The organism is Streptomyces sp. NPDC050636, from assembly GCF_040654775.1.
GTDB lineage: Bacteria > Actinomycetota > Actinomycetes > Streptomycetales > Streptomycetaceae > Streptomyces.
The window spans coordinates 460,617-502,309 of sequence record NZ_JBFAIP010000002.1; the positions used below are offsets into that span (position 1 = coordinate 460,617).

Consider the following 41,693-nt stretch of genomic DNA (forward strand, 5'->3'; position numbering starts at 1 on the left):
TCTGGCGCGCCGACCACGGCGACGGCGTCGGCTGGAACACCAACACCGCGGCCAACGGCCTCACCGTCAACGGCGACGACGTCACCATGTACGGCCTGTTCGTCGAGCACTACCAGCAGCATCAGACGGTCTGGAACGGCGAGCGCGGCCGGACGTACTTCTACCAGAACGAGATGCCCTACGACCCGCCGGACCAGGGCTCCTGGATGAACGGCGACACCCAGGGATACGCCGCCTACAAGGTCGGCGACAGCGTCCGGAACCACGAGGCGTGGGGGCTCGGCAGTTACTGCTTCTTCAACGTCAACCGCGATGTCGCCGCGGAGCGCGCCTTCGAGGTCCCCGACACCCCCAGCGTGCGCTTCCACGACATGGTGACCGTCTCCCTCGGCGGCACCGGCACCATCCGCCACGTCATCAACGGGACGGGCGGCCCCTCGGACGCCAACAGCAATGTGGCGAACCTGGTGAGCTATCCGCAGTGACGGGGGAAGCGGTTCCGGGACGGACGGCGGCATGCGTCCCGGAACCGCTCCCGACGTCAGACGTGCGCCCCCGCAGGGTCCCCGGCCGCAACCGGCGCCGTCTGCCGCGTCCGGTGCTGCAACGTCGCCTTCCGGGTCGCGACGTCGACGGTGTACGCGTCGATGGTCAGTCGCGCACCGGACACCTTCAGCACCATGAACCCGTTGTCGGAGAAGTTCTGCCAGGCGGCCGGATGGCTGAAGTGCGCCTTGCCGTCCTCGGTCTTGGCCGACGCCCCGCACACCACCTGCCGGGTACCGCCGGTGCGCGCCGTCGGCTCCAGGATCTGCAACGTGTGGTCGTGACCGGACAGAATCAGGTCAGCCCGCCCGCATACCACCTGCTCATACATCTCCTTGAGGTGGATACCGCTGGCGTAGTTCCCGATCTCGAAACCGTCGTAGGAACCGGCGCTGCCGTGCTTGCCGTTGTTGAGATACGGATGGTGGCTGATGACGATCTTCCAGCGCGCCCGCGACGCCTTCAGCGCACCGTCCAGCCAGCTCCGCTGCTCGCGCATGTACGGGCCGTCCCAGCGGTAGTACGGGTCGAGCTGCGCGACATACGAGGACCACGGAATGGTGTCGATCGCGAAGAACTCCACCAGCGGATCGGCGGCCGGCAGCGGCACGCTGTAGTAGCGGCTCGGCATGTACCAGCGCTTGGAGGTCTTGGCGTACGCGACCTCGCGGTCACCGCGGGACGGGTCGCCGCCGCTGCCGGGGATCAGCCCCGAGCAGTCGTGGTTGCCCAGGACCATCAGCCACGGCACATCGATCCCGTTGTTCGGCTTCTCGAACTTGTCCTGGAATTCCGAGTCATGATCGGACTCGGGGCCGTTCTCATAGATATTGTCGCCGAGCCCGACCGCGAGACCTATTCGCTCGGCCCGGCAGACATCCCGGGCAGCCGCCGCCACCGCGTACTGCGCCTCGTCGCCGGTCCCCGCGTCACCGGTGATCAGTACGCTGAACTCGCCCTTGCCATTGGGGTGTTCGGGGAACGGAAAGGCTCCCGGAGCGCCGGGACGGGGCGTCCCGGACGCGGACGCGGGCGACTGCGCGCCCGACGGCAGCACCGCCAGCGCCGCCCCGGCCACCGCGCCGCCCAGCAGCGTCCGCCGGTTCACGAACTGCGGCACGCGCCCCGTGGTGCGCATCGGCGGCCCCCCGGCCGCCGCCTCCGATCCGGTCCGCAGCCACTGGTCCTCGGTCATGTCCGCCTGCGGCGGGATCAGTTCGTCATCACACATGCCTGGTTTCTCTCATGCGCATCAGGGGAGATGGTGACGATTTGATGAACCCGGAGTGGACGTATGGCGATCAGGGGGGCGTTGGGCTACGCGCCGGTAACAAAGCGTTTTCGGGGGTCAGCAGGGTGTGAGGGAAGGGGTGAAGCGGCGGGCGAGAGCCCGCCGGGGAGCGGCCCGCGGATGCTCCGCCCCGTCGGCTAGCCGGCCCCGCTCGTCAGCCGGCGGAGGGTCCGGCCGCAATGGCGGGCGTAGTGGCGCTGGAAGACGGGAACCAGTGGGCCCCCGAGGCGGGTGATGAGCCGGGCGGGGCGGCTGAAGGCGGTGACCGTGAACCACACCGAGTCGTCCGCCCGCCGCTCGACCACGAATGCCTCCTCGCCGCACTCGGGATGGCCGTCCAGGGTGCCGTATGCGAAGCCGATACGGTCCTCCTCGGCCACCGTCCACACCACCCGGCAGGGTGCCCGCAGCCGTAGCGGGCCGATGCCGAGGGAGACCTCGATGCTCAACCCCGGTGTGGCGCACGGGCCGTCGGCCCGGATGCCGACGCCCGCCGCGCGGTGCATACGGAAGGTGGTGACCGCCTCGCCGGCCGCTGCAAGGGCGGCGCGGCCCTGGCCGATGGGCATCTCCTGGTGGAGGTGGCTGTAGCCGGGCGGCAGCGGAGTGCGCTGCGTGCCGCCTGCTTCGGGGTAGGTGAGGTCGCTCATCACGCCGCCTTTCGTGATCGTCCCTGCGTTCGCCGCCGACAGTACGCGTGGGGCGGCTGCGCAAACTGCCTTGACCAGGACGGAACCCGGATCGGAACCCGGATCGGACCGCGATCGGACCGCGATCGGGCCGCGATGGACCAGCTCTGGGGCTCGCCCCTCCCCGCCCTGCCCTCCCCGCCTAGCGATCCGCCTCCCCATGCCGACCCGCCCCCGCGGTGAACCGCGCCGCGCCCTCCAGTGCCTCGGTCAACACCCCCTGGCCATAACGGAGTTCATCCGCCATCGCGGCCTGCTCGTCCTTTCCCTCCTGGTCCAGCAGGGACGCGCGGTCGCTGCGCAGGCACGCCTGCGGGAGGCGGGCGATCTCCGCCGCCAGCCGCTCCGCTTCCGTGCGCGCCGTCCCGGCCGGCACCACGCGGTTGGCCAGCCCGATGTCCAGGGCCTCGGCGGCCGCCACCGGACGCCCCGTCAGCACCAGGTCCATCGCCCGGCTCGCCCCGATCAGCCGGGGCAGCCGCACCGTACCGCCGTCGATCAACGGCACCCCCCAGCGCCGGCAGAACACCCCGAAGACCGCGTTCTCCTCCACGACCCGCAGATCGCACCAGAGCGCCAGCTCCAGCCCGCCGGCGACCGCATGACCGGCGACCGCCGCGATCACCGGCTTGCTCAGCCGCAGCCGGGTCGGCCCCATCGGCCCGTCGCCGTCCGGCGCGACCCGGTTGCCGCGCTCCGTGCCGACCGCCTTCAGATCGGCACCCGCGCAGAACGTCCCGCCCGCACCCCACAGCACCGCGACGCGCGCATCCTCATCCGCTTCGAACTGCCGGAAAGCATCCGCCAGTTGGCCCGCCGTCGCGCCGTCCACGGCATTACGGGCCGCCGGCCGGGACAGCACCACCGTCGTCACCGGCCCCGCCCGCTCCACCCGTACGGACATCAGGCCCCGCCCCGCGCCACGCCCGCATCCGGTGTCCGCGGCCGGGCGCGCTCCAGGACCGACGCCAGATCGACGCCCGCGGGCAGAGTGCCGAAGGCATGGCCCCACTCCCCGCCCAGCCGCGAGGCGCAGAACGCGTCGGCGACCGCCGGATGGCTGTTCCGCACCAGCAGGGACCCCTGGAGCACCAGCGCCATCCGCTCCGCCAGCGAACGCGCCATCAGCTGCGCCTCCTCCGGGTCGGCCAGCCCGCCCAGCATCTTGCGGACCCCGTTCACCGCCGCGTCCAATCGCCGGTCCGCGCCCGCGGCGGCGTCCACTTCCGCGAAGAACGCGTCCAGCGCGGCCGGTTCCCTGCCCAGCGCCCGCAGCACGTCGAGCGCCGCGACATTCCCCGAGCCCTCCCAGATCGACAGCAGCGGCGCCTCCCGGTAGAGCCGCGGCATGCCCGACTCCTCGACATAGCCGTTGCCGCCCAGGCACTCCAGCGCCTCCGCGGCATGCGTACTGCCCCGCTTGCACACCCAGTACTTGCCGACCGCCAGCGCCAGCCGCCGCAGCGCCGCCTCCTCGGCGTCCCCGGCCTGCGACCGGTCCACCGCCGCCGCGAGCCGCATCCCCAGCAGCGTCGCCGCCTCGGACTCGACCGCGAGATCGGCGAGCACCGAGCGCATCAGCGGCTGCTGGTCCAGCTCCCGCCCGAACGCCCGCCGGTGGGCGGTGTGATGCAGCGCCTGCCGCAGTCCGGCCCGCATCCCGGCCGCCGAGCCGAGCACACAGTCCAGCCGGGTCATGTTCACCATCTCGACGATGGTCCGCACCCCGCGGCCCGGCTCGCCGACCGGCCACGCCACCGCCTCGTCGTACTCGATCTCGGAGGACGCGTTCGAGCGATTGCCCAGCTTGTCCTTGAGCCGCATCAGCCGCATCCCGTTGAGCGTGCCGTCCGGCAGCACCCGGGGCAGCAGGAAGCAGCTCAGCCCCTCATCGGTCTGCGCCAGCGCCAGGAACACATCGCTCATCGGCGCCGAGGTGAACCACTTGTGGCCGGTGATCCGGTACGTCCCGTCGCCGGCCGGCACCGCGCGCGTGGTGTTGGCCCGTACGTCGCTGCCGCCCTGCTTCTCCGTCATCGACATGCCGGCGATCAGCCCCGCCTTGGTCAGCGGCGCCCGCAGCCCGAAGTCGTACGCGCGGGCGGCGAGCAGTGGCTCGTAGAGCGCGGCGAGGTCCGGTGCGGCCCGCAGCGCGGGGACGGCGGCGTAGGTCATCGAGATCGGGCAGCCGTGCCCCGGCTCGGCCTGCGACCAGACGTAGAACTTGGCGGCGCGTACCAGATGGGCGCCGGGGCGGTCGTCGGCCCAGGGCGCGCCGTGCAGACCGTGCTCCACCGCGACGGTCATCAGCTGATGCCAGGCCGGATGGAATTCGACCTCGTCGACGCGGTGCCCGTAGCGGTCGTGGGTGCGCAGCCGGGGCGGCTGCTCCTCCGCCCAGCGGGCCTGGTCCTGCACCGCCGCCGAGCCGGCCAGCGCGCCCAGCTCGGACACCTCCCGCTCGCCCCACTCGGCGCCCTCCCGGCGCAGCGCCTCCAGCAGGGCCGGCTCGTCCGCCGTGCTGAATCCGGTCAGCGGCGGGGCCTGATTCACGACTTCATGGGTAACGGTCATAGGCCCGATGTTACGTTTCTTCAACAGTTGGGAAAAGACTGTAACGGCCCTTGCTTTCACCTTGGCTAGAATTTCGGGCACATATGAACGACGACACCCTCACGCTGCGGCCGCTAACGGCCCGTTCCATCGTGCTGAGCACTCTTCTGGGGCACCATCCGCCGCAGTTGCCCGCGCGCGCCTTGGTGCGCGTCGGCGAACTTTTCGGCATTGCCGAAGGCACCGTCCGCGTCGCCCTCTCCCGGATGGTGGCCGCGGGGGACCTCCAGCAGCGAGAGGGGGCGTACGGTCTCACCGACCGGCTGCTGGAGCGCCAGGCCCGGCAGGACGAGAGCCGGTCACCCAGGACCTGTCCCTGGGACGGCGCCTGGGAAATCGCCGTGGTCACCGCCGAACGCCGGCCGGCCGCCGAGCGCACCGCGCTGCGGCAGGCCATGGCCGCCCTGCGGCTGGCCGAACTCCGTGAGGGCAGCTGGCTGCGCCCCGCCAACCTCGACCGGCCCCGCCCGGCCGTCGTCACCGGGCAGTGCACCCTGCTCACCGGCACCCCGGACGGCGACCCGGCCGCGCTCGCCGGCCGGCTGTGGGACCTGGACGGCTGGTCGGCGCGGGCCCGCGCGCTGCTGGCAGCGCTGGAACGGGCGGGGACGCCCGCCGAACGCTTCACCGTCTCGGCGGCCGTGCTCCGCCACCTCCTCGCGGACCCCCTGCTCCCGCAACCGCTGCTGCCGGGGGACTGGCCGGGCGTCGAACTCCGGGTCCGCTACAACGCATTTGAGGACGAACTGCGCAATCTGCTGCGACAGTACGTGGCGCCCACCGGCGCGGGGTGAGCGCCGTCGGCCGATCCGCGCGGCCGCCGGGGGCGGTGACCCACCCGGCCGGCCGGGCGGGCGTCGAGGAGGGCGCACGGCGGCGCGGTGGCTCGTACGGATGCGGAGGGCGGCGGCGCGGCCGGTGAACCGGGGGGCATCGCGGAAGCCGTAACCCGTGCGCCCGCACCGTCCGACGCGCCCGCTCCGCTCGCCGCGTCCGGTGCGACCGCCGCCGCGCACCCCGCGGTACCGAGGCCGCCGACGACTCCCTCTGCACCCCCAGTGGCCTCAACGGTCCCAACGGCCCCCAACACCATCGCTGTCAACGGCCGTTGGCCGCTGCGCCCGGATGTCACGGGATTCCACCGGCTCACCCTCGCCGTCGGCCCAGGCGTCACATCCGTCACCCCCCGCCCCACTGGCGCCGGGGAATCGATCCGGTTGCGCGCCCCGCCCGGTCTGCGCCCCGCGGGCGCACGCCGCACCCGCCCTTGGCCGGCGTGAGATCGCCGCGCCCGCCACGCATTGCGCCCCCACCGGGCCGGCTTCGGGCCGGGCCACAGGTCGCAACCCCTGGCCCCCTGACCCCACCCGGCTCACCGGCCTGCCCCAAACCCTCCGTTCGGCGTGGTCCGTTGCACTGCCCGACGGGGTCTGTGCGCGGTGCGTGCGGCCCCTGCCGCGCATGTGCACCGAGTCCGGCGGATGCGCTCGGCGGACGCCCCGGGATCGGTCAAATGCTCGATACGTCCCGGGAACCGCTGCATCCGGGGCATGAGGGGTGCGCCCCTCCCCGTCGGATGGTGCGCCATGCGGAGAGATCGGCACCCGCTCCGACGGCAAGGGGGCAAGCCGGGCGACGAAGGCGCTACCGCGCGCTCTGCCGATGCGAACTCCGGCCGTGGTTGTCTCTTACTCGTCGAATTCATGACGCCTCCAGGAATTCGCGGAACGAAAGCAACACGCAGCAACAGGAAAGAAGTAAGAAGCAGCGCGAACGCGAGGTACCGAGAAGGCGTCACGTTTCCTCAACAGCCGCCAGGGAACTGAGCGGCGAACGACGGGAGCAAGAAAATGGAATTTCCTCAGGTGTCGGAAGCGAATGTCCGGAGTGAATTCCGGGTCCGTGGGGTCCGGAGCGTCACGGCGGCAACGGTCCTGCTGGCGGTCGGCGCGCTGAGCCTGGCGGCCGAGGCGCCGGCCGAGGCCGTGAGCGGCGGGACATGGGACCGCCTGGCCGGCTGCGAGAGCGGACGGCGCTGGCACATCGACACAGGGAACGGGTTCTCCGGAGGGCTGCAGTTCTCCCACACCACCTGGCGCTCGTTCGGCGGCGGTTCCTACGGGGCGCGTGCGTCGCAGGCGACCAGGGAGCAACAGATCCAGGTAGGCGAAAGGGTGCTGGCCCGGCAGGGATGGGGCGCCTGGCCCGCCTGCTCGGCCCAGCTGGGCCTCCGCTCGGGCGGCGTGCCGCGCACCACCACCCCGCGGCGGATCACCCCGCGCACCATCACACCGTCCCACCGGTCCGCCGAGCGGGTCCGGCGCCCGCACGTCCAGGAAAAGCGATACAAGGCGCGGCACCACCGGAAAATCGGTGACTCCATCGTCGTCAATTCGGGCGACACGGTGAGCGGCATCGCGTACACATACGGATGGTCCTGGCAGAAGCTCTACCAGCTGAACCGTGGTGTGATCGGCGCTAATCCGGACATCATTTACCCCGGTATGAGGCTGACCGTACGGCACTCCAGCGGCAGCTGAGCGCATTCCGGCGACGTCAGCCGAGCGCATCCGGAATACCCGCGTATTCCATCGCCCACCCATGGGGAATTCCGCTGAATCTCAACTGATTTCTCAGCCGGTTCTCCGCTGAATCCCGGGGTGGTGGCTCGTCCGGAGGGGGGATGAGCCACCGTGGGGAGTGGTGGGCAGGCAGGCCGTCCGCGGCGCCACGGACGGCCTGCCCCGCGCTCAGGCCTGCCGCCGTACCTCGTACGCAGCAAGGACGACAGCCACCGTCAGCAGGCTCAGCCAGAACTGCGAGCGGCCGTCCGGAAGACAAGGCCAGCGCCAGATAGACGAACACGGCAATGTCGCCATGGGAGTTGATGAGGAACTGGAGGACGACATAGTGGGAAAACCGGGCCGCGTTCACCGAGATATAGCCGACCGATGTGCCGGCGAGCAGCGCCCGGCGCGACACTCCGCTCTCGCTGACCTTGGTGAATCCGCGCGGCGCTTCCCCATTACGGGTCCCCGGAACGTCAGGCCGTCTAACGGGTCCCCGGAACGTCAGGCCGTCGAGGTCACAGCGGCAGTACGCACACCGGCATCGGAGCCGCGAACGGCTCGCCTGTGCCCTCAAGCGCCCCGGTCCCCGGGTTCACCGAGAACACCGTCACCGATCCCGACTTCTGGTTCGCCGCGAACAGCAGCCGCCCGTCCGGCGACAACGCGATCTGCCGGGGGAAGTCGCCACCCACCGGCACCGTGTCCAGCAGCCGCAGCCGCGCCCCGTCCGCCTCCACGGCGTAACGGGTGAGGCTGTTGTGGCCGCGATTGGCGAGATAGGCGAAAGCACCGTCCTGGGTGACCAGCACCTGCGCCGGGTAGCTGGTGCCCGCGCCCGTTCCGGTGGACTGCGGCTCACCGGGCGTCAGCCGTCCGCTGGCCGGGTCGTAGCCGCAGACCACGAGGGTGTTGTCGACCTCGTTCGCCAGATAGGCGAAGGCGCCCGAGGGATGGAAGGTCAGCTGCCGGGGCCCGGCGCCGGGGCGCAGCGTCGCATACGACACCTGGGTGAGCCTTCCGGCCGATGCGTCCAGCCGGTAGCTGTAAACGGTGTCGTTGCCGAGGTCGACGGCGAGCAGATGGCCGCCGTCCGGGCTGGTGATGATCTGGTGGGCGTGCGGCCCGTCCTGGCCGGGACCGGGCGGCGGGCTGGAGTGGACGAGCAGATCCGTACGCTCACCCAGGGCGCCGCTGTCCGGGTCGATGGGATGCACGGCCACGCTGCCCGAGAGGTAGTTGGCGCTGAGCAGCCAGCGCCCGCCGGGATGCACCGAGAGATGACAGGGACCGGCGCCGCCGGTGGGCCGGCTGCCCAGCACCGTGGGTGCGCCCTCCGACCGCAGCGCGAGGGCGGTCACCGTGCCCTGCTCCTGCTCGTTGACCGCGTAGAGGGTGCGGCCGGACGGGGCGAGCGCCAGGTAGGAGGGATCGGCGACGCCCGCCACGACGCCGGTGGCGGTGATCCGGCCGGTCGTCGGGTGGTACGTGCCGATGCCGATGCCGGTGCCGCCGCCCTCCTGGGAGGTGTACGTCCCCAGGAAGAGCGGCCGGGCGGTGCGCGGGTGGCGGCCGGGGTGGCGTCCGGCCTGCGTGGGCGCCGCGTCCCCGGTCGTGGGCAGGACGGCGCCGGCCGTCGCGGTCAGACCGGCCGCGACCGTTCCGAGGAACCGCCGACGGCCGATACCGGTCCCGGGCGCCGTCGGCGGCTTCGTCCCTGTGCGTGCTGCGCTCATGCCACACCTCGGCGTTCGGCGATCTCGTGGGGCGATCCATGGGGCGATCTCGTGTGTGGCAGCCAGGGTGACCCGTTCCGTACGCGACGGCAAGAGCTGCAACACGGATTGCGTATGGCGCAACGTGATGCGAGGTGCTGAGTCGCCGGGCTCAACTGGCCCTCACGTTCCGCCTATTGGACGTCGCCGCTGGTGGAGGTGGTGAGCGGGGCGCGGCGCGCGAGATCGCCCGGCGGGATGCCGGGGTGGTGGCTGCCCTGGCCCGCCGGCGTAGTGGAATCCGCCGGTGACGCCGGCCGCCGGTCGTCACCCGGTCCACCGAGCGTGAGACGGGAGACGATGCGGTAGCGGTCGCCCCGGTAGACGGAGCGGACGTACTCGACCGGACGCCCCGCGGCGTCGGTGGTCAGCCGCTCGAAGAGCAGCGCGGGGGACAGTACCGGGACATCCAGCAGCCGCGCCTCGGCCTCGTTGGCCACCGTCGGCTCGATGGACTGGACGGCTTCGTGGACCCGCACTCCATGCCGCTCCCGCAGATGTGCGTAGAGGTGGCCTTCCTCCAGCTCGCGGGCGGAGAGCTCCGGCAGCAGGCCCGCCGGGAGGTGCAGATGCTCGATGGCGATGGGGGCGTCGTCGACCAGCCGGAGCCGGGAGGCGGAGTAGATCCGGTCCGCGGGGGAGAGGCGCAGCTTGCGGCCGACCCGGGCGCCGGCCTGGACGGTGGTAAAGGCCAGCAGCCTGCTGGTCCATACGCCGTTCGCCTGCGGGACGCTGCACACCCGCTGCCCCGGTACCAGTTCCTGGGTGATCTTGCCGGGTGCCACGAACACCCCCCGGCCGTGCTCCCGTACGAGCACGCCGCTCGCGACGAGATCGTCCACGGCGGCCCGCAGGGTCGGCCGGGAGACGCCGAAGCGGGTGCACAGGGTGCGTTCGGAGGGGATGGCGTCGCCTGGCTGCCGGACGTCGACCAGCTCCAGCACCCCCGCCCGCACCCGCTCCCGCTTGAGCATCGCGCCCCGCGTCCCGCCGTCCATGTCCGCCGCCTTCCGCCCCCGGTCCGACTGATCTCGTCGGCCTCAACTGGTCTGCTGGTTAAGCGGAGTTTATCGGTCGAAGGAGAGGCGCAGGGGAGCCTGTGGATAACCAACCTGGCCGCAAATCCCCTTCTCGTACGGCCACTTGACGACCGCATTGGTCTATGCCACCTTCGCATCAAGCCGACAGTGACCTGTCCAGTGAGCCGAAACTGGTCAACTGGTGGATGGTCCACTGGTCAGCTGTGAGCACCCCCCACCGAAGGAGACGTCCTCGTGTCCGGAACGCCCTGCACTCCAAGTCATCGGCTGCGCATAGCAGTTGCCGCGGCTGCAGCCGCCACGCTCGCCATGACGGGCTTTGCCGCTACCGCCACCACGGGGTCTCCGCCGCTGGCCGGCGAAGTTCTCTTCGACGACTTCGACTACACCGGGCACGACGACCCGGCCCTCGGCGCGCACGGCTGGACGGTGCGCTCCGGATCCGGCGGCCCCGGAGTGCCGGGCGCCACCTGGGCACCGGAGAACATCACCTTCGCCAAGGACGGCGACAACTCCGTGATGACCCTGCGGACCTCCACATCCGGTACCGCCGGGAGCACCGAGCAGACCGAACTCCACACCCGGAGCATGAAGTTCGGGTACGGCACCTACGCGGCGCGGGTGAAGTTCAACGACGCCCCGGCCTCCGGACCCGACGGCGACCACGTCAACCAGGCGTTCTTCACCATCAACGAGCTCAAGGCCCCGATGGACGAGGACTACGCCGAGTACGACTTCGAGTATCTGCCCAACGGCGGCTGGGGCGAGAGCGGCAACATCCTCTACACGACCTCCTGGGACACCTTCAATCCCGACCCCTGGGAGGTGGTCAACCAGCACACCGAGGAGCGCAGCAGCTTCGCCGGCTGGCACGACCTCGCGATCACCATCGACGCCACCGGCATCACCTACTACGTCGACGGACGGGAATTCGCCCGGCACGACCCCGAGTACCTCCCGGAGAAGCCGATGTCGATCGACTTCAACCAGTGGCTGATCGATCTCGAAGGGCAGACCGGCACCGAGGCCCGCGGCTATGACCAGCAGGTGGACTATGTGCTGCATGTCAAGGACCAGGTCCTCACGCCCGACCGGATCAAGGCGGCGGTCGGCGAGCGCCGCGCCGCCGGGACCGCGTTCGAGGACACCGTCCCGGCCGCCTGACCCCGACAGACCCGTACACCCCGTTGATGACCAGCACCCCCATCCGTAGCACTCAAGTCGTACGGCACAACACATACGGGGACGGATTCGCCGCACCCCGGACGACTCGTAGTTTCTTGATCAAGCACCAAAATGATCGAGAGGCCACGGATATATGTACGGCAAGGCATTCGCCCCGGAGTACCAGGGCGAGCTGGGCGCGGCGCTGGGCGTGAACTCCTCCTACGAGGACGTACTGGCAACGGCGAACCGCGCGCGTTCCACCGCGGGCACCGCACTGGAACGGGCACGCGCCGCGCTGGCGGTCGCCGAGGCCAACCGGCGGCTGGGCCGGGTGGACGACGCCGGCGCCGCCTGGCGGGAGAGCTACCGCAGTGCGCGCACCGCGGGTGACGCGGCCGCCATGTCCTGGGCGCTGTGGAGCGGCGGCACCCTCGCCCGCCAGTGCGGGACGCTGCCGCTCGCCCGCCGGCTGCTCACCCACGCCGTCGCGCTGGCCGACGGCAGCGGCGACCGCCTCGCCCACGGCTACGCGCTCGCCGGTCTCGCCGAGACCGGCCGAATACAGGGCGACTACGCCGCGGTCGCCGAACTCCACGAGCAGCTGCTCGAACAGGGCCGGGCACACGGCGAGGCCCGCCACATGGTCTGGGCGATGTCCGGCATCGCCCAGATGCACCGCAACACCGGCGGCTACGACAAGGCCCTGGAGCTGTTCGAGGAGTCCGCCCGCATCGCCACCGAGGCCGACGACGCCCGCGGCCGCGCCTGGTCGCTGCGCGGGATAGCCGACGTCCTCTCCGTGCAGGGCGAACCGGACCGGGCGCTGGCGCTGCTGTCCGAGGCGGAGGCCATCTGCCGCACCATGGACCTGGCCAGCGCGCTCGCCTACAACCACAAGATGCGCGGCAACGTGCAGTACCGCGCCGGGCGTTACGAGGAGGCCCGCGAGACCTATGCCCTCGCACTGCGGGAGTTCAGCGAGATGCAGGAACCGCGCGGCGTCGCCCTGTCCCGGCTGGGCCTGGCCAAGTCCCGGGCCCGCCTCGGCCGCGACCCGTACGAGACGCTCGCCGAACTCGCCGACCTGGAACGGGACTTCACCCGCATCGGGCTACGGCACGCCCGGGACATGGTCATCGCCTTTCGCGCAGAGGTGACAGCGCCACCGGCGGCAGAAACTCCCGCACCTCGCTGCGATGCCACCACGCTCCGGTCTCCCGCAGTTCCCGCCAGGTCGTGAAGCGGTACTGGAAGATCCTGGCCCGTACCCGCGCGGGCGGAACATCGGGGAACGGGTTGCCCCGCAGCAGCCGCAGCGTGTCGCGGTCGTTCTCCAGCAGCCGTTCCACGAACGGCAGGAACCACGAGTGCGCATAGGCCGGGGACAGCGCCGCGAACCACATCAGCCAGTCCAGCCGCAGGTGATACGGCGCGAACTGGCGCGGCAGCCGCCGTACGTCCCCCGGCTTGCCGTGGAACTCGTACGCGATCCACGTGGTGTCGGGCCCGGTCACCGCGTCCGCCGTGCCCTCGACCACGATCTCCCGGCGGATCCGGGTGACGGTGCCGAAAGCGCCGTAGGAATTGACCAGATGCAGCGACTCGTACGACGTGTTCATCATCTGCTGTCGGGTCAGCAGATTGCGCGCCGGCCAGTAGCTGAGGACGGCGACGAGCGCGGTCGCCGCGATGACCAGGACCTCGAACCACACCGGGGATGACGGGAGGGGCGAGTGGTCCGCCCACAGGGGAGCGGCAGCTGACAGGGCAAGCGCGATGGTCAGCCAGTTCAGCCAGGCGAAGTTGCCGGACACGACCAGCCACAGCTGGGTGACGACCATCGCGGAGGCGGCCCAGCCCGCCACCGGCTGCGGGGTGAACAGCAGGACAGGGAGGGCGAGTTGGGCGAAGTGGTTGGCCGCCACCTCGACCTTGTGGAGAGGTTTGGGCAAGTGGTGGAAGAACCAGCTCAGCGGGCCCGGCATCGGCTGGGTCTCGTGGTGGTAATGCAGACAGGTCAGATCCCGCCAGCAGCTGTCGCCGCGCATCTTGATCAGCCCGGCACCGAATTCCACCCGGAACAGCACCCAGCGCAGCAGCCACATCACCAGTACCGGGGGAGCGGTGTCGGCATTGCCGAGGAAGATGGCGAGCCAGCCCGCCTCCAGCAGCAGCGACTCCCAGCCGAAGCTGTACCAGGTCTGCCCCACGTTCACGATGGACAGGTACAGCACCCACAGCGCCGCCCACATCACCATCGCGGCCCACAGCGGCACGGCATCCGCGGCCCCCGCCGCGACCGCGGCCGCCAGCAGCGCCCCGCACCACGACCAGGCGGCGAAGAAACGGTCGGAGTAGTGCCGGTGGAACACCGACGGCGAGGCGCGGAACGGCACCCGCGCCACGAACGCCGGGACCGGTAGCATCCCGCGCGCACCGATGAGCGCCCGGAACTGCCGAAGCGCCGCGATGAACGCGATCAGGTAGAGGATGGCCAGCATCCGCTGAAAGACGAGCCGGCCGAGCCAGTAGTTGGTGTCCGAGAACCATTCCACTCGCCCATGGGTAGCACTGCGGCCGCTGCTCCAGACGAAGGACGCGCGGCGGCCAAGGCTGATCCACAGCGACAGGTGGGGCCCCCTTCGTCACTCCCGTCACACGAAGGCACTGGTTTTCCGCCTTCGTGTGACATGCCTCAATCGCCGGAAAAAGTCGAGCGCGCCGCGTGCGACGTCGATACTCTGGAAGGCGACGGACGACCTTTCTGGGAGACGCCAACACCATTGGCCCGTCGCGGGAACGCCACAAACCCTGGCTGACCTCCCGGTTTGTGAAGAGGCGCCACCGCGTCGGAACCAATACCTCGATGAAGGAGTGCGTGGTGGCAGTGCACAAGGCTCAGTACAAGCAGCCCCGCTCGAAGCAGGGCGATCGGCAGGGTCGCATCAAGGAAGTCCGCAACCTGGAGGTCTGGGGCCGCTGCGCCCCGGTGCGTCTCGCCGGCTGCGATGACGACCCCTCCGAGCCGTACATCATCCGCGGCATCGACTGAGGCGCGTATCGACCTACCCGTCTCCCCGCGTGGCGCCGGCCCTGACCGTCCGATCAGGCTGATCAGGGCCGACGGCCCAGCAGGCACAGCAGCCTGGTGAGGTCGTCGGCGTCCGCCGGGGGCTCCACCGGCGCGGCGAACAGCCCCGACGCACCGAGCTCCGAGGCATACGGCTCCACCTCGCGCAGTGCCGCCGTCGCCAGATGGCCCGGCAGCCGCTCATCGGCGCCGATCGCCCGCGACAGATCCCAGGCGTGCACCACCGCATCGGCCATCATCTGCGTGCAGTACGCAGCGGCCGGGCTGGAGCCGTAGGACAGATGCACCATACGGTCCAGTGCACCGGGCGCGGAGAACGCCGCCACGGCGGCCACCGCCGCGCGGTCCCAGACCGCGCCCGGATCGACACCGAGCTGGTCCCCGTCGAGATCCGTGCCGACGTCCGCGACCGTGGCGCCGTCCCGCACCAGGCGGGGCACCCACAGCTGTTCGGCCGTCAGATGGTTCACCAGGTCCCGCACCGACCATTCCGCGCACGGCGTGGGCGCGTCCCACTGGTCGTCGCGGACGGTATGGACCCGGCTCCCGAAAAGCGCGATGGCCTCGCCATGGGCGCGCAGGATCTCGTCTCTGTTCATGCTCCCCGAGGATAGAAGCGGGCACTGACAACGGCGCCTCCGACGCACGGCGATCACCAGCGCCCGTCCGATGGGTCATGGCCGGGCCCGCGACGGCGTCCGGCCCCGCTCCGACGACTCGATCGGCCCAATCGGAAGCGGAAATCTCACAGCGGCGGGTCCCGGCGGTACGCGGTGCCGGCCGGCCTCGGAGCACGGCCGGCACCATACGGGCGGCGCTGGTCGGTGTCAGTCGGCGTACAGCCGGCGCTGCGGCACGATCTCCTGGGTCTGGCCAGGGCTGGACCACAGCAGCTTCATATGCGCCTCGCCGGTCCCTTCCGTATGGTCGATCCGGATGCTGTGCCGCTGCCCGGCCTTGAGGGCGACGGTTCCCTTGTCGGCCTTCGGGCCGTGCGGGGTGACGCTGTCGATCACCAGCTTGCCGTCGATCCACAGCCGCACGGTGTCGTCCGAGACGGTGGTGAAGGTGTAGGTCTCGTCGAAGCGTGGCTGAATGCTGCCGGTCCAGCGGGTGCTGAAGTGATCGGCGGGGATCTTCGGGTCCGGTGACCCGTCGAATCGGTAGGACTCGTTCACCGTCGGGTCGGTGCCGGTCACCGCGGGCGGGCCGGTGAAGGAGTCGTTCGCCCAGCTCTGCGCCGTCAGCCCGGTCCCGGTACCGGGGGGCGCGGCCGCCGGAGGCGTGACGGTGAGCCGGATGACGCCGGCGAGGGGATCGGCGGCCGGGCCGGACGGGGTGAGGTCGAACCCGTCACCGGCCGGGGTGACCTTCACCTGCTGCGAGCTGCCCAGTACCCGCGCCGAGGTGATCTTGAAGGGTGCCTTGGCCGTGAGGTGCAGCGGGTTGCCGGCCCCGGGCCAGGAGGTGACGGACGCGTACAGGTCGTTGCCCCGCCGCGAGACCGCGCCCCAGGACGGGTCCGCGACCAGCCCGGTGTGCCCGGCCCCGTACACCGCGCCGCCCTGGCCGTGCGCGCCCAGCCACTCGCCGGCCTCGCGCAGCCGGTCCACGGACGGCTGCGGGATGCGCCCGAGCTTGTCCGGGCCGACGTTCAGCAGATAGTTGCCGCCGCGGCTCGCGACGTCCAGGAGGTTGCGGACGACCGTGGCCGACGATTTCCAGTTGGTGTCGTACTTGGCGTAGCCCCAGTGGTCGTTGAGCGTCATACAGCTCTCCCACAGCTGCCCGTCGACCGGCTCGGCGGGGATCTCCTGCTCCGGCGTGCCGAAGTCGCCGTCGACCACATCACGTTTGCCGACGCGGTTGTTGACGATCAGCTCGGGATCGAGGCCGTGCAGATACGCCTGCAGATCGGCGCCGTCCCGACGTGACCAGTTGTTGGCCGGGTTGTCCGCGTCCCACTCGCCGTCGAACCACAGCAGCGCCGGGTCGTAGTTGTCGACCAGCTCTTTGAGCTGGCCGTACATCCGCTTCTTGTAGCGCGGGAAGGTCGCCGGGTCGGCGAAGTCGGGGTCGTGCCAGTCCCAGATCGAGTAGTAGAAACCGAGCTTGATCCCGGCGGCGTCGGCGGCCTTCTTCAGCTCGGCGAGGATGTCGCGCTGCTTGTCGAAGGAGGAATGGTCGCGCAGATTCCAGGAGTTCTGCTTCGTCGGCCACATCGCATAGCCGTCATGGTGCTTGGACGTGATGACGATATAGCGCTGGCCCGCGTCCTCGGCGGCCTTGACGATCGCGTCGGCGTCGAAGTCCGCCGGGTTGAAGGTGGCGGCCTGCTTCTCGTACGCCTCGTTCGGGATCTCGCACTCGCGCTTGATCCACTCCGCGTTGCGGCAGACCGTCCCGTCGGGCCCGGTGTACTCGCCCTCCAGGTTCGAGTACGCGCCGAAGTGGATGAACATCCCGAAGCGGTCCGAGCGCCACCAGGAGGTGCGCTCGGAAGTGAAGGGGTCATCGGTCGCATGGTTGGTACCCGGGCCCGAGGCGGGCCGTGACGGGGGCTTCGCCGCGGTCGCGGGGCTGCCGAGGGCCAGCAGCAGGGCGCCCAGAATCCCCAGAACTCCCAGTAGCCGGGCGGGTCTTGTGCGGCTGTGCATCACTCGCTCCTTCGGTCAGTCGGTCATGTGGGGTGCCTCCTGTGCCACCCGCATGGTGCAGGCTCCGGCGCCCGGATCGGAAGACCCCGGACGCGATAAACATCGGAGCATCTCATCGGGAATGGGCGGGAGTTGGGGATGTTGAGGGGGGTGGCGACCTTATTCCTCGGATCTAAACGAGGAGTGGGTAACGAGGACCACCCCTCATCCCCTACTTGACATGCTTATAACAAGTCTCGAATTATGTGGCGCCGGGGGACCGAGGACTCATTTCTCTAGGGGCGGGAGATGCCCATGGCCGTCCACCGGCACACCACGACACGGGACCTGCGGCGCGGCAACCGCTCCGTGCTGCTGTGGTCCCTCTACTTCGACGGGCCGCTGAGCCGGCAGGAACTCAGTGCCCGTACGGGGCTGAGCGTCACCACCGTCTCGACGGTCGTCGGTGAACTCCTCGGCGAGGGCATCGTGGTGGAGGCCGGTGCGGTCGACTCGGACGGCGGACGGCCGCGCATTCTGCTGCGGGTCGACCCTGACCGGCGCTATGCCGTCGGCGTCGACGTCGGCGAGACCAGGGTCCGTGTCGAGCTGTACGACCTGGCCATGAACGAGCGGGCCAAGGCCGATCACCCCCTGGAGAGCGGTCGGCATGACGTCGGCACGGTGGTCGAGCGGATCCTCGTCGGCCTGGACGAGGTGATCGCGTCCGCAGCCGTCGACCGGGCCGACATTCTCGGGGTCGGCGTGGCCGTCTCCGGTGTCGTCGAGCGGACCGGTGCGAGCGAGGGCGGTGCGCTGGTGCACGGCCAGACCTTCGCCTGGGACGCGGTACCGCTCGCCCGGCTGCTGCGGGCCGGCACCGCGACGCATCCGGGCACCGGCCTCCCGCTGCACATCGAGAACGGCGCCATGACCCTCGGCCAGGCCGAGATGTGGTTCGGCGCGGGCCGCGGCGCCGACCATGCGGTCATCGCCCTGATCGGTTCCGGCGTCGGCGCCGCCGTCGTCGCCAACGGCGCCTTCTACCGCGGCGCGACCAGCGGCGCGGGGGAGTGGGGGCACACGATCGTGCAGGTCGGCGGACGGCGCTGCCGGTGCGGCGCCCGCGGCTGCCTGGAGGCGTATGTGGGCGCCGAAGGGATCCTGGACCGCTACCACCAGGCGCGCCGCGGACGGCCTGCGCCGGGCGCCGACGAGGAGTCCGCGCTGGCCGCCCTGCTCGCCGACGGCTCCGCCGCGGCCCGCCGTGTCCTGGACGAGACCACCGTCTACCTCGGCGCCGGCATCGCCAACCTCGTCAACCTCTTCAATCCGCGGCGCATCATCGTCGGCGGCTGGGCCGGGCTGCTGCTCGGCGGCCGGTTGCTGCCGCAGATCCGCGAGGCGGTGGCCGGGCACGCGCTGCGGCATCCGTACGAGCGCACCACCGTCGAACTGTGCCGGCTCGGCCCGGACGCGGTGGCGCTGGGTGCGGCGACGCTGCCCGTCGAACGGTTCCTGGCGGGCGGCGGCACGGGGGTGTGAAGGGCCGAGAGGAAGGGCCCGGCCCCGCCGACGCGTACGGGTCTTCGTCAACACCTCTTCGGGTCTTCTTCAACACCCCTTCCCCGGGGCGGAGTTCGCTGCCACGATGGCGCCGTCAGATGACAGAACTCTGTTCACATATTTGTACTCGATGGACTTGTGGATGGACTTGTACGGGAGAGGTGTGTCTATGGAGCGTCGGCAATTCCTCGGCACGGGCGCCGCGCTGGCGGCCGGCACCGCACTGCCCGCCCTCACGGCCGGCGTCGCCCGAGCCGCCGTCGGGCACCGCCCTTCCGGCCGGCTGCCCGCCCGCGCCGAGATCGTCGCCGTACTGCGCCGGGCCGCCGACCACTGGATCGGCGCACACACAGACCCGGGCGACAACCAATGGGCGCGCGCCACCTTCTTCAGCGGGCTGATGGCCCTGCACCGCGTCACCCGCGAGCCCCGCTACCTCGCGTATGCCAGGGGCTGGGCGGAAAAGCACGCGTACGGGCTGCACAACGGTGTCGCCACCCGGCACGCCGACGACCACTGCGCAGGACAGGCCTACCTCGATCTGTACGCGCTCGACGCCTCGCCCGACCAGGCAAAAATCGCCGCCATCGAGGAATCTCTCCAGCGCATGGTCCAGTCCTCCGCCGAGAGGCACGACGACTGGTGGTGGGACGACGCGCTGCACATGGCGATGCCGCCGTTCGCCCGGCTCGGCGTGCTGCGCGACGACCCCGCCTACGGGGACGCGATGCACGCGCTCTACACCCACACCAAAAGCGCCGAGGGCGGGCCCGGACTCCATGATCCCCGCACCGGCCTCTGGTACCGCGACAAGCGGTTTCTGCCGGGCGGTATCGCCTCCCCGAGCGGCAAGCCCGTCCTGTGGTCGCGCGGGAACGGGTGGGTCGCGGCCGCCCATGCCAAGGTGCTGGACGTACTGCATGACGCCCATGTCCCGGAGTACCGCGCCACGCTCGTCGGTCAACTGTCCGCGCTGCGCGCCGTCCAGCGGTCCGACGGGTTCTGGAATGTGAACCTCGGCGACCCCGCCCATCTGCCGGGACCGGAGACCAGCGGCACCGCCTTCTTCACCTACGGGACGGCCTATGCGCTGCGCGCCGGGCTGGTCCCGCGCGAGGTCTTCCGCCCCGTCGCCGCCCGTGCCTGGAACGCGATGGTGGACACCGCGCTGCACCCCGACGGGTTCCTGGGCCATGTTCAGAACGTCGGCGACCGGCCGGAATCCAGCCAGCCGGTCACCTACGACTCCACCGCCGACTTCGGCGTCGGCGCCTTCCTGTTGGCGGGCACGGAGCTGGCGGCGCTGGGCGGCGGCTGACGGGTGGCGCCGGGCGAGGGCGCCCGAGCCGCAGCTGCCGACCGCCAGGATGCGCTCGTCAGGCCACCGGCCCGCTCGGCACGATCTGAAGCTTGCGGCCGGTGCCCTGCGTGAAGATGTCCAGCGCGGTGGCGTACTCGTCCAGGCCGAAGCGGTGCGTGATCATCGTGTCGGCGTCGATGACACCCTTGCCCAGCAGCTCGACGGCGCGCCCGTAGCTGTGCAGGATCGCCATGCTGCCGACGATCCGGATCTCGTCGTTGTAGATGCGGAACGGTGAGAAGCGGGCGGTTTCCTGGTCGGGGGCGCAGCCGAACTGCTGGAAGGTGCCGCCGCGGATGGGCCGGGTCAGTGCGTCCTCGATGGCCCGGATGTTGCCGGTGCAGTCGGTGACCACCTCCCAGCCGCGCGGATGGCCGGCGGCCAGCGCGTCCGCGCTGGTGGCGACGGCGTCGGCGCCGAGCTTGCGGGCCACCGCCAGCCGGTCCTCGTTGATGTCGACGACCGAGACCGAGGCGGCGCCGGAGCGCTGGGCGACCTGGAGGTAGAGCAGGCCCATGGTGCCCGCGCCGTAGATCAGGAAGTTGTCGCCGAGCTGCGGGCCGACGATGTCGAAGCCGTGCACGATGGTCGACAGCGGCTCGATGAGCGGGGCGTGCGCGAGCCGCACGGTCTCCGGCAGCCGGTAGCAGTTGCGGACCGGCACCTTGACGTATTCGGCGCAGGCGCCGTCGACGGTGATGCCGATGGTGCCCCACTGCTCGCAGAGGTTGCCGCGGCCGATGGCGCAGAAGTGACAGGAGCCGCAGTAGATCGCGGGGTCGGCGGCCACCGCGTCGCCCTCGGCGAAGCCGGTCACCTCCGCGCCCACGGCGACGATCTCACCGGAGAACTCATGCCCCGGGATGACCGGGTACCGGGTCGGCCCGAACTCGCCCGCCAGCATGTGTACATCGGTGCCGCACAGTCCGGCGGCGGCGACCTTGACGACGACCTCGCCGGGGCCGGGCGTCGGGTCCGCGACAGTGGTGACGGACAGCTGGTTCGGTTCCTCGATGACGACTGCACGCATGGTTGTTACCGCCTTTCGGGAGAGCAAGCGGAGGAGGAGGTGGGGGTGGGGCTGGGGTTGGGGGAGGGGGAGGGGATGGGGAGGGCGGGGGTGGTCTGCACGGTGGTCCGGGCCGCTTCGGCGATCGCGTCGGCGGTGATGCCGTACTCCTCGAAGAGTTCGGCGGCGGAGGCGGACGCTCCGTAGTGCTCCAACGAGACGCAGTGTCCCCGGTCGCCGACGATCTCCCGCCAGCCCTGGGCTATCCCCGCCTCCACGGAGATCTCCAGGCGAAGGCGGGGGCGGACGGCGTCTGAGAGGGGCCCTCTCCGGACGCGGAGATCGTGGTGCTCACCGTGGATCGGCTTCCTTCCCGGGCGACGGATTCAGGCCACGCGCAGATTGCGTGATTCGACCTGCTTGATCTTTTCGACCTTGGGGGCGGAACCGCCGCCCGCGAAGTCGGACACCAGCCAGTGCTGCAGACATATCAGCGCGGCCTCCACTCCCATCGTGCGATTGCCGAAGCAGGCGATCTGCGCGTCGTTGGACTTACGGGCGCGTTCCGCGCTGTAGCTGTCGGGGATCTGGGCGGCGCGGATGCCGGGGACCTTGTTGGCGGCGATCGCCATGCCGATGCCGGTGCCGCAGATGAGGACGGCGCGCTCGTGCTCGCGGCGGGCCACGCTCTGCGCGACCCGTTCGGCGACGTCCGGGTAGTCCTCGGTGGCCGTGGCGCTCATATCGGTGACCGGGTAGCCGTGCTCGGTGAGATAGGCGATCATCGCGTCCTTCATCATGATTCCGGCGTCGTCGGCGCCGATCGCGATGCGGTAGGTGTCCTGCACGGTGTCTCCCTCGGGGGCTGTGGGGTCGGGGCCCGCTGGGCCTCGGAGTCTGGGGTCGGGCGGCGGCGCGTCGGCGGGGCCGGTCGTCAGCCGCCGGAGATCTCTTCGAGGACCTTGCGCAGCCCCTCGGTGTCGTGGGCGAGCCGGCCGAGGAACAGTCCGTCGACGGCACCGGCCAGCTCGCTGTAGGTGCCGGGGCCCGCGGTGCCGCCGTAGATCAGCCGCCCGCGGACGTCGTGATCGCGCAGACCGTCGCGGATGGCTCCGGCCACCGCGCGGACATGGCGGGCCGGCGCCGGTTCGCGGGCGCCGATCGCCCAGACCGGCTCGTACGCGATGACGACCTCGCTGCCCGGTGCGGCGTCGGACAGCGCGGCCCGTACCTGGGCCAGTGTCTCCTCGACGGCCGCGCCAAGATCCTCGGCGCGCCGTTCGCCCGCGCAGATCACGGGGATGAGACCGGCACGGGTGGCCGCGCGGGTCTTGGCGGTGACCGTCTCGTCCGTCTCGCCGAAGTGCCGGCGGCGCTCGGCATGGCCGACCTCCACATACCGCGCGCCCGTCTCGGCGAGCATCCCGGCGGAGACCGCACCGGTCCAGGCGCCGCTCTCGGCCCAGTGCACATCCTGCGCGCCGAAGTCGATGCCGGTGCCGGAGAGCAGCTCGCGGGCGTCCGCCAGGGCCGGGAAGGACGGCAGGACGAAGAGGTCGACGGGGCGGGGGAGCGCGGCCAGCGCGTCGTCGAGTGCCGCCACGTCCGCGAGCCAGGCCCGGGTCTGCGCCAGGCCGAAGTACAGCTTCAGCGAGACGCCGATCACCGGGCGGTGGCCCGCGACGGACGTCGAGTTCTCAGGAATCACGTCGCTCATGATGCTTCAAACAAAATCACATGTGAAGTTCTCAAATCAAGCAGTATGAAGCCGTGAACTTCACGAGATCTGTGTGATTTCCATGCCCGGCCGGGGTGCCTGTTCACCCACCGTCACCGCCGCACCGCGCGTCGAGCCGCCCGTACCGCGCCTGGGTGGGCGCTGATGGCGGACGACACGACACAGGCTCAGCCGACATGTACCGACGTCGGCTGAGCCTGTGGGAACGGTGGGCGGACAGCCCGGTGCTTCCTTGTTACGGCGCCATCTCGTATGCCCCGGACAGTGCCTCGACGCGTTCCCAGACGCGCGTCGAGCGGGCGTCGTCGACGACCGGACGCCGCACCGCGCCCAGCGCCCAGCGCTGCTGTTCCGCGGTGGCGGAGTCCTTGCCGTGCAGCTCGACGGCGTGTGCGGAGAAGTCGCGTACGAGGACGGCGAACAGTTCGTCGAGCACGTCCTCCTCAAGGCCGGTCAGGCGCGCCTGCTCCAGGATCAGCTGGCCGTGTACGACCAGCGCGAACAACTGGCCGACGGCGAGGAGCAGATCGAGGTCGCGGCTCTGGGACTCGTCGGGGGCGGCGGTGGTGACGAACTCGCACAGGGCGTCCGCCTGCTCCCGGAAGCGGCTGACGTTGGGCACAGCGGCGTAGGCGTCGTAGGCGGTGCGCCAGTCGTGGAAGCGGATGGAGCCCAGACCGCGGGCCGGTCCCTGCCGGAAGAGGAAGTCGTCGTCGGCCGCGTCGAGGCGGGTCGGTACGGGCTCGTACTCGGCCGGGTTGAGCAGGTGGTTGCCCATGAACTTGAGGATCAGGGCGAGGTTGACGTGGACGGTGCCCTCCAGCTTCGGCAGGCCCCGGATCTCGGTGGCGGCCTGGGCGAAGTAGGTGTCCTTCTCGAAGCCCTTGGCGGCGATGACGTCCCACATGAGGTCGATGACCTTCTCGCCCTCGGTGGTCACCTTCATCTTCGTCATGGGGTTGAAGAGGAGGTAGCGGCGGTCATCCGGGCCGGCGGAGCGGAAGTAGTCGACGGCGCGGTCGCTGAACAGCTTCATTCCGACCAGGCGGACGTATGCGTCGGTCAGCTCGCGGCGCACATGCGGGAAGGCGGTGACGGGACGGCCGTAGAGGATGCGGTTGTGCGCGTGGGTGACGGCCTCGTACATCGCATGCTCGCAGATGCCGATGGAGGCGGTGCAGAGGTTGAACTTGCCGACGTTGACGGTGTTGAGGGCGGCGTCGAAGGCGGCACGGCCGGTGTGCAGTACGTCGTCGGGGCCGACCGGGTAGTCGTCGAGGCGGAACTCGCTGACGTACTTCGAGGAGTCGACGACGTTCTTCACGAGGTGGTACGCCGGGTGTCGGCTGTCGGCGGCGAAGAAGACATAGCCGTCCGGGCCCTCGATGTCGGTGCGGCGGCCGAAGACGGAGACCAGCCCGGCGGCGTTGCCGTTGCCGATGTAGTACTTGGAGCCGCTGGCCCGGAAGCCGCCGGCGCCGTCGGGCTCCAGCAGCATGTCGGTGGAGTAGATGTCCGCGCCGTGGGCCTTCTCGGACAGGCCGAAGGCGAACACCTCGCCCTGGGAGAGGAGTTCCGCCGCCCGGGTGCGGGCGGTGGCGTTCTCGCTCTGCCAGACCGGGCCGAGACCGAGGATGGTGACCTGCCACGCGTACCAGTAGTCGAGCCCGTAGAAGCCGAAGATCTCGTTGAGGGCGGCGATCCGGGCGGTGTCCCAGCGCTTGTCCGGCTGCCCGTCGGCGGCGGACGCCGGGGTGAGGAAGGCCGCGAACAGCCCTTCCTTGGCGGAGAACGCGAGGAAGTCCGCCAGCCAGGCACGGGAGCGGTAGTCCTCGATCAGCTTGCGCTTGCCGCGGTCCTCGAACCAGTCGACGGTGGCGCGCAGCAGCCTGCGGGTCTCGGGGTCGAAGTGCGCCGGGTCGTAGGTGCGCGGGTTGAACAGCAGCGGGTCGGCCATGGATGTTCGCCTTTCCGGCTTGGGAGTTGAGGGTTGAGGGGTGAGGGCTTCGGTGCGTGAGGGGGCGGGGAGAGGCCGGCGCGGGTGGCCGTCGGCGCCGGGTCAGCGCTCGGGGCCGAGCCGGTGGAGCGTGGCGAGTACGTCGTCGAGCCAGGCGAGCGTCATCCGCTCGTACGCGATGCCGCCGCGCAGCACGACATGCTGGAGCTCCCGCCCGGCGTCCGGTGTTCCGGGGGCCTCGGGGCCGGTGAAGTCACGCTGTTCCCCCGCGAGATAGTGCGCGAGCCGGTCGGTGTGCGCCTGGTGGTGCCGCTCGACCTCGCGGATCAGCGCGGCCGGGTCGTCGAAGGCCGCGCCGCGGATCTTCACGGCGAGGTCGTGCCGGACGCTCTCGGGTTCGATCGGCTCGTGCAGCCACTGGGAGAGGGCGGCCTGGCCGGGGGCGGCGACGGAATACTCCTTCTTGTCCGGCCGGGCCTGCTGCGGCACCTCACGGACGTCGATCCAGCCGTCGCTCTCCATGCGCTTGAGGACGCGGTAGATCTGCTGATGGGTGGCGGTCCAGAAGTACCCGATGGACCGCTCGAACCGGCGGGCCAGCTCATAGCCGGAGCCCGGCTTCTCCAGCAGAGAGACGAGGATCGCGTGTTCGAGCGCCATACCCCGATCCTTCTATGCAACTCGTTGCATAGGCAAGTGGCACCGCCCGGGTGAGACACGGCTCACCCGGGCGGCCGGGGCCGCGTCGCCCCTCCCGGATCACAGCCCGGCGAGCTCCGCCAGCACCTGGGCCTCCGCCAACAGCTCGGCCCCGTCCTCGACTTCATCGTGATCCGCACACCACAGTGCGCTCTCCACACCGCGCGCCACCGCCCACGCCATCAGCCGCGCCGGATCCTCGCCCAGTACATCGGCGACCAGCGCGTACCGCTCGCGGAGCAACGGTCGTGGATCCGGGTGCTCGAAGGGGTCGTCGATCTGCGTCAGCAGCGGCCACGGGTCGTACGCCGGGTCGCCGACCATCGGCTTCGGGTCAATGGCCAGCCACGGGCGGCGCCCCGACGCCAACACATTGCCGGGGTTGAAGTCGCCGTGCACCACGACCTCGCGGGCGGCCGTCGCCGGCAGCTTGCGCAGCAGGTCGGCGCCGAGCTCGACCAGTCCGGGGTCGTAGCCGGGCCGCAGCCGGATCATCCGGTCCTGCAGCAGGTCGGCCCATTCGGCGCAGACCGTTTCGACGTGCTCCAGCCGGCCGTCGGGCGGTGTGGGCGCGGCCCACAGGTCGCGCAGCAGACCGGCGGCGACGGTGAGCCGCTCGGCGGGCGGCAGCGGGGCGTCGCCGAGCTCGGTGCCGGGGTCGCACCGTTCGATCAGCAGCGCGCCGTGCTCGCGGTCCCAGCGGTGGAGCCGTACGGCACCGTTGCCGTCCCAGGCGTGCAGCCCCGGCGCCTCGCCGTCGGCCTCGCGGTGCGGCCAGGTCACCTTGAGCACCGCCGGCTCACCGTCGGGCCCCTCCGCGGGCGCCACCCAGGAGCAGCTGCCGCCGTGGAACGGGGCGCCGAGCCGCAGCTCCCACCGCTCCTCGATCTCCCGGACGATGCCCGGCAGCCGGTCGAGCCAGGCCCGCCCGGACGGGGTCCGGCTCATGGTGCCGACCACGGGAAGCCGATCGGGGAATCGGTCGTAGGAGGGGGAGTTGAACGGGTCGTCGCCTTGTCGGCCGTGTGGGGTGAGCTGGGTGTGCGGGGTGTGCGCCATCCGGGCAGCCTAGGTGCCGGACCGGCGCGAGGCCGCTCCGTTTCCCGTCCCGTTTCCCGTCATGCCTCCGCCCCGATTCCGCCCTGATTCCGACCCGATTCCCCCACGCCGTGGGTCCGTATGGGGGAGAGTGTCGAACACCAGCCTATTTAGGCATTTTCCTACATAAGACTGTTGATATGTGTCGGGGATGAGCGCGTACAAGCACAACCTGTATGCGGCGGCCGTCCTGCTCGCCGCACTGGCCGTGGGCTGTGGCGAACAGGACGGCGCCCCACCGCCGCATCCGGAATCCAAGCCGCGCGGCCACGGCGGTGCCCCCATGGTCAAGGCCTCCCCCCAGCAGCCGTTCACCCTGGTCGCCTCCGGGGAGATCATCCCGTCCGTCCCGGGTGTCCTGAGTACGGCGCAGACGGACGCGGCGGGCGTCGGCTACGACTTCCGGCCGATGCTGGCCGGCGTGAAACCGGTCGTCTCCTCCGCCGACCTGGCGGTGTGTCATCTGGGCGCACCGCTCGGCCTGCTGTCCGGTCCCTTCGCCGGCTACCCCGTCTTCCAGTCCCCGCCGCAGCTTGCGAGCGCTCTGAAGGCGACCGGCTACGACTCCTGCTCCACCGCCTCCAATCACGTATTGGACCGTGGCGTCCCGGGCGTGCACCGCACCTTGCGGGCGCTTGAAACGGTCGGGCTGCGGCATGTCGGCTCGGCCCGCAGCGCCACCGAGGCCGCCCGCTCGGCGCGGGTGCTGGCCCGCACCGGCGCGAAGGTGGCCCATCTCTCGTACACCTACGGCACCAATGGCACCCATCGCCCGGCGTCCGCGCCGTGGACGGTGAATCTGATCGACGAGAAGAAGATCATCGCGGATGCGCGGGCGGCCCGCCGGGCCGGTGCCGATGTCGTGGTCGTCAGCGCGCACTGGGGCACGGAGTACCGGACAGCCCCCAATGAGCAGCAGATCAGGCTCGCCCAGGCGCTCACCGCCTCACAGACCGCGGGCCGCCCGGACATCGACCTGGTCATCGGCACCCACGCGCACACCCCGCAGCCGTACGAGAAGGTCAACGGCACCTGGGTCGCCTACGGGCTCGGCGACCAGATCTCCGGCCCCATGAAGACGCCGGAGGGCAACTGGGGCACCATCGCCCGTTTCCGCTTCGACCCGCCCGAGCGGCCCGGCGAGCGCTGGAAGGTCACCAAGGCCGAGTACATCCCGCAACTCGCCGTGCAGGGGCCGCCGCTGCGCATGCTCAATCTCGCGCGGACGCCCGCCCACGCGGACATCCGCAAGGCGATCAGCGAGGCGGTCCTCAGCCGGGGCGCCGCGGCCGAGGGGCTGACGATGGGGAGGTGACCGCCTCGCCGCGCCCCGGCCGGCCCGGGTCCGCGACGGTGCCGGGTGCGGTGTTCACGAGGAGGTCTCGCCTTTCGTCGGATGGGGGTGCGGGCGGGTGTTCCGCTGCCGCCGGGCCCAGAAGGGGCGGTCGGCCCAGCGGGTCTCCTGGGCGTGCACCGCGCGGTGGCCGTGCTGGTAGGCGGTACGGGCCGCGGCGACCTTCGCCGCGTATTCGGCCAGCGCCGCCCGGTCGCCGCGCAGCCGGGCGTCGACGGCCTGGCCCGCGCTCAGGCCGGTGTAGAGGGCGGTGAGGATGCCCTGGGAGCTGACCGGGTCGAAGGCGGCTGCCGCGTCGCCGGCGGCCGTCCAGCCGTCGCCGTGCACCCGGTCCAGATGTGCGCTGTGCGCGGGGGCGCGGCGGGGTGGTCGCAGGGTGGTGAGCCCATGCGGGCGGGCCCGGCGGGATACGTGCCGGGTGGCCAGCAGCCGGTCGCGGAACCGCTCGGCTCCGCCTGCGGCACCGACGGGCAGGTCGGGGTCGGTGAAGTAGGCGACCAGCCGGTGCCCGGAGGGCAGCGGGGCGGTGTACCACCAGCCGTCCTCGTCGGACTCGACCAGCGAACGGCCGTCTTCCCCGGCCTGCGGGGCCGGGTCAAGGGTGAGGTGGAGGGCGGTCAGCCGGTCTCCAGTTCGCCGCCGGGCGCCGGAGCGGACGGCGATCGCGGCGCCCCGTCCGGTGGCGTCCACCACCCATCGGCAGCGGACCGTACGCTCCCCGTCGCTGCCGTCGCTGCCATCTCGCCCGTCGCCGCCCGACCGGCCGCGCAGGGCGAGTCGCCAGGTGCCGTCCGGCTGCCGGGAGGGGCGCCGTACGGCGGTCTGCTCGGCGATGTCGGCGCCCGCCGCGCGGGCGGCGGCGCGCAGCCGCCGGTCGAAGAGCGGACGGTCGAGGTGCCAGCCGTGGCCGTACGGGTCGTTGATGAAGTCCACGGCGTGCAGTTCGGCCGAGCCCCAGGCGGACAGGTTGCCGTGGCAGGGCAGATGGCCGGTGCCCAGGACCGGCCGGTCGACGCCGAGGTCGGCCAGGAGCAGCCGCCCCACGGACACCAGCGCCTCGCCGGCCTTGGGTGGGCCGGTACCGGCGTCGGCCAGTAGGACCGTGCGCCCGGCCCGTACGAGGGTGAGCGCGGCGGCGCAGCCGGCCGGGCCGCCGCCCGCGACCACGACGTCATAGGCCGGTGCGGGGATCACTGGGTGCCGTGGAAGGGGTCGAGCTTCTCCAGGTATCCGGCGGCGATCGCCGTCTCGTCCTGACCGGTCGCCTCCATGACCTCCTGGACGGCCTGCTGCACGAGATCCGCCTCGACGGACTCGGCCGGGATGCTCCCTCTCCAGGTGTCGGCCGCGGCGGCCAGTTGGGGGACTCCCGCCTCGGGTACGTGGATGTTGATGAGGTTGGCGTAGTCGGGGGCCTCCGGGTATCCGGGATCGGACTCCACCTGGATGAGCTTGGGGAACTTCCCGTCGCCCACGGTGTATTCGTGTGTCTCGACGATGCCGAACTTGTACCAGTCGTCGATCATCTGCCGGCGCTGCTCGTTGAAGGTGGTGCCGGTCAGGCCGCGCAGCCACACCGCCCGGTTCTCGAACGCCTTCTCCCTGACGCTGTCGTCGCCGCCGGTCGGCTCGGTGTTGACGGTCGTGAAGTCCGACTCCTTGAGCACGTGGTTGGGCATCTGGGCGGGCCAGAAGGTCGGCAGGTACGGGCTGTAGCGGGGGCCGAGGTTGGCGCGTACCTCGTAGCCGGAGCGGCAGCTCGCCGTGTCGCACTGCCAGGGGGCGGCCATCCAGCGGGTGAGGTCGCCCGGCCCCTGCGCGTACAGCGGGCCGTTCTTGCCGAGGGCGTCCTGGAGGGTGAGCACATCGCCGTAGTCGCGTTCCGGGTTCTCCGGCGTGCGGTGCAGGATGCGGAAGGGCTCGGAGTACATGGTCTTGTGCCGCATCGGCCAGGTGACCTCGCAGCCCGGGTGGAACGCATCGGCGGCGCAGTTCTCCAGCGCGGCCCGGTCCAGCAGGCCCGGTCGTTCCGCGATGGGCGCCTTGTCCACATCCGGGTAGCCCTTGCGGGGCGGGCCGGTGGTGAAGTGGCCGTCGGCCCAGAGGGCCAGCATCCGGTCCTGCTCGGAGGAGAGCGTGATGTGCTGCCGGATGGAGTTGGGCCTGCTGGACATGGCGTCGCCGTAGAGCCACGGCCAGGGCACCGGGGACATCCCGTCCCGGGCGTAGTCGCGCATCTGGACGTAGACCTGGCGGCGCAGTTCGCGGCTGGTGACGCCGGGGTCGGCGAGCCGCTTGCGCATGGCCGGGTCGAGGAAGTCGTGCGGGCCCTTCCAGCCGAACTGGGTGGCGAAGCCGTGGTTGACCCACTGCAGGCCGCAGAACCGGCTCAGCAGCGGTTCGATGTCGTCCGGGTAGGAAGGCTTCGGCTCGACCGGCAGGGTCTGTTCGGTGACGAATGTGTCATGGAGCAGCTCGTAAAGGGTGCGGACGGTCTTCACGCCGGGTGCGTAGTGCGGCGGGCCGACCACGACCCAGGCGGGCGTGGCCGTCCTGGTGACGCCGCCGATGGTGACCTCCGCCGTGACCGGGCCGTCGGAGACGTCGTCGTACCAGGTGTCATTGTTGGCGACGCCGGTGATCGGAACCTCGGGGTCCTCCCAGGACGCCGAATCGCCGACGCCTCCGACGACCAGCAGGCGGCCGTCGCTCTGGGTGGATGCCTCGCCGAGGGAGACCGGCAGGTCCATGATCTCCCCGTCGAAGGTGGCGGTCTCGTGCCGCGAGGCGAGGACGGTCTTCCGGCCGGGGTCGTTGACGAGCTTCTCGCGCTCCTCTCCCTCGACGTCGGCGTTCCGTCGGCGTCGCTGGTCGTCCGGCAGGTTGACGGCCTCGGGAATGTCGAGCGGGATGTGGAACTGGTACCAGGCGGCCTTCTTGTTGGCCAGGTGCACCGACCACTTGATCTCGGTCACGCCCTCTTCGCCCAGCTTGAGTTCCCTGACGACCTCCCCGGCCTTGTTGTAGCCGTAGATCCGGAAACGGGCGGCCTGTTGGATGACCCTCCCCGCGCTGTCCTTGTAGGAGCCGGGCGGCAGCGGCGGCTGGTCCGGTGACTCAGGACCGACGAAGGGCCGGCTGTCGCTGTTGCCGACCCGGGCGATCCCGATGGCGGGATGGATCTTCACCTGTGCAATCTGCACGTCCATAGAGGAGCCTTCCAGTAGCGGAGGCATATGCGTGTATGCATATGCCTCCGAAGACTCAACGTAGGATCATCGCAACACACGCTGCGACATCGAGGCGTCACAATGGGTGTACGGATTCACGCCTTCGGGCCGCCCCGTACCGGGAGCCGCTCCTGACCCCGCTCACGGAGTGCGATGACGGCCCCGGCACTCCGGCAAGCCCCGCCCGCCCGGTGTGAAACGCTGGTGACCACCACATCGGCCAGGCCAGGGAAGGACCGGAGGCAGTGAGCGAGAGTGCGGCCGTCCGGCCTCGGAACCCCCGCGGGCAGGGCGAGCGTCTGCGGGAGGAGCTCCTGCGGGCCACCGAGCGCCTCCTGGAGGAGGTCGGCAGCGAGGACGCGCTGTCGCTGCGCGCGGTGGCGCGGGCCGCCGGCGTCGCCGCCCCAAGCATCTACCGCCACTTCGCCGACAAGACCGAACTGGTCTGGGCGACCCTGGAGGTCAGCTACGAGCGGCTGGGGCAGGCGATGACCGCCGCCGCCGCGAAGGCGGACGACGGCGACCCGGTGGCGCGACTGCGCGCTCAGCTGCGTGCCTACTGCCGCTACGCCGTCGCGCATCCCGCCACATACCGGCTGCTCTACGAGACCCGGCAGACGCCGGTCGGCCTGGAGCGGCTGGCGGGACACCCGGCCGGGCTGCTGGTGCGCAGCTGGGACGATGCGCTGACGGCCTGTGAAGAGGCCGGCTGGCAGGTGCGCGGCGCGCGCTCCGAGGCCCCGTATGTGCTGTGGTCGTCGGTGCACGGCCGGGTCATGCTCTGGCAGGTCATGCCGAGCCCCAAGGACGCCCGCCGGCTGGACCGGTTCGTGGACGAGATCCTGCGGCTGCTGCTGGAGCGCTGAGCGGGCGGACGCCCCGCACCGCTCCCTCTGAGGGACTGTCACCAGTCCCACCCCGATGTCATCCGTCCCACCCCCGATGCGCGTACCCGTGTATTACGCATGTAAGTTTACGGGTGTTAGGCGAACGTTCGACTCATGGCGCACGCCCCCTGCCGGTGTGCGCACAAAGCCAGACGAGTGAGATGAGCGAGATGATGATTTCCACCGCCCCGGCGCCCCTGCCCGTGGAGCCGCCGAGCGGCTGTCCCTTCGAGCCCCCGGCCGAATTCGCCGCCCTGCGCACCGCGGAGCCGATCTCCAAGATCTCGCTCCCGGACGGCAGTTGGGCCTGGCTGGCCACCCGCTACACCGACATCCGGGCCATCCTCGGCGACACCCGCTTCAGTTCCGACACCACCGTTCCCGGCTACCCGCTGAGCGGAATGACCGGCGGCGCCGCCACCGAGAACCGCGGCTTCATCCGCAGGGACCCGCCCGAGCACACCCGGCTGCGCCGGATGGTCACCCGGGAGTTCATGGTCAAGCGGGTAGAGGCGCTGCGCCCGGAGATCCAGCGCATCACCGACGAGCTGTGCGACGCGATGGAGCGGGCCGACGGGCGCGAGCGCGGGGGAGTGGACCTCGTCGAGGCGCTCGCGCTGCCGGTGCCCTCGCTGGTCATCAGCCTGCTGCTCGGCGTCCCGTACGACGACCACGACATCTTCCAGCGGCTCACCGGCAAGCTGCTCTCGCGCACCATCGCCGACGGCGAGCGCGAGGCCGCCCGCATCGAACTGCGGGACTACCTCGACCAGTTGGTCACCACGAAGGAAGCCGCGCCCGGCGATGACATCCTCGGCCGACTGATCGTCGAACAGCAGCGGACCGGCGAGATCACACACGACGAAGTGGCCGCCTTCGCCGCCCTGCTGCTGATCGCCGGTCACGAGACCACCGCCAACATGATCGGCCTCAGTGCCCTCACCCTGATGCGCGACCCGGAGTCGGCCGGCCGGCTGCGCCAGGAGCCCGGCCTGATCCGCGGCGCAGTGGAGGAACTGCTGCGTTTCCACAGCATCATCCGCAACGGACCGCGCCGGGTCGCCACCGCCGACATCGAGATCGACGGGCACCTCATCCGGGCCGGCGAGGGCGTCGTGGTGGCCGTGGCGTCCGCCAACCGCGACGAGAGCGTCTTCGCCGACGCCGACCGCCTCGACGTCTGCCGCCCCAACGCCCAGCACCATGTCGCGTTCGGCTACGGCATCCACCAGTGCCTCGGCCAGGCGCTGGCCCGAGTCGAACTCCAGGTCGTCATCGGTACCCTGCTGCGCCGGTTCCCCACGATGCGGCCCGCCGTACCGGACGACGAGATCCCGTTCCGTACGGACATGGCGATCTACGGCTGCCACGCCCTGCCCGTCACCTGGTAACGGACCTGAACCACTCTCAGGCCCACCGACTCCGCCAAGTCCACCCTCCACCAACCCCACGGAGTTCCCGTTATGAAGATCACCCTCGACGCCGACAAGTGCTGCGCCGCCGGCCAGTGCGTGCTGATCGCCCCCGAGGTCTTCGACCAGCGCGATGAGGACGGCATCGTCGTGCTCCTCGACGACGCCCCGCCCGCCGGGCAGCACGACGCGGTCCGCGAGGCCGCCGCCATCTGCCCGGCCGCCGTCATCGAGATCCACGCATGACCGCCCGGCCCCTCGCCGTCGTCGGAGCGTCCGCCGCCGGGCTCGCCGCCGCCGAAGCGCTGCGCCGCTTCGGCTGGGACGGCCCGCTGGTCCTCATCGGCGACGAACCCCATCTGCCGTACGACCGGCCGCCGTTGTCCAAGCAACTGCTGCACGGCGACTGGGAGCCGGACCGTCTACTGCTGCGCACCAAGGGCCAACTCGATCCGCTCGGCCTCGACCTGCGGCTCGGCACCCGGGCGACCGGCCTCGACGCGGCCACCCGCACCCTCACCCTCGACGGGGGTGAGGAGCTCGAATGCGCCGGCGTGATCATCGCGACCGGCGTTGCCGCCCGTACGCTCCCCGGCGCCGAACGCATCGCCGGTGTGCACACCCTGCGCACCCTGGACGACGCGCTGGCGCTGCGCGCCCGGCTGGCCGGCGGCGGGCAGCGCCTGGTGATCGTCGGCAACGGCGTACTGGGATGCGAAGCGGCCGCGGTGGCAAGGGAGTTGGGGCATGAGGTCACCCTCGTCGGCCGCGACGCGACACCGATGGCCCGTACCGTCGGCGCCGAGGTCGGCGGGCTGCTCGCCGAGGAACACCGGGCCCGGGGCGTAGCGCTGCGTACGGGAGCGGTGGACGGCTTCGAGACGGCGGCGGACGGCGTCACGGGCGTACGGCTGGCCAATGGGGGCACCCCCGCCAGTGGGGGCGTAGCCGCCGGGGGAGGGGGAGGCACCCGGCTGCCCGCCGACCTCGTGCTGCTCGCCATCGGTTCCGAGCCGGCCGTGCAGTGGCTGGCCGACCCGGCCCTGGACACCACCGACGGGCTGCGCTGCGACGCGTACTGCGCCGCCGCCCCCGGCATCTACGCCGCGGGCGACGTGGCCCGCTGGCACCACCCGGTCCACGGCCGGCTCCTGCGCTTCGAGCACCGGATGAATGCCACCGAGCAGGGCATGGCCGCCGCCCGCAACCTGCTGGCCGAACTTGCCGGCGAGGGCACGGACACCCCCGCCCAGGAGCGCCGCCCCTTCGCCCCCGTGCCGTACTTCTGGTCCGACCAGTACGACATCAAGATCCAGGCGCACGGGCTGACCACGGGCGCCGACCGGGTCGAGACCACCGTCCTGGACCGCGACGAGCGCCGCACTGTCGCCCTCTACGGGCGGGACGGCACCGCCACCGGTGTCCTGACGACCGGCCTCCCGCCCCGCCAGGTCCGGGCACTGCGCGCGGTCATCGCCACGCCCGTCCCCTGGGAGGAGGCACGCGACCGCATCCGGGCCGCCACGGCCGCCGGCTGACCCGGACGAGCCGGCCGTGCCCGATCGCGGAGGACCGTGCCCGATCATTGAGGCATGACCGACTCGTACGTCCGGGTGCGCGGCGCCCGTGAGCACAACCTCCGCACCATCGATGTGGACATCCCGAGGGACGCGCTGGTCGCGTTCACCGGGGTGTCCGGATCGGGCAAGTCCTCGCTCGCCTTCGGCACCATCTACGCCGAGGCGCAGCGCCGCTACTTCGAGTCGGTGGCGCCCTACGCCCGGCGCCTGATCCACCAGGTCGGTGCCCCGAAGGTCGAGGACATCACCGGTCTGCCGCCCGCGGTCGCCCTGGAGCAGCGGCGCTCCGCGCCCACCTCCCGTTCGTCGGTCGGCACCGTCACCACCCTCTCCAACACCCTGCGCATGCTGTTCTCGAGGGCCGGCGACTATCCGGTGGAGATGTCCGAACGGCTGGACTCCGACGCCTTCTCGCCCAACACCGCGGCCGGCGCCTGCCCGGAATGCCATGGCCTGGGCCGTATCCACCGGGTGACCGAGGGCTCCCTCGTCCCCGACCCGGCGCTGTCCATCCGCGACGGCGCCATCGCCGCCTGGCCCGGCGCCTGGCAGGGCAAGAACCTCCGCGACATCCTCGCCGCCCTCGGCCACGACGTCGACCGGCCATGGCGCGAACTGCCGAAGGCCGACCGCGACTGGATCCTGTTCACCGACGAACAGCCCGTCGTCACCGTCCACCCCGTCCGCGACGCCGGCCGCATCCAACGCCCCTACAAGGGCCAGTACATGAGTGCCAAGCGCTATGTCCTGCACACCTTCGCCGACTCCAAGAGCGACACGCTGCGCAAGCGCGTCCAGGGGTTCATGGTCGCCGAGCCCTGCCCGGTGTGCGCCGGACGGCGGCTGCGCCCCGAGGCACTGGCCGTCACCTTCGAGGGCCACGACATCGCCGTCCTCGCGGGACTGCCGCTGAGCGCCCTCGCCGGCCTGCTGCGCCCCACGGCAGCGCGGCCGGACGACGGCGTGGCGTCGACGCTCGCCCGCGACCTGGTCGCCCGTATCGAGGTGCTCACCGAACTCGGCCTGGGCTACCTCAGCATGGACCGGCCCGCGCCCACCCTCTCCGCGGGCGAACTCCAGCGGCTGCGGCTGGCCACCCAGCTGCGGTCCGGCCTCTTCGGCGTCGTCTACGTCCTGGACGAGCCGTCCGCCGGACTCCACCCCGCCGATACGGAGTCCCTGCTCACCGTCCTGGGCCGGCTCAAGGAGGCCGGCAACTCACTGTTCGTCGTCGAGCACGACATGGACGTGGTGCGGAGCGCCGACTGGATCGTGGACGTCGGCCCGCGCGCCGGGGAACACGGCGGACAGGTGCTGCACAGCGGGCCGGTCGCCGGACTCGCGGACGCCGACGCCTCCGCCACCCGCCGGTTCCTCTTCGCCACCGAGCCGCCCCGGGACCGCACACCCCGCAGCCCCACGGGAGCGCTGACCCTGCACGGCGTCACCCTGCACAATCTGCGCGGCCTGGACGCCGCCTTCCCGCTGGGCGTCTTCACCGCCGTCACCGGCGTCTCCGGATCCGGCAAATCGACGCTGGTCACCCGTGTCCTCGCGGAGGCCGTACGGGAGCACCTCGGCGCGGACCAGCCCGATGCGAGTGACACCCACGACGCGGACACCGGCCCGATGGCCCGCGCCCAACTCGCCGAAGCCAAGGGCCTGGAGGCGATCGACCGGCTGGTGCGCGTCGACCAGAGGCCGATCGGCCGGACCCCGCGCTCCAACCTGGCCACCTACACCGGGCTGTTCGACGCGGTCCGCAAGGTCTTCGCCGCCACCGACGAGGCCCGCTCCCGCGGCTACACCGCCGGTCGGTTCTCCTTCAACGTCGCCGGCGGCCGCTGCGAAACCTGCCAGGGCGAGGGCTTCGTCGCCGTCGAACTGCTCTTCCTGCCCGGCACCTACGCGCCCTGCACCGCCTGCGACGGCGCCCGCTACAACCCCGAGACGCTGCAGATCACATACCGGGACCGCACCATCGCCGAGGTCCTGGCGATGACCGTGGACGCCGCAACGGACTTCCTTGCCGACATCCCGTCCGCCGCCCGCAGCCTGCGCACCCTCCAGGACGTCGGCCTGGGCTATCTGCGGCTCGGCCAGCCCGCGACCGAGCTGTCCGGCGGCGAGGCACAACGCATCAAGCTCGCCTCCGAACTCCAGCGCGCCCGCCGCGGCCACACCCTGTACCTCCTCGACGAGCCCACCACCGGACTGCACCCCGCCGACACCGAGGTCCTGCTGCGCCAGCTGCACGGGCTCGTCGACGCCGGCAACACCGTCGTGGTCGTCGAGCACGACATGGGGGTGGTCGCGGGCGCAGACCATGTCATCGACCTGGGGCCGGGCGGCGGCGCGGAGGGCGGCCGGATCGTGGCCGCGGGAACGCCGGCCGACGTGGCGGCAGCGCCGGGCAGCCGTACCGCGCCCTACCTGGCCCGACGGAGGGCGCGGCCGGGTGTGTCCTGACGTTCGGTTAATGTACGCAGGTCACCTCACCAAGCAACGTGCAGCAAGACGAAGGGGCACCTCTCGTGGCAGACATAGAGACGGCCAGGGCGGCATTCGACCGGTTCGACGCGGACAAGGACGGCCAGGTCACGCCGGACGAATTCAAGCGGGCGATGGCCGAGATGGGCGACCCGTACGTCACCGGCCCGGTCGCCGAGGCGGTCATCAAGTCCAAGGACACCGACAGCGACGGCCGGATGTCGTTCGACGAGTTCTGGAAGGCGCTGCAGGGCTGACCGTCCCGCTGCCTTCCTCAGAGCCTCACACCCCCTTCTCTCGGGTTCCTTCCCGCTCCGCTCCGGCTCCTTCCCTTGTGGCTGCCTCCGGATCGCCCGCGGCCGTGCGCAGTGCCGCCGGCCCGCGGGCCATCGGGGGCCGGTGCTCGCAGCCCCGTCGGACGACGCAGTCAGCGTTGGCGGTCGGACTGATGCTGCCCGGCTGACGTACCCACCGGCGGCGGCGCGGCATGGTCGCCGGTGCCCCAGTCGGACGGCTTCGCGCCCACGGAGAAGGCCAGTTCACGCCCCGAGCGCAGATCGTCGGTGGTCAGATACGTCCGGTCCCGACCGGTACCGTCCAGGCTGACCGACTGGACATAGCGGTTGCTGTCCGATGTACCGGGTGCCTTGATGGTGAAGTGACCAGTTGGGTAGTAGCGCTGGTCAAGCGTCAGGTCCACCCGATCGAAGACCGGTGTGCTCAACCCCCAGCTGTCGGTGCCCGGCTGCACGGGGAACACCCCGATCGAGGAGAGCACCATCCAGGCCGACATGGTCCCCAGGTCGTCGTTCCCGGTCATGCCGGAGGGGGTGTCGGTGAACAGGGTCAGCGCCGCGTGCACCACGTCCGTCGTCTTCCAGGGCCGGCCGGTGGAGAGGTACGTGTACGGCGCGATCAGGTCGGGCTCGTTCTGCGGGTTGTACTTGTCCGCGTTGTAGTAGTCGTACGGACCGTTGACCCACACCTCGCGGGCCGTCTTCTCCGGGTCCTTCAGCAGCTCCTGGTAGGCGAAGAAGGAATCAAGACGCTCATCGGCCTTGTCCTTGCCGCCGATCAGCTTCAGCATCCCCGGCAGGTCCTGCGGCACCAGCCACTGGTACTGCCAGGACGTACCCTCGTGGAAACCCTCGCTCTTGGCCGGGTCGGCGGGCCCGGTGAAGGCGCCCTTCTCGTCCCGGGCCCGGAAGAAGCCCGTCGAACCGTCAAAGATCTTCCGGTAGTTCTGAGCGCGCGCCGCATAGCGATCGGCGTCCGCCGCATGCCCCAGGTCGCGGGCCATCTGAGCCAGCATCGCATCCGACAGGGCGTATTCGAGGGTCGCCGAAGCCCCGTGGTCGAAGTCGGAGTCCCCGGGCTTCGCGTGCTCACGGCCCTTGATGTACGGGACGAAACCGTCCTTCAGATACTGGACGTTGGCCTCCCGCCCGACAGCCGGTGAATCGGCCGGCGGCACTCCGTCGGCGTTCTTCTTCAGCGCCGCGTACGCCTCCTCCTCATGACCCCGCAACAGGCCCTGCTGGTACGCGTTGGTGAGGAACGGCGTGACCGGATCGCCCGTCATGATGTTCGTTTCGACCGTGCCGTAGCCCCACTTGGGCAGCCAGCCGCCCTCCTCGTCGATCCGCAGCACCGACAGCGCCATATCGCGGGACTCACGTGGCGCGAGCAGGGCCAGCAGCTGGGCCTGCGTGCGGTAGGTGTCCCACAGCGACCAGTTCTGGTAGTACGTAAAGCCACTGGTCCGGTGGCTCTTCCGATCCCAGCCCCGGTAGCGCCCGTCCACATCACTGCCGATATTCGGCGCGAGAAAGGACCGGTACAGCGAGGAGTAGAAGGTCCGGCGCAGCGTCTTGTCGCCGCCCTGTGCCTTCACCAGGCCCAGCCGCTGCTCCCAGGCGGCGTTCGCGGCGGCCTTCGTACGGTCGAAGGAACGGCCGCCCTCGGCACGCAGATTGCGGGCCGCCCCGGCCGCGTCCACATAACTGATGGCGGTGGTCGCCTCGACGGTGCGGTCCTCGCGGGTGTCGAAGCGGGCATAGGCGCCGTGCCGTCCGGTGGCCGTGGAGTCCCTCGACCCGGCCGTCACCTTGTCGCCGTCCCAGGTCCCGTACGACGCGAACGGCCGGTCGAAGCGGGTGATCGTGTGGACGGTGTACGGCTCGGTGTCCTGGCAGAAGCCGCGGCCCGTGATGGCGGTACGGATGGTGCGGGAATCCAGTACCTCGACCCGGGTCGACACCGTCTTGTGCAGCGACTGCCCCGAGTTCAGCAGCACATTGGCCTTGCCGGTGGCCGGGAAGGTGTAGCGCTGCTTGCCGGTCCGGGCGGTCGCGGTCAGCTCGGCCGTTATCCCGCCGTACGACTTCAGGCCGACACGGTAGTAGCCGGGCCGGGCCGACTCGTCATCGTGGTCGTAGGACGCCGCGTACTTCGCGTAGTCGGTCTCGGTGATGTCGCCGGTGGTGGGCAGGACCGGCAGATCGCCGCCGAGGCCGCAGCCGACACCGGAGATATGCACCGAGCTGAAGCCGCGGATGTGGTCGTGGTCGTAGCTGTAGCCGGTGGTGTGGCCGGTGTCGGGGGAGAGCTGCACCATGCCGAACGGGACGGCGGCCCCTGGGTAGGTGTTGCCGTCGTTCTGGCTGCCGATGAACGGGTTGACCAGGTCGGTGAGCGGGCCGCCGGGCGGCTCCGCCTGCGCGGCGGGGGCCGCGAGCGCGCCCCCGATGAGCGCGGCCGCCAGCACCGCGCCCGCGGTGCGCAACCGGCTGTGTCTGAGCCATGGCATGGGTCGGGACCTCCGGGTGTTCGACAACGTTGTCAAGGCGGCTCATTCTTGGCGGCGGTCAACTGCACGTCAAGGGCTGGCGCTTGCCGATTCCGGCCGCGCCGCTGTGAGTCCCGACTCGGCCGGTATGACCAGCCGGTATGGGAAGTTCCGCATGTAGAACTCGTACAGATCGGCGGGCCGAATTCCTGGCACGCTCTTTACACCCTCGTGCCGAACCGATCAAGCAGTGGAGCGAGCATGCCGAAGTTCGGCAGCCTGTCGCAGGTTGATGCCGTGGCCCAGTTGCCGGAAGAGCTCCACAGTAGTCCGCCGAAGGTCCCGGTTGTCGTACGCGTTTCTCGCGAGGCGAGAAACGCGTACGGCTGGACGCCATACCATGTCGCGATGAAATATGAGGAAAACGGCTCGACGGCCGACGCGCTGTCCGGCGGCGGACGGTTCGGCGCCGACCCGGGAACGCGGTCTGTTCGCATTCTCGGGCGCGAGATGGTCTTACGTGTCGCCCGAGGCGCGTCCGACAATGCGGCCTGCTTTCCCCGGGTTTCGCTGATCGGGTCGATCGATGAACTCGCACCCGATGTGAATATGCCTTCGGATATTCCGTGGTGCCGAATCGCCCACAGGAAACTGTCGCTTGGATCCCATGGCTCCACGCCGGCGCCGCATTTCGACACAGCGCACTCGGTTCATGTTCAACTGGAGGGTGGGAAGCGTTTCCTGTGGTCCTCTCCAGAGGATTACAGAAAGCTCCGGTCGGCCTGCCGGGACGGAATACGAGTTGTCACCGCGCTCGCCCCGGGGACCCCGGATGGCGTGCGGATTCCCGGACTTGCCGGCACCGCGCCATGGGAATCGGATTGCGAGGACATCGAGTCACTGCTGAACCTCGCGCGGGTGCTGCCGGAGGCGGGCGAGACGTCGGCGGCCGCCGGGCTCGTTGCGGCGGTGGCCGGCGCTGCGCGGTCCGCCGGTGCCGGCGGTTGGTCCGAGGCGGACCGGGAACCGGCGCGCCGCTGGGGCGCTGTGGATGACCGTGCCCTCACCGGCCGGGACATCCCGGCCGTGCTCAGCCACAGGGCGCGCGCC

At 70.9% G+C, this 41,693-nt stretch carries 34 protein-coding genes and 1 pseudogene (1 of these 35 only partly in view); 16 read left to right on the forward strand and 19 right to left on the reverse strand.

What is annotated here, in order from left to right; genetic code table 11:
* Positions 1–485: the 3' end of a coagulation factor 5/8 type domain-containing protein gene (locus tag AB0I10_RS04555; protein WP_363150784.1), read on the forward strand. 1,279 nt of this gene lie to the left of the window's left edge; the window shows 485 of its 1,764 coding nt (coding positions 1,280–1,764); the start codon falls outside the window, past its left edge; it ends in the stop codon at positions 483–485.
* Positions 486–541: 56 nt separating this feature from the next.
* On the opposite strand, the gene AB0I10_RS04560 is transcribed toward AB0I10_RS04555, so the two are convergent.
* The 4 genes from AB0I10_RS04560 to AB0I10_RS04575 form a co-directional block, all read right to left on the reverse strand.
* Positions 542–1,777, reverse strand: coding sequence for a metallophosphoesterase (locus AB0I10_RS04560; protein WP_363150785.1), 1,236 nt, complete (start codon positions 1,775–1,777; stop codon positions 542–544).
* 197 nt (positions 1,778–1,974) lie between these two features.
* Positions 1,975–2,487, reverse strand: a complete 513-nt coding sequence (locus tag AB0I10_RS04565; protein ID WP_363150786.1) for a DUF1990 domain-containing protein — start codon at positions 2,485–2,487, stop codon at positions 1,975–1,977.
* 181 nt (positions 2,488–2,668) lie between these two features.
* Positions 2,669–3,430 (reverse strand): crotonase/enoyl-CoA hydratase family protein, encoded by a 762-nt coding sequence (locus tag AB0I10_RS04570; protein WP_363150787.1) that lies wholly within the window; start codon positions 3,428–3,430, stop codon positions 2,669–2,671.
* The gene (locus AB0I10_RS04575; protein WP_363150788.1) at positions 3,430–5,100 is read right to left on the reverse strand and encodes an acyl-CoA dehydrogenase family protein; all 1,671 of its coding nucleotides are present in this window, start codon (positions 5,098–5,100) and stop codon (positions 3,430–3,432) included. Before AB0I10_RS04575 ends, AB0I10_RS04570 begins: the two co-directional genes overlap by 1 nt.
* 83 nt (positions 5,101–5,183) lie before the next feature.
* Between AB0I10_RS04575 and AB0I10_RS04580 the strand changes: the two genes are divergently transcribed.
* Positions 5,184–5,933 carry a PaaX family transcriptional regulator C-terminal domain-containing protein gene (locus tag AB0I10_RS04580; RefSeq protein WP_363150789.1) on the forward strand — a complete coding sequence of 250 codons (750 nt, stop codon included), beginning with the start codon at positions 5,184–5,186 and terminating at the stop codon, positions 5,931–5,933.
* Between the two features lie 1,056 nt (positions 5,934–6,989).
* Entirely contained in the window at positions 6,990–7,679 is a 690-nt protein-coding gene (locus AB0I10_RS04585; protein ID WP_363150790.1) for a transglycosylase family protein, read from the forward strand.
* A 545-nt stretch (positions 7,680–8,224) separates the two neighbouring features.
* Here AB0I10_RS04585 and AB0I10_RS04590 read toward each other — a convergent pair.
* Both AB0I10_RS04590 and AB0I10_RS04595 read right to left on the reverse strand, forming a co-directional pair.
* Positions 8,225–9,442, reverse strand: coding sequence for a lactonase family protein (locus AB0I10_RS04590; protein WP_363150791.1), 1,218 nt, complete (start codon positions 9,440–9,442; stop codon positions 8,225–8,227).
* Between the two features lie 173 nt (positions 9,443–9,615).
* Positions 9,616–10,479, reverse strand: coding sequence for a GntR family transcriptional regulator (locus AB0I10_RS04595; protein ID WP_363150792.1), 864 nt, complete (start codon positions 10,477–10,479; stop codon positions 9,616–9,618).
* A 399-nt stretch (positions 10,480–10,878) separates the two neighbouring features.
* Between AB0I10_RS04595 and AB0I10_RS04600 the strand changes: the two are divergent.
* Positions 10,879–11,685 (forward strand): annotated as a pseudogene (locus AB0I10_RS04600) (glycoside hydrolase family 16 protein); the annotation flags it as partial.
* A gap of 154 nt (positions 11,686–11,839) precedes the next feature.
* Positions 11,840–12,928, forward strand: coding sequence for a tetratricopeptide repeat protein (locus tag AB0I10_RS04605; RefSeq protein ID WP_363150793.1), 1,089 nt, complete (start codon positions 11,840–11,842; stop codon positions 12,926–12,928).
* Here AB0I10_RS04605 and AB0I10_RS04610 read toward each other — a convergent pair.
* Positions 12,822–14,243, reverse strand: coding sequence for a lipase maturation factor family protein (locus AB0I10_RS04610; protein ID WP_363150794.1), 1,422 nt, complete (start codon positions 14,241–14,243; stop codon positions 12,822–12,824). The genes AB0I10_RS04605 and AB0I10_RS04610 overlap by 107 nt on opposite strands.
* Before the next feature lie 326 nt (positions 14,244–14,569).
* On the opposite strand from AB0I10_RS04610, the gene AB0I10_RS04615 reads away from it, so the two are divergent.
* On the forward strand, positions 14,570–14,740 hold the full coding sequence (locus AB0I10_RS04615; RefSeq protein ID WP_363150855.1) for a hypothetical protein: 171 nt from the start codon (positions 14,570–14,572) through the stop codon (positions 14,738–14,740).
* Positions 14,741–14,802: 62 nt separating this feature from the next.
* On the opposite strand, the gene AB0I10_RS04620 is transcribed toward AB0I10_RS04615, so the two are convergent.
* Both AB0I10_RS04620 and AB0I10_RS04625 read right to left on the reverse strand, forming a co-directional pair.
* Entirely contained in the window at positions 14,803–15,378 is a 576-nt protein-coding gene (locus tag AB0I10_RS04620) for a TIGR03086 family metal-binding protein (RefSeq protein ID WP_363150795.1), read from the reverse strand.
* A 228-nt stretch (positions 15,379–15,606) separates the two neighbouring features.
* Entirely contained in the window at positions 15,607–17,436 is a 1,830-nt protein-coding gene (locus tag AB0I10_RS04625) for an alpha-L-fucosidase (RefSeq protein ID WP_363150796.1), read from the reverse strand.
* Positions 17,437–17,730: 294 nt separating this feature from the next.
* Here AB0I10_RS04625 and AB0I10_RS04630 point away from each other — a divergent pair, with 294 nt between their 5' ends.
* Together AB0I10_RS04630 and AB0I10_RS04635 are read left to right on the forward strand one after the other, a co-directional pair.
* Entirely contained in the window at positions 17,731–18,960 is a 1,230-nt protein-coding gene (locus AB0I10_RS04630; RefSeq protein ID WP_363150797.1) for an ROK family transcriptional regulator, read from the forward strand.
* 190 nt (positions 18,961–19,150) lie between these two features.
* The gene (locus AB0I10_RS04635) at positions 19,151–20,299 is read left to right on the forward strand and encodes a glycoside hydrolase family 88 protein (protein WP_363150798.1); all 1,149 of its coding nucleotides are present in this window, start codon (positions 19,151–19,153) and stop codon (positions 20,297–20,299) included.
* A 58-nt stretch (positions 20,300–20,357) separates the two neighbouring features.
* Here AB0I10_RS04635 and AB0I10_RS04640 read toward each other — a convergent pair whose 3' ends face one another.
* The 7 genes from AB0I10_RS04640 to AB0I10_RS04670 all read right to left on the reverse strand — a co-directional run bounded on the left by AB0I10_RS04640 (position 20,358) and on the right by AB0I10_RS04670 (position 26,803).
* On the reverse strand, positions 20,358–21,371 hold the full coding sequence (locus tag AB0I10_RS04640) for a zinc-dependent alcohol dehydrogenase family protein (protein ID WP_363150799.1): 1,014 nt from the start codon (positions 21,369–21,371) through the stop codon (positions 20,358–20,360).
* Between the two features lie 5 nt (positions 21,372–21,376).
* Complete coding sequence (locus AB0I10_RS04645; RefSeq protein WP_363150800.1) at positions 21,377–21,628, reverse strand: hypothetical protein; 252 nt, start codon at positions 21,626–21,628, stop codon at positions 21,377–21,379.
* A 108-nt stretch (positions 21,629–21,736) separates the two neighbouring features.
* Positions 21,737–22,198: an RpiB/LacA/LacB family sugar-phosphate isomerase gene (locus AB0I10_RS04650; protein WP_363150801.1), complete on the reverse strand. Its 462-nt coding sequence runs from the start codon at positions 22,196–22,198 to the stop codon at positions 21,737–21,739.
* A gap of 86 nt (positions 22,199–22,284) precedes the next feature.
* On the reverse strand, positions 22,285–23,058 hold the full coding sequence (locus AB0I10_RS04655; RefSeq protein WP_363150802.1) for a triose-phosphate isomerase family protein: 774 nt from the start codon (positions 23,056–23,058) through the stop codon (positions 22,285–22,287).
* 265 nt (positions 23,059–23,323) lie between these two features.
* Positions 23,324–25,045, reverse strand: a complete 1,722-nt coding sequence (locus AB0I10_RS04660; protein WP_363150803.1) for an acyl-CoA dehydrogenase family protein — start codon at positions 25,043–25,045, stop codon at positions 23,324–23,326.
* Between the two features lie 102 nt (positions 25,046–25,147).
* The gene (locus tag AB0I10_RS04665) at positions 25,148–25,705 is read right to left on the reverse strand and encodes a PadR family transcriptional regulator (protein WP_363150804.1); all 558 of its coding nucleotides are present in this window, start codon (positions 25,703–25,705) and stop codon (positions 25,148–25,150) included.
* 99 nt (positions 25,706–25,804) lie between these two features.
* Positions 25,805–26,803, reverse strand: coding sequence for an aminoglycoside phosphotransferase family protein (locus AB0I10_RS04670; RefSeq protein WP_363150805.1), 999 nt, complete (start codon positions 26,801–26,803; stop codon positions 25,805–25,807).
* 190 nt (positions 26,804–26,993) lie between these two features.
* Between AB0I10_RS04670 and AB0I10_RS04675 the strand changes: the two genes are divergently transcribed.
* Positions 26,994–28,157 (forward strand): CapA family protein, encoded by a 1,164-nt coding sequence (locus AB0I10_RS04675; RefSeq protein WP_363150806.1) that lies wholly within the window; start codon positions 26,994–26,996, stop codon positions 28,155–28,157.
* Between the two features lie 54 nt (positions 28,158–28,211).
* On the opposite strand, the gene AB0I10_RS04680 is transcribed toward AB0I10_RS04675, so the two are convergent.
* Both AB0I10_RS04680 and AB0I10_RS04685 read right to left on the reverse strand, forming a co-directional pair.
* The gene (locus AB0I10_RS04680; RefSeq protein WP_363150807.1) at positions 28,212–29,390 is read right to left on the reverse strand and encodes an FAD-dependent monooxygenase; all 1,179 of its coding nucleotides are present in this window, start codon (positions 29,388–29,390) and stop codon (positions 28,212–28,214) included.
* Complete coding sequence (locus AB0I10_RS04685; protein WP_363150808.1) at positions 29,387–31,405, reverse strand: LodA/GoxA family CTQ-dependent oxidase; 2,019 nt, start codon at positions 31,403–31,405, stop codon at positions 29,387–29,389. The genes AB0I10_RS04680 and AB0I10_RS04685 overlap by 4 nt, the downstream gene beginning before the upstream one ends.
* Positions 31,406–31,671: 266 nt before the next feature.
* Between AB0I10_RS04685 and AB0I10_RS04690 the strand changes: the two genes are divergently transcribed.
* From AB0I10_RS04690 to AB0I10_RS04715, 6 genes are all read left to right on the forward strand, one after another.
* The gene (locus AB0I10_RS04690) at positions 31,672–32,292 is read left to right on the forward strand and encodes a TetR-like C-terminal domain-containing protein (RefSeq protein ID WP_363150809.1); all 621 of its coding nucleotides are present in this window, start codon (positions 31,672–31,674) and stop codon (positions 32,290–32,292) included.
* A 191-nt stretch (positions 32,293–32,483) separates the two neighbouring features.
* Positions 32,484–33,704 carry a cytochrome P450 gene (locus AB0I10_RS04695; protein ID WP_363150852.1) on the forward strand — a complete coding sequence of 407 codons (1,221 nt, stop codon included), beginning with the start codon at positions 32,484–32,486 and terminating at the stop codon, positions 33,702–33,704.
* Between the two features lie 72 nt (positions 33,705–33,776).
* Positions 33,777–33,971: a ferredoxin gene (locus AB0I10_RS04700; RefSeq protein WP_363150810.1), complete on the forward strand. Its 195-nt coding sequence runs from the start codon at positions 33,777–33,779 to the stop codon at positions 33,969–33,971.
* Entirely contained in the window at positions 33,968–35,263 is a 1,296-nt protein-coding gene (locus AB0I10_RS04705) for an FAD-dependent oxidoreductase (protein WP_363150811.1), read from the forward strand. Before AB0I10_RS04700 ends, AB0I10_RS04705 begins: the two co-directional genes overlap by 4 nt.
* 54 nt (positions 35,264–35,317) lie before the next feature.
* Positions 35,318–37,774 (forward strand): excinuclease ABC subunit UvrA, encoded by a 2,457-nt coding sequence (gene uvrA / locus AB0I10_RS04710; RefSeq protein ID WP_363150812.1) that lies wholly within the window; start codon positions 35,318–35,320, stop codon positions 37,772–37,774.
* A gap of 65 nt (positions 37,775–37,839) precedes the next feature.
* Positions 37,840–38,052, forward strand: a complete 213-nt coding sequence (locus tag AB0I10_RS04715) for an EF-hand domain-containing protein (RefSeq protein ID WP_363150813.1) — start codon at positions 37,840–37,842, stop codon at positions 38,050–38,052.
* A 170-nt stretch (positions 38,053–38,222) separates the two neighbouring features.
* On the opposite strand, the gene AB0I10_RS04720 is transcribed toward AB0I10_RS04715, so the two are convergent.
* Entirely contained in the window at positions 38,223–40,604 is a 2,382-nt protein-coding gene (locus AB0I10_RS04720; protein ID WP_363150814.1) for a GH92 family glycosyl hydrolase, read from the reverse strand.
* Between the two features lie 240 nt (positions 40,605–40,844).
* On the opposite strand from AB0I10_RS04720, the gene AB0I10_RS04725 reads away from it, so the two are divergent.
* Positions 40,845–41,693 (forward strand): hypothetical protein (locus AB0I10_RS04725; RefSeq protein WP_363150815.1); only part of this gene is annotated, 849 nt, incomplete at its 3' end.

What these genes read in the sequence shown, in the direction of transcription:
- AB0I10_RS04560 (WP_363150785.1), bottom strand. Translation starts at nt 1,777, where the DNA reads ATGTGTGATGACGAACTGATCCCGCCGCAGGCGGACATGACCGAGGAC.
- AB0I10_RS04565 (WP_363150786.1), bottom strand. Translation starts at nt 2,487, where the DNA reads ATGAGCGACCTCACCTACCCCGAAGCAGGCGGCACGCAGCGCACTCCG.
- AB0I10_RS04570 (WP_363150787.1), bottom strand. Translation starts at nt 3,430, where the DNA reads ATGTCCGTACGGGTGGAGCGGGCGGGGCCGGTGACGACGGTGGTGCTG.
- AB0I10_RS04575 (WP_363150788.1), bottom strand. Translation starts at nt 5,100, where the DNA reads ATGACCGTTACCCATGAAGTCGTGAATCAGGCCCCGCCGCTGACCGGA.
- AB0I10_RS04580 (WP_363150789.1), top strand. Translation starts at nt 5,184, where the DNA reads ATGAACGACGACACCCTCACGCTGCGGCCGCTAACGGCCCGTTCCATC.
- AB0I10_RS04585 (WP_363150790.1), top strand. Translation starts at nt 6,990, where the DNA reads ATGGAATTTCCTCAGGTGTCGGAAGCGAATGTCCGGAGTGAATTCCGG.
- AB0I10_RS04590 (WP_363150791.1), bottom strand. Translation starts at nt 9,442, where the DNA reads ATGAGCGCAGCACGCACAGGGACGAAGCCGCCGACGGCGCCCGGGACC.
- AB0I10_RS04595 (WP_363150792.1), bottom strand. Translation starts at nt 10,479, where the DNA reads ATGGACGGCGGGACGCGGGGCGCGATGCTCAAGCGGGAGCGGGTGCGG.
- AB0I10_RS04605 (WP_363150793.1), top strand. Translation starts at nt 11,840, where the DNA reads ATGTACGGCAAGGCATTCGCCCCGGAGTACCAGGGCGAGCTGGGCGCG.
- AB0I10_RS04620 (WP_363150795.1), bottom strand. Translation starts at nt 15,378, where the DNA reads ATGAACAGAGACGAGATCCTGCGCGCCCATGGCGAGGCCATCGCGCTT.
- AB0I10_RS04625 (WP_363150796.1), bottom strand. Translation starts at nt 17,436, where the DNA reads ATGCACAGCCGCACAAGACCCGCCCGGCTACTGGGAGTTCTGGGGATT.
- AB0I10_RS04630 (WP_363150797.1), top strand. Translation starts at nt 17,731, where the DNA reads ATGGCCGTCCACCGGCACACCACGACACGGGACCTGCGGCGCGGCAAC.
- AB0I10_RS04635 (WP_363150798.1), top strand. Translation starts at nt 19,151, where the DNA reads ATGGAGCGTCGGCAATTCCTCGGCACGGGCGCCGCGCTGGCGGCCGGC.
- AB0I10_RS04640 (WP_363150799.1), bottom strand. Translation starts at nt 21,371, where the DNA reads ATGCGTGCAGTCGTCATCGAGGAACCGAACCAGCTGTCCGTCACCACT.
- AB0I10_RS04660 (WP_363150803.1), bottom strand. Translation starts at nt 25,045, where the DNA reads ATGGCCGACCCGCTGCTGTTCAACCCGCGCACCTACGACCCGGCGCAC.
- AB0I10_RS04665 (WP_363150804.1), bottom strand. Translation starts at nt 25,705, where the DNA reads ATGGCGCTCGAACACGCGATCCTCGTCTCTCTGCTGGAGAAGCCGGGC.
- AB0I10_RS04670 (WP_363150805.1), bottom strand. Translation starts at nt 26,803, where the DNA reads ATGGCGCACACCCCGCACACCCAGCTCACCCCACACGGCCGACAAGGC.
- AB0I10_RS04675 (WP_363150806.1), top strand. Translation starts at nt 26,994, where the DNA reads ATGAGCGCGTACAAGCACAACCTGTATGCGGCGGCCGTCCTGCTCGCC.
- AB0I10_RS04685 (WP_363150808.1), bottom strand. Translation starts at nt 31,405, where the DNA reads ATGGACGTGCAGATTGCACAGGTGAAGATCCATCCCGCCATCGGGATC.
- AB0I10_RS04695 (WP_363150852.1), top strand. Translation starts at nt 32,484, where the DNA reads ATGATGATTTCCACCGCCCCGGCGCCCCTGCCCGTGGAGCCGCCGAGC.
- AB0I10_RS04700 (WP_363150810.1), top strand. Translation starts at nt 33,777, where the DNA reads ATGAAGATCACCCTCGACGCCGACAAGTGCTGCGCCGCCGGCCAGTGC.
- AB0I10_RS04705 (WP_363150811.1), top strand. Translation starts at nt 33,968, where the DNA reads ATGACCGCCCGGCCCCTCGCCGTCGTCGGAGCGTCCGCCGCCGGGCTC.
- uvrA (WP_363150812.1), top strand. Translation starts at nt 35,318, where the DNA reads ATGACCGACTCGTACGTCCGGGTGCGCGGCGCCCGTGAGCACAACCTC.
- AB0I10_RS04720 (WP_363150814.1), bottom strand. Translation starts at nt 40,604, where the DNA reads ATGCCATGGCTCAGACACAGCCGGTTGCGCACCGCGGGCGCGGTGCTG.